The sequence below is a fragment of the Leptolyngbya sp. BC1307 genome, assembly GCF_002286735.1.
GTDB lineage: Bacteria > Cyanobacteriota > Cyanobacteriia > Phormidesmidales > Phormidesmidaceae > Phormidesmis.
In genome coordinates, this window is the sequence record NZ_NRTA01000004.1 from 1 (window position 1) to 57,671 (window position 57,671).

General features: G+C 52.9%; 50 protein-coding genes (1 of these 50 running past the window's edge). 18 read left to right on the forward strand and 32 right to left on the reverse strand.

What is annotated here, in order from left to right:
- Positions 1-307: 307 nt before the first annotated feature.
- The 5 genes from guaD to CKL79_RS03475 form a co-directional block, all read right to left on the reverse strand.
- A complete protein-coding gene (gene guaD / locus CKL79_RS03455; RefSeq protein ID WP_121968200.1) occupies positions 308-1,687 on the reverse strand; it encodes a guanine deaminase in 1,380 nt (459 codons plus the stop codon).
- A gap of 10 nt (positions 1,688-1,697) precedes the next feature.
- A complete protein-coding gene (locus CKL79_RS03460) occupies positions 1,698-1,943 on the reverse strand; it encodes a hypothetical protein (protein WP_205878982.1) in 246 nt (81 codons plus the stop codon).
- A 13-nt stretch (positions 1,944-1,956) separates the two neighbouring features.
- Complete coding sequence (locus tag CKL79_RS03465) at positions 1,957-3,375, reverse strand: NCS2 family permease (protein WP_170943967.1); 1,419 nt, start codon at positions 3,373-3,375, stop codon at positions 1,957-1,959.
- Between the two features lie 363 nt (positions 3,376-3,738).
- A complete protein-coding gene (locus tag CKL79_RS23040) occupies positions 3,739-3,879 on the reverse strand; it encodes a hypothetical protein (RefSeq protein WP_170943953.1) in 141 nt (46 codons plus the stop codon).
- Positions 3,880-4,091: 212 nt separating this feature from the next.
- On the reverse strand, positions 4,092-4,787 hold the full coding sequence (locus CKL79_RS03475; RefSeq protein ID WP_121968204.1) for a GntR family transcriptional regulator: 696 nt from the start codon (positions 4,785-4,787) through the stop codon (positions 4,092-4,094).
- A gap of 175 nt (positions 4,788-4,962) precedes the next feature.
- Here CKL79_RS03475 and CKL79_RS03480 point away from each other — a divergent pair, with 175 nt between their 5' ends.
- A complete protein-coding gene (locus CKL79_RS03480) occupies positions 4,963-5,640 on the forward strand; it encodes a hypothetical protein (RefSeq protein WP_121968205.1) in 678 nt (225 codons plus the stop codon).
- Positions 5,641-5,848: 208 nt separating this feature from the next.
- Positions 5,849-5,995, forward strand: coding sequence for a hypothetical protein (locus CKL79_RS23050; protein WP_170943955.1), 147 nt, complete (start codon positions 5,849-5,851; stop codon positions 5,993-5,995).
- Positions 5,996-6,104: 109 nt separating this feature from the next.
- Here CKL79_RS23050 and CKL79_RS23055 read toward each other — a convergent pair whose 3' ends face one another.
- Positions 6,105-6,242 (reverse strand): hypothetical protein, encoded by a 138-nt coding sequence (locus CKL79_RS23055; RefSeq protein WP_170943956.1) that lies wholly within the window; start codon positions 6,240-6,242, stop codon positions 6,105-6,107.
- Between the two features lie 189 nt (positions 6,243-6,431).
- On the opposite strand from CKL79_RS23055, the gene CKL79_RS03485 reads away from it, so the two are divergent.
- Entirely contained in the window at positions 6,432-7,409 is a 978-nt protein-coding gene (locus tag CKL79_RS03485; RefSeq protein WP_121968206.1) for an aldo/keto reductase, read from the forward strand.
- Positions 7,410-7,495: 86 nt separating this feature from the next.
- Positions 7,496-8,710, forward strand: coding sequence for a glutathione S-transferase family protein (locus CKL79_RS03490; protein ID WP_121968207.1), 1,215 nt, complete (start codon positions 7,496-7,498; stop codon positions 8,708-8,710).
- A 36-nt stretch (positions 8,711-8,746) separates the two neighbouring features.
- On the opposite strand, the gene CKL79_RS03495 is transcribed toward CKL79_RS03490, so the two are convergent.
- Together CKL79_RS03495 and CKL79_RS03500 are read right to left on the reverse strand one after the other, a co-directional pair.
- Complete coding sequence (locus CKL79_RS03495) at positions 8,747-11,380, reverse strand: CHAT domain-containing protein (protein WP_170943957.1); 2,634 nt, start codon at positions 11,378-11,380, stop codon at positions 8,747-8,749.
- Positions 11,381-11,537: 157 nt separating this feature from the next.
- On the reverse strand, positions 11,538-13,664 hold the full coding sequence (locus CKL79_RS03500) for a filamentous hemagglutinin N-terminal domain-containing protein (RefSeq protein WP_170943958.1): 2,127 nt from the start codon (positions 13,662-13,664) through the stop codon (positions 11,538-11,540).
- Between the two features lie 1,087 nt (positions 13,665-14,751).
- On the opposite strand from CKL79_RS03500, the gene CKL79_RS03505 reads away from it, so the two are divergent.
- Positions 14,752-15,480 carry a DUF928 domain-containing protein gene (locus CKL79_RS03505; protein WP_170943959.1) on the forward strand — a complete coding sequence of 243 codons (729 nt, stop codon included), beginning with the start codon at positions 14,752-14,754 and terminating at the stop codon, positions 15,478-15,480.
- Between the two features lie 60 nt (positions 15,481-15,540).
- Here CKL79_RS03505 and CKL79_RS03510 read toward each other — a convergent pair whose 3' ends face one another.
- The 4 genes from CKL79_RS03510 to CKL79_RS03525 all read right to left on the reverse strand — a co-directional run bounded on the left by CKL79_RS03510 (position 15,541) and on the right by CKL79_RS03525 (position 20,431).
- A complete protein-coding gene (locus CKL79_RS03510) occupies positions 15,541-18,081 on the reverse strand; it encodes an EAL domain-containing protein (RefSeq protein ID WP_205878983.1) in 2,541 nt (846 codons plus the stop codon).
- Positions 18,082-18,267: 186 nt separating this feature from the next.
- Positions 18,268-19,053: a D-Ala-D-Ala carboxypeptidase family metallohydrolase gene (locus CKL79_RS03515; RefSeq protein ID WP_121968211.1), complete on the reverse strand. Its 786-nt coding sequence runs from the start codon at positions 19,051-19,053 to the stop codon at positions 18,268-18,270.
- 192 nt (positions 19,054-19,245) lie between these two features.
- The gene (locus CKL79_RS03520; RefSeq protein WP_121968212.1) at positions 19,246-19,920 is read right to left on the reverse strand and encodes an SDR family oxidoreductase; all 675 of its coding nucleotides are present in this window, start codon (positions 19,918-19,920) and stop codon (positions 19,246-19,248) included.
- Positions 19,921-20,002: 82 nt separating this feature from the next.
- Positions 20,003-20,431 carry a peptidylprolyl isomerase gene (locus tag CKL79_RS03525; protein WP_121968213.1) on the reverse strand — a complete coding sequence of 143 codons (429 nt, stop codon included), beginning with the start codon at positions 20,429-20,431 and terminating at the stop codon, positions 20,003-20,005.
- A 550-nt stretch (positions 20,432-20,981) separates the two neighbouring features.
- Between CKL79_RS03525 and CKL79_RS03530 the strand changes: the two genes are divergently transcribed.
- The 3 genes from CKL79_RS03530 (at position 20,982) to CKL79_RS03540 (ending at position 23,566) form a co-directional block, all read left to right on the forward strand.
- Positions 20,982-21,359, forward strand: a complete 378-nt coding sequence (locus tag CKL79_RS03530) for a hypothetical protein (protein ID WP_141242141.1) — start codon at positions 20,982-20,984, stop codon at positions 21,357-21,359.
- Positions 21,360-21,794: 435 nt separating this feature from the next.
- Positions 21,795-22,802, forward strand: coding sequence for a hormogonium polysaccharide biosynthesis glycosyltransferase HpsE (hpsE, locus tag CKL79_RS03535; protein WP_240518635.1), 1,008 nt, complete (start codon positions 21,795-21,797; stop codon positions 22,800-22,802).
- Positions 22,803-22,852: 50 nt separating this feature from the next.
- Positions 22,853-23,566 (forward strand): hypothetical protein, encoded by a 714-nt coding sequence (locus CKL79_RS03540; protein WP_121968216.1) that lies wholly within the window; start codon positions 22,853-22,855, stop codon positions 23,564-23,566.
- Here CKL79_RS03540 and CKL79_RS03545 read toward each other — a convergent pair.
- The 4 genes from CKL79_RS03545 to CKL79_RS03560 all read right to left on the reverse strand — a co-directional run bounded on the left by CKL79_RS03545 (position 23,525) and on the right by CKL79_RS03560 (position 28,043).
- Complete coding sequence (locus tag CKL79_RS03545; RefSeq protein WP_121968217.1) at positions 23,525-24,667, reverse strand: glycosyltransferase; 1,143 nt, start codon at positions 24,665-24,667, stop codon at positions 23,525-23,527. The genes CKL79_RS03540 and CKL79_RS03545 overlap by 42 nt on opposite strands.
- Positions 24,664-25,257 (reverse strand): PepSY domain-containing protein, encoded by a 594-nt coding sequence (locus CKL79_RS03550; protein WP_121968218.1) that lies wholly within the window; start codon positions 25,255-25,257, stop codon positions 24,664-24,666. The genes CKL79_RS03545 and CKL79_RS03550 overlap by 4 nt, the downstream gene beginning before the upstream one ends.
- Before the next feature lie 82 nt (positions 25,258-25,339).
- Positions 25,340-26,407 carry an acyltransferase gene (locus CKL79_RS03555; protein WP_121968219.1) on the reverse strand — a complete coding sequence of 356 codons (1,068 nt, stop codon included), beginning with the start codon at positions 26,405-26,407 and terminating at the stop codon, positions 25,340-25,342.
- Positions 26,408-26,435: 28 nt separating this feature from the next.
- The gene (locus tag CKL79_RS03560; RefSeq protein WP_141242142.1) at positions 26,436-28,043 is read right to left on the reverse strand and encodes a hypothetical protein; all 1,608 of its coding nucleotides are present in this window, start codon (positions 28,041-28,043) and stop codon (positions 26,436-26,438) included.
- 703 nt (positions 28,044-28,746) lie between these two features.
- On the opposite strand from CKL79_RS03560, the gene CKL79_RS03565 reads away from it, so the two are divergent.
- Positions 28,747-30,699, forward strand: a complete 1,953-nt coding sequence (locus CKL79_RS03565) for a GTPase (protein WP_121968348.1) — start codon at positions 28,747-28,749, stop codon at positions 30,697-30,699.
- A gap of 38 nt (positions 30,700-30,737) precedes the next feature.
- Here the strand turns inward: CKL79_RS03565 and CKL79_RS03570 are convergent, their stop codons facing one another.
- Entirely contained in the window at positions 30,738-31,205 is a 468-nt protein-coding gene (locus tag CKL79_RS03570) for a ubiquinol-cytochrome c reductase iron-sulfur subunit (RefSeq protein ID WP_121968221.1), read from the reverse strand.
- A 135-nt stretch (positions 31,206-31,340) separates the two neighbouring features.
- Here CKL79_RS03570 and CKL79_RS03575 point away from each other — a divergent pair, with 135 nt between their 5' ends.
- A complete protein-coding gene (locus CKL79_RS03575) occupies positions 31,341-32,225 on the forward strand; it encodes a ChaN family lipoprotein (protein ID WP_121968222.1) in 885 nt (294 codons plus the stop codon).
- Here CKL79_RS03575 and rlmN read toward each other — a convergent pair.
- Together rlmN and CKL79_RS03585 are read right to left on the reverse strand one after the other, a co-directional pair.
- Positions 32,127-33,308, reverse strand: a complete 1,182-nt coding sequence (rlmN, locus tag CKL79_RS03580) for a 23S rRNA (adenine(2503)-C(2))-methyltransferase RlmN (protein WP_121968223.1) — start codon at positions 33,306-33,308, stop codon at positions 32,127-32,129. The genes CKL79_RS03575 and rlmN overlap by 99 nt on opposite strands.
- Before the next feature lie 122 nt (positions 33,309-33,430).
- Complete coding sequence (locus CKL79_RS03585; RefSeq protein WP_121968224.1) at positions 33,431-34,225, reverse strand: stomatin-like protein; 795 nt, start codon at positions 34,223-34,225, stop codon at positions 33,431-33,433.
- Between the two features lie 323 nt (positions 34,226-34,548).
- On the opposite strand from CKL79_RS03585, the gene CKL79_RS03590 reads away from it, so the two are divergent.
- Entirely contained in the window at positions 34,549-35,235 is a 687-nt protein-coding gene (locus CKL79_RS03590) for a hypothetical protein (RefSeq protein ID WP_141242143.1), read from the forward strand.
- Here the strand turns inward: CKL79_RS03590 and CKL79_RS03595 are convergent.
- Complete coding sequence (locus CKL79_RS03595; RefSeq protein ID WP_240518638.1) at positions 35,215-36,897, reverse strand: ATP-binding protein; 1,683 nt, start codon at positions 36,895-36,897, stop codon at positions 35,215-35,217. The genes CKL79_RS03590 and CKL79_RS03595 overlap by 21 nt on opposite strands.
- 140 nt (positions 36,898-37,037) lie before the next feature.
- On the opposite strand from CKL79_RS03595, the gene purN reads away from it, so the two are divergent.
- Positions 37,038-37,745 carry a phosphoribosylglycinamide formyltransferase gene (gene purN, locus CKL79_RS03600; protein WP_121968227.1) on the forward strand — a complete coding sequence of 236 codons (708 nt, stop codon included), beginning with the start codon at positions 37,038-37,040 and terminating at the stop codon, positions 37,743-37,745.
- 32 nt (positions 37,746-37,777) lie between these two features.
- On the opposite strand, the gene CKL79_RS03605 is transcribed toward purN, so the two are convergent.
- The 6 genes from CKL79_RS03605 to corA form a co-directional block, all read right to left on the reverse strand.
- Positions 37,778-38,287 carry a GNAT family N-acetyltransferase gene (locus tag CKL79_RS03605; RefSeq protein WP_121968228.1) on the reverse strand — a complete coding sequence of 170 codons (510 nt, stop codon included), beginning with the start codon at positions 38,285-38,287 and terminating at the stop codon, positions 37,778-37,780.
- A gap of 18 nt (positions 38,288-38,305) precedes the next feature.
- On the reverse strand, positions 38,306-38,440 hold the full coding sequence (locus tag CKL79_RS24330; protein WP_205878984.1) for a hypothetical protein: 135 nt from the start codon (positions 38,438-38,440) through the stop codon (positions 38,306-38,308).
- Between the two features lie 138 nt (positions 38,441-38,578).
- The gene (locus CKL79_RS03615) at positions 38,579-38,980 is read right to left on the reverse strand and encodes a hypothetical protein (protein ID WP_240518640.1); all 402 of its coding nucleotides are present in this window, start codon (positions 38,978-38,980) and stop codon (positions 38,579-38,581) included.
- Between the two features lie 29 nt (positions 38,981-39,009).
- Positions 39,010-40,065 carry an ABC transporter permease gene (locus CKL79_RS03620; RefSeq protein WP_121968229.1) on the reverse strand — a complete coding sequence of 352 codons (1,056 nt, stop codon included), beginning with the start codon at positions 40,063-40,065 and terminating at the stop codon, positions 39,010-39,012.
- 64 nt (positions 40,066-40,129) lie between these two features.
- Positions 40,130-40,645 (reverse strand): adenine phosphoribosyltransferase, encoded by a 516-nt coding sequence (locus tag CKL79_RS03625; protein WP_121968230.1) that lies wholly within the window; start codon positions 40,643-40,645, stop codon positions 40,130-40,132.
- 130 nt (positions 40,646-40,775) lie between these two features.
- Positions 40,776-41,969, reverse strand: coding sequence for a magnesium/cobalt transporter CorA (gene corA, locus CKL79_RS03630; protein ID WP_121968231.1), 1,194 nt, complete (start codon positions 41,967-41,969; stop codon positions 40,776-40,778).
- A 186-nt stretch (positions 41,970-42,155) separates the two neighbouring features.
- Here corA and CKL79_RS03635 point away from each other — a divergent pair, with 186 nt between their 5' ends.
- Together CKL79_RS03635 and CKL79_RS03640 are read left to right on the forward strand one after the other, a co-directional pair.
- Complete coding sequence (locus CKL79_RS03635; protein ID WP_121968232.1) at positions 42,156-43,097, forward strand: M23 family metallopeptidase; 942 nt, start codon at positions 42,156-42,158, stop codon at positions 43,095-43,097.
- Between the two features lie 57 nt (positions 43,098-43,154).
- Positions 43,155-43,733 carry a Uma2 family endonuclease gene (locus CKL79_RS03640; protein WP_121968233.1) on the forward strand — a complete coding sequence of 193 codons (579 nt, stop codon included), beginning with the start codon at positions 43,155-43,157 and terminating at the stop codon, positions 43,731-43,733.
- A 21-nt stretch (positions 43,734-43,754) separates the two neighbouring features.
- On the opposite strand, the gene CKL79_RS03645 is transcribed toward CKL79_RS03640, so the two are convergent.
- The 6 genes from CKL79_RS03645 to gatA form a co-directional block, all read right to left on the reverse strand.
- Positions 43,755-44,378, reverse strand: coding sequence for a Uma2 family endonuclease (locus CKL79_RS03645; protein ID WP_121968234.1), 624 nt, complete (start codon positions 44,376-44,378; stop codon positions 43,755-43,757).
- Between the two features lie 92 nt (positions 44,379-44,470).
- Entirely contained in the window at positions 44,471-46,792 is a 2,322-nt protein-coding gene (locus CKL79_RS23060; RefSeq protein WP_170943960.1) for a tetratricopeptide repeat protein, read from the reverse strand.
- Positions 46,789-47,235, reverse strand: coding sequence for a hypothetical protein (locus CKL79_RS03655; protein ID WP_121968235.1), 447 nt, complete (start codon positions 47,233-47,235; stop codon positions 46,789-46,791). The genes CKL79_RS23060 and CKL79_RS03655 overlap by 4 nt, the downstream gene beginning before the upstream one ends.
- Before the next feature lie 258 nt (positions 47,236-47,493).
- A complete protein-coding gene (locus CKL79_RS03660; RefSeq protein WP_121968236.1) occupies positions 47,494-50,055 on the reverse strand; it encodes a glycogen/starch/alpha-glucan phosphorylase in 2,562 nt (853 codons plus the stop codon).
- Positions 50,056-50,297: 242 nt separating this feature from the next.
- Entirely contained in the window at positions 50,298-51,293 is a 996-nt protein-coding gene (gene ilvC, locus CKL79_RS03665; RefSeq protein ID WP_121968237.1) for a ketol-acid reductoisomerase, read from the reverse strand.
- 125 nt (positions 51,294-51,418) lie between these two features.
- Complete coding sequence (gene gatA / locus CKL79_RS03670) at positions 51,419-52,861, reverse strand: Asp-tRNA(Asn)/Glu-tRNA(Gln) amidotransferase subunit GatA (protein ID WP_121968238.1); 1,443 nt, start codon at positions 52,859-52,861, stop codon at positions 51,419-51,421.
- A gap of 298 nt (positions 52,862-53,159) precedes the next feature.
- On the opposite strand from gatA, the gene CKL79_RS03680 reads away from it, so the two are divergent.
- From CKL79_RS03680 to CKL79_RS03695, 4 genes are all read left to right on the forward strand, one after another.
- Complete coding sequence (locus tag CKL79_RS03680; protein ID WP_121968240.1) at positions 53,160-54,563, forward strand: serine hydrolase; 1,404 nt, start codon at positions 53,160-53,162, stop codon at positions 54,561-54,563.
- A gap of 218 nt (positions 54,564-54,781) precedes the next feature.
- Positions 54,782-56,071 carry a glucose-1-phosphate adenylyltransferase gene (locus CKL79_RS03685; protein ID WP_121968241.1) on the forward strand — a complete coding sequence of 430 codons (1,290 nt, stop codon included), beginning with the start codon at positions 54,782-54,784 and terminating at the stop codon, positions 56,069-56,071.
- A gap of 13 nt (positions 56,072-56,084) precedes the next feature.
- Entirely contained in the window at positions 56,085-56,576 is a 492-nt protein-coding gene (locus tag CKL79_RS03690; RefSeq protein WP_121968242.1) for an AAA family ATPase, read from the forward strand.
- A gap of 146 nt (positions 56,577-56,722) precedes the next feature.
- A protein-coding gene (locus CKL79_RS03695; protein WP_121968243.1) for a DMT family transporter crosses the window boundary here: on the forward strand, positions 56,723-57,671 show its 5' portion. Its footprint extends 434 nt past the window's final position; 949 of the gene's 1,383 nt are visible here — the first part of the coding sequence; its start codon is at positions 56,723-56,725; the stop codon falls past the right edge of the window.

Here is a 57,671-nt window from a genome sequence, read left to right on the forward strand (position 1 = left end):
CTTTGTCCCCGTCATTCGACAGTTTATTCTAGAAAACGTAACAGAAGCTACTTTCGCTTGACCATAGTTTCGTTTTGCTGTCAATGCGTAACTCCTAAGCAATATAGCCAGCCATCCCTGATGCTGACAGACAGTCGGGACTCCCGATGGCGGGGCCGCATTGAGATCTTGAGCCAAAATATAGAGAGTAAATTTACTGGCCAAAGCGAAGTAAATGCAATCGTCGTCTACAGCTTAACCGCATTGAAATTTAGCTAGCAGCGTCAAACGAGACCCTCCTGAGCGCTGGCCTTGGGAGCGCTTTAATTTAAGCGGTAGCGGTATAGGGGGGAGAAGCTTTACCCTTCTGGTAGACGATTTCTCCCAGAATGTAGGTGGACTGAATAGCGCGGTCGTCTCCCATCATCACGAGCGAAAAGGTGCGGTCTGCGAGGTCGCTGAGGGAGCTAGCAACAGCAGCAGGATTGCGAAAGGCCATCAGCGGGGTCGCTCGCAGGTCAAGCACGATAAAGTCTGCTTCTTTGCCGACTTCAAAATTTCCCAGGGTGTCTTCCAAGCACAGCGCTCTGGCACCGCCTAGCGTGGCTAAAAATAAAGCCTGAAAAGACGACAGCTTTTGCTGACGTAGCTGCGCTACTTTGTAGGCTTCATTGGCAGTTTGCAAAAGTGAAAAGCTGGTGCCGGCTCCCACATCTGTACCCAGGCCCACTTTGACCGGGTGCGCTGCTGATTTTGCCTGATCAAGGCTGAAAAGGCCACTGCCGAGGAACAGATTTGAAGTGGGGCAAAAGGCGATCGCGCTTTTCATTTCCGAAAGCCGCTGGAATTCGGCATCGGTCAGATGCACGCCATGTGCAAAAACAGATCGCTCCCCCACCAGTCCCGCCTGATCATACGCATCCAGGTAGCCCTCGCAATCGGGGAAAAGCTCCTTCACCCAGGCCACTTCATTGACATTCTCTGAGATATGCGTGTGCATATACACATCTGGAAATTCCTTCAGCAACTCTCCTGCTTTGCGCAGCTGTTCATTACTAGAAGTGATGGCAAACCGGGGCGTAACCGCGTAGCGCAGGCGTCCTTTTTTATGCCACTTTTGAATTAAAGCTTTAGTCTCCTGATAGGAAGATTCAGCGGTGTCACAAAGGTAGTCTGGGGCATTGCGATCCATCATTACTTTGCCCGCAATCATGCAGAGCTGACGACGCTCTGCCGCTTCAAAAAATGCCTCTACGGACTGCGGAAAGACAGCGGCAAATACCAGCGCTGTCGTAGTGCCATTGCTCAACAGCTGATCTAGAAAGATCTCAGCAACTTTTTGAGCGTAGGCTTCATCTTGAAACTTCTCCTCAGTCGGAAAAACATATTGATCCAACCATTCCAGCAGTTGTTCGCCGTAGGCCGCAATCATCTCGGTCTGAGGATAGTGAATATGGGTATCGATAAATCCCGGCATGATCAGCCGTTCAGCATAGACCGTAGTGGGCAGATCCCCATATTCACTTTGCAGATCGGCGTAAGCGCCAAATGCCTTGATTTTGCCGCCATCGAGCACTAGCAGCCCGTCTGCTATGTAGCGGGCACTGTCTGCTTCGGGCGCATAGAAGGGATCGTCTACAAAATCTAAGAACGATCCGCGAATGGTCTTGAGAGGTGGCTGACCGGATTGGCTCGATTGAGAGGTCATCGAAGTAGCGCTACTGTTTGTTTTGATAGGACTGCTCTTGCTGAGCGTACTGTTTTTTATTGGCGTCTGCCTGGCTGGTTTGTTTCTCCTGGGCTTTAGCCTGGTCTGCTTGTTTGTCGGTGTAGCTGTAGTCAGCAGATTCCTGTTCTTGACCGTACTCCGCTTGCCCAGTATGGGACTGCCCTTGCTGGCTTTGGCTGTAGTCTTGAGTGGCTGCGATCGCAACCACCGTTACCAGATCGAACAGCGGCTGCATAGGGCGAAAGCGATCAACCAAAGCGTAGGGCCTCGAACGCAAACCTGAAAACGAAAACGGCGGCTAGAATCCAAGTAATCACCGGAATTTCGCGGGAGCGTCCGGCAGCTAACTTGGTAAACGGGTAAAGGATGAGGCCCGCAGATAGTCCAGCGGCAATAGAGAAGCCCAGCGGAATAAAGAACATGGTGACAAAGGCAGGAATCGCCTCTGTCAGGTCGCCCCAGCGAATGCTGAGAACGCTAGACATCATCAGTACGCCCACAATTAACAAAGCAGGGGCAGTCGCAAAGGCCGGAACCGCCTCGAAAATAGGCACAAACAGGAGTGCAATCATAAACATGATGGCAGCAACTACGGCGGTGAACCCTGTGCGCCCGCCTTCAGCAACCCCAGCAGCGGATTCGGCGAAGGTGGTAACCGTGGAGGTTCCCATGATTGCGCCGGCTGTAGTGGCGATCGCATCTGCAGACAGTGCCTGATTAGCCCGAGGTAACTCTCCTCTATCGTCAATGTAGCCCGCTTGCGTGCCAACGCCCATCAGTGTGCCAATGGTGTCAAACATATCTACAAATAAGAAGACCAGCAGCACCGCGAGAAAGTCAATAATATTACTGCCGTTAATGCCACCGAGCCCCACAAATGCCTGACCAAAGAGATTGGACGGAAATGCGGGGGCGGCGATGATACCAGTCGGAGCCTGGGCCACTCCGAACATCCAGCCCAAAATAGCGGTACCGCCTATGCCCCAAAGCAGCGCCCCTTTGATTCTTCTGACGATGAAGAAAACCGAGATAAAGATGCCAAAGGTAGCCAGCAGGGTAGCGGGCTCTCTAAAGCTACCAAAAGCCGTCTTAGTCACCTCATTCGCGACAATCAGCCCCGCCCCGCCCAATGCTGTGTCTCCGCTCAAGCCAATGTAGGCAAGAAACATACCAATGCCGACAGTCGTCGAGGCTTTGATGCAGTTAGGAACAGCCGCAATCAGGTGACGGCGAATATCGGTAACGGTAAGAGCAATGAAGATAATGCCCTCAATCAGCACAGCGGCCAGCGCTACTCGCCAGTCAATTCCTAGCCCCAAGACAACAGAATAGGCAAAGAAAGCATTCGTCCCCATTCCGGGTGCTTGCACAAATGGATACTTAGCGTAAAGCCCCATGACCAGAGTGCCGATGGCGGCGGTAATACCGGTCACCATCACCAGCTCTCGGAACAGATCACCTGGCTCTTGCAAAAACACCGCATCCGACATAATCAGCGGATGCACCACCAAAATGTAGGCCATGGTCATGAAGGTGGTTAACCCGGCCAAAATTTCGGTGCGAAAGTCGGTTCGGTGATGCTCAAAGTTAAAATATTTGGCAACCGATGCCTGCCATCCCGAGTAGGGCGGTGGCGATGACCCAGGCGGCTTTTGCTGAAAATCCATATCAGGATCAGGCTGATTCATAACATTCCCCGGAGAACAGTTTTTCTTTTTCTATGCCACACAGAGTTTGGAGTTTTGCTAGCAGGATGAGGGCTTAACGCTGAGCGGATTTTTTACGACTCTACCGGGGGTCTCCCACGCAGGTTGTCAAACACATCACACACTGAAAAGCAGGCTTCTCCCTGACGGCATACTTTCGCTATGCATACTGTATACAGGCAAAAAATGGGGAACTGTGCTAAATGCTACAGTTTGATGCTTGGAGAGACTGCTGCCGTTTTTCGTCAGGCGGCTCCTGCTAAAATGCCCTCCAGATCTAGAGATCTGAAGGGCATTTTAGGCTGATTAAGACAGCATTTTCGCTCAGCTTGCGTAGAGTCGCTCAAGCCAGTCGCGCCGTTCTTCTTCGATTGGCAGGTAGGGATAAAGGCTGGCTTTGTTGCTGTAGCGCTCTTCGGGTGAGATCAGGGTCGACTGAACAGATGTCTGAGGACGATGCACCATAAAGTCTATGATCGCTATGAGCGCCTGCGCTAATCTTGGTTGAAGTGGAGGCTGCTTTTGACTGTCAGATGGGTGGGGATGAAATTGATTCTGCATGATCTAACGGGAAATTAAAACTGTATATCCAGATACAATTTTAACCCTTAAATCAGACCTTGCCGGCGTAACCCTAAGAAAAATCAGCAACCTATCTCTTATGGCTAGGGCTGCAGCTATGACTGATGGTTCTGAATTTCTTTGACCACTCGTGCCTTGCTCGCTAACAAATGAAGCTGTATTGCAGCGGTTGCCGTAGCGGCATCTCGGCTAGCGATCGCCTCGTAAACCTGACGATGCTCCAGTCGAATTTCCAGCACCAGTGGATTTTTCTGGAGCGTCTGGATGCGAAGCAGCGCCATCGCGTCAAACAGCTGATCGAGCAGTGAAACCAGCCGTCGGTTACCCGAGCTTTCAGCAATCAAATGATGAAATCGGTAGTCCAAATCCAGCAATCCTAGCAGGGTCTGCACGTCAACATCTTGCGGATCTCGCGCTTCAGCCTGGAGCACACATTGCTCTAGCGCCTTGAGCTGCGGCTGACTAGCATGTTCGCAGGCTCCGGCCACCGCTAGCTTCTCTAGCACCAGGCGGCAATCGTACAGCTCTATCGCATCAGTGGCTGAAATAGTTGCTACCTGCAGTCCGCTGGTGTCGGCAATCACCAGGCCTTCTTTTTGCAGCTGGCGCAAGGCCTCTCGCAGCGGCGTCCGACTGACGTTGAGCCACTCAGTCAGCTGAGTTTCGACCAGACGGCTGCCTGGCACAAATGTACCGGTCAAGATTCCGGCTCGCAAAGCACTATAAACCTGCTCGTAAAGAGATTTGCGGCGCTGGATGGGCGAACGGGAAGATAATGTTGTTGGGTTCACAGACGTTACTGAAAGCTGACTAAAAGGTTAACTGAATTTGCTAGAAGGTACTATTATTCTATCGTTGTATACGGTATACAACTGGCTGTTGAGGGTTTAGCTGTAACCAAGACGACTGTCTGACCTGGATCACCCCGATACACTGCTACTTAACATGACACGTTAGAAAGAACTAATGGCTGATCCTGATGTGGGTGCGCTAGTAGGTGCCAGTCTGGTGATAGAACATACCGTCCCGGCTGGGGAGGGGCTGGCTTTTCGCTGGTGGCACGCTAAGGTGACCCGAGCGGCTAAGAACTTTAAAGGGCATATTCGCACCGATCTGTGTGCGCCGGTGAAGGGGCGGCAGCCCAGTCAGCCGATGAAGTGGTATTCGCTTGTTCACTTTGATTCGCCCGAAATGTTGAACCAGTGGGTTAATTCGCGCGATCGCGAAGCGCTGATTAGAACCGGGCGCAAAACGTTCGCCTCCTATCAGTTCATCTCTTTTTCTACCGGGCTCGAAGGCTGGTTTTCTCGCAGAACAGGCACCGAACAATCAGGATTGGGGCCACCGGCCTGGAAACAAAACGCAGCCGTCATTTTAGCGCTGTATCCCACGGTAATTATTCAGTCGCTGCTGTTTTCGGCACTGGGCCTGATGCAGTCTTGGACGCTGCCAAATTCTATGATCATCAACAACATTATTACCTCTTCTGTTCTGACCTGGGGCGTCATGCCTTTGGCCACCAAGCTACTGAGGTTTTGGCTTCGGCCTACCTATCAGCCGACAAATTGGAAAACAGATGCGCTGGGCGCTGGTGTTGTAGTTGTGGCCTTGGGCTCAATGGTGCTTTTGTTCAATGGATTTTAGGCTCAGCGAACGTATGAACAGCTTCTACAGTTTGCGGAATGTTGTTCTGGCTATTGTCATAACTAGCTTTGTGCTGGGCTGGGCCTGGCTTGGCTGGCTGACGCCAACTGGGAGCAGCTTGCATGAGCCTTTAGCTCAGCCTATTGGTGAGACTGCCCTCACTCCGTCTTTGAAGCAGCTATGAGTCACAACAACAGCAGATTCGGGCGTGGGCTCGCTACGCTGGGCGATCGCTCAGGCAAACGCAGCCCCAGATAGCGATCTAATTGACTTGAGTGGGGTAAAAGGAGCGATCGCTTTAGAAAGTCCCCTACCCGCAATTACCAACAGCCTGACGCTGGCAGGCTGTTGGTAATACTATTAGCGGCAACAGTCAGCACCGCATCCTTGAAATTAATAGGGGAGACGGTGGCAATGGGGGAAATGGCGGCTTTGGCGGGGCTATTTTCGTGCGTTCAGGCAGCTTAATATTGCACCAGGTGCGGTTTGAGCGGAATGTAGCGATAGGTGGGGGAGGGCGATCGCCCGGTCAGGGCAAAGGCGGCGCAATCCTTATTAGTCCGCACAGATCGATAGACCAGGCTGGGGCTGGGGCGATTCACCTAGCGTTTCGTTGCTAGGTGAATCGCCCGTCTTTATCGAGAACAGAGCTGCTGATGCGGCTGATCTGACCACCGATAATAACGATGTCTATGGGACAATTTCTCAGCGGTAAAGCAGCGCTATGAGTTCTGGCAGGCGGAGTTTCTATCGTATGAGATAATCGGGCGGTCAGCCGAGAGTTTGAACTTATGCAACCCGCTCTTCCTCCTAATCTTTCTAAGATGGGCTGTGGCACCTGGGCCTGGGGCAATCGTCTCCTTTGGAACTATGACGAAGCGATGGACGATGAGCTGCAGTCTGTGTTTGACCACTGCGTCACCCAGGGCGTCACCCTGTTTGATACCGGTGACTCCTACGGTACCGGTAAGCTCAATGGCCAGAGTGAAAAGCTGTTGGGCCGATTTAGCGCAGCTTACCAGGGCGAAAACAAAGCGCAGATCTGTCTGGCTACTAAGCTTGCCCCCTATCCCTGGCGGCTGACTCGTCAGTCGATGATTGCTGCTGGACGGGCTTCCAGGCAGCGATTAGGACGGCTGGATTTAGTGCAGATGCACTGGTCTACCGCTAACTATTTGCCCTGGCAAGAGCGACCTTTACTGGACGGTCTAGCGGCGCTATGCGATCAGGGGTTGGCGCAGAGCGTTGGCCTTTCCAACTACGGGCCTGAGCGATTGCAGTGGGCACATCAGCGCTTAGCTGACCAAGGAATTAAGGTTCAAACTTTGCAGGTTCAGTATTCGCTGCTGTCTACCTATCCGGTCACGACTCTAGGTCTCAAGTCGGTCTGCGACGAGCTAGGCATTCAGCTGATTGCCTATAGCCCGCTGGCGCTGGGCCTGCTTACCGGCAAGTACGCTGACAAATCCGATTTGCCCAAAGGACTGCGAAAGTTTGCGCTAGGCCAAATTTTGCCAGGCGTGAAGCCGCTGCTGGGCTGTCTCAAAGCGGTGGCCACCGCTAGAGGTAAGACTATGGCTCAAGTGGCGATTAACTGGTGTATCTGCAAAGGGACAATCCCGATTCCGGGTGCTAAAACGCTGCGCCAGGCCAAGCAGAATACCGGGGCGTTAGGCTGGCAGCTCGACAACGCCGAGGTGAGCGAGCTAGATACGGCCTCAGCCGCCTGCGATAAACAGATGGTGCAAAATATCTTCCAGACTGGCTAGACCGCATCACTCAGCAGGCAAACCCGATTAAACTGAAGGGGTGACAACAGCGTTTCTGTGCCTTTACCCTCATTAGCTTGCTCTTTATGTCCTCTGTTTCCCTTAGCTGGTCTGAGCTAGAAGCCCTTACCGATTTTCAGATAGACACCGTCAATGGGCCAACCAATGCGCAGGCCCGGTTGCGGTTGTTTGGCCGCAGCGAGGCCGATGTGCGGGTAACGCTATACCGTGACAATCATGCCTGGTGCCCCTACTGTCAAAAGATTTGGCTGTGGCTAGAAGAAAAACAGGTGCCCTACCGCATCGAAAAAGTCACGATGTTTTGCTACGGAAAAAAAGAAGACTGGTATAAGGCTAAGGTTCCCTCTGGTATGTTGCCTGCGGTTGCGCTTGATGGGCGGCTGGTCACGGAGAGCGACGATATTTTAATGGCGCTAGAGGAGACGTTTGGGCCGCTGGGCTCAGGAATGCAAGATTCTGCTGTTTTAAAGCTGCGGCAGCTAGAGCGTTTGCTGTTTAGAGCCTGGTGCGGCTGGCTCTGTCAGCCTGCCCGCTGGTTTTGTCAGGAGCAGTCCAACCATGACCAGTTTGTGGAAGTCGTCGCTCAGGTAGAAGCCGCGTTAGCTCGCACGTCTGGGCCTTACTTTCTCGCAGACTTTAGCACTGCCGATGTGATCTTTACGCCCTACGTAGAGCGGATGAACGCCAGCCTGTACTACTACAAGGGCTATTCGCTGCGAGAAAAAAATCCTCACCTGTCTGCCTGGTTTGATGCAATGGAGAGCCGCGCTACCTATCGGGGTACCCAGAGTGACTTTCATACTCACGTTCACGATTTACCGCCTCAAATGGGTGGCTGCTGGGAAAATGGCGAGCCGCAGATGCTGCGCAATAAAGACCGGGTAGATAATGGCCCCTGGCAGGGATTGCCAGATGCGACTTACCCTGAGCCAGAAAGCGCGACGGCTGAAGCCTTGCAGCGGGTGATCAAACATCGGCAGAATATTGTGCGAGCAAACCCTGATAACGAAGATCGCTTTGATCAGGCGCTGCGCTGCGCCCTGACGCAGATGATGACAGGCGAAATCTGCCGTCCACCGGCTGATAGTGATCTGGGTTTGCGGTATTTGCGCGATCGCATCAATGTCCCCCGCGATATGTCAATCTACGCGGCTAAGCGATTGAGAGCAGCGCTAGAAGACACGGCGGCGTTAGCAGGCGATCGCCAGGGGCCACCCATCCCGATCAGACATCGACGCGATCAAGATCCGGCTACCTTTGCTATGCAAGCGAGTGGATAGTTTTCATCTGCATTATTCGAGCGATCGCTGCGCTAGCTACAGCCAGCTACCGAGCAAAATGTAAGGAGCCCAGTAGATCGGATGCTGGTATTGAGGGTCTTTGAGTAGCTGTACTTGGGCCGTGCGTAGGGCAGCGGCTCGGGTTGCGCCGGGCTGCTTGAGCTGCTTGTAAAAATAGCCGGCAAACTGAGCGGTAGCTTCGTCATTAATGGCCCACAGCGTAGCTACCGTACTGCGAGCACCGGCTTTAATAGCGACCCCTGCCAGCCCTAAGGCGGCTCGTTGATCGCCGCTAGCCGTTTCGCAGGCGCTTAAGACCAGGAGCTGAATGGTAGCGCGATCATTCGGATTAACCTGCAGTATCTGGCTCAATTCTCTCACCGTGATCCGGTCGTCCCAGGCGATTAAATAAGTCTCTTCTGGCGTAGAGCTAAACTGACCGTGCGTAGCAATGTGAACAATTGGATAGTTGGCCGACTCTAGTTTTTCAGGCAGTGACTTCTGCGTAAAATCTCGGTTTAAGAGCACAGTGCTGCGCTCAAAAGTAGCTGTGATCTTTTCAATTTCGCTAGCGACATAGGGAAGGGGCGATCGCCCCAAACGACCCTCTGTCAGGCCAGCGACGAGCACATCCAAATTTGTTGTGTCCCAGGGCTCAGGCTTTAACAGCTTGAGGCCGGGTGCTAAAGCAACACCGTAGTCTTCAATCAAAAAGTGGCGGCCATCGTAGAGTGCGGCCATCGGCAGACTTTGCAAAGGCCCATCTAAAACAAACACCAGCGTGTCTACGCCGCTGCTGTCAATCGCCGCACGAGCTGGGCCAATCAGCCACTGATAAACTATTTCAGCTGTAGAAAAATACTCTCTACGACTGCGGATGACTAGCTGTTGGCGCAGTCGAGCGGCCGTCTCAGTCACCACGCTCGCTGAGACTGTCGTCGTGAAGTATTGCAGCGGCTGGTCGGGCAAACGCAAAATCACCGCCAGGCGATCTTTGAGAATAATCGAATAGACAATTGCTGCTCTAGGGTCTACCTGATTGATGTTGATGGGCTCAATATCGGCGCAGGCTTCTTTGAAATAGTCGTCGAGTTCTGCTAATCGCAATGATTCGATCACCGCTTGCGCATTGACCAGATCTGCCTGACTGACCGCGTCCGACGATAGCAGCAGCCTCACTAACTGGCGATAGATGGGCTCTGCATTCTCCTTAAACGAAAACTGAGCGCTATCTCCGACTGCTGCTAAGTCGCCGCGCAGACCAGAGAGGGTGGCGATCGCCTGATTATAAGCATCGAGCGCTGCGGGCACAGCCTGCTGCGGATTGTTAGGAGCCTGCCAGATTCTACCTAGCTGCCACTGCCATTGATAGGTCAAGGCAGCCGCATTCAGGCGGTTGCTCAGTTGGAGGGCTTGCTGAGTGAGATCTTGGGCGATCGCCCACTGCTGAGTTTGCTCATATACCCGACCTAGCGTGCCGACGGCGTAGGCTTCGGCTCTCATATCTCCTAGCTCACGGGCCTGCTGGCTGGCTCGCTGTAGCTGCTGAGCAATCGTCATCCAGCTAAGGCCGACGGCATTGGGATCGGTCTGCTTGATCCGGATCAGGCTGTGCGCCCAGTTGACCTGGAGATAAACAGTTGTGCGGCTAGGCGGCAAACTGGCAAACTGCGCCTGAATCTCAGGCCATAGCACGGCAGCAGTAGACCACTGAGCGGTCTCCACCCCCAGCTCTAAGAGGGCAAGCTGAACGGGCACTCTCTGGGCGGCTGAGCCGCTTTCTAAGCTCAGTGCCTGCTGGTAGAAGGCTTGAGCTGCTGCTTTATCGCCCCCGCTATAGGCAGTGTGGCCCAGACTGAGCAAAGTAGCGCTGACTTCTGCGGGCAGATCGTATTGTTGGGCGATCGCCAGGCTCTGAGTCAGCGTCGTCTGCGCTTCTGCAAGCTGACCGTTCAGGCGCAGGGTCTCTCCAATCCGCCTGAGCGTTGTTGCCTTCAGCGGTGAAGGCGGCTGCTCGGCCATCGCTGCAATGACGCTGGTGAGCCGTTCAAGTGCCTGCCGGTAAAACCCCAATTCTCTCAGAGCCTGGGCCTGGTTGATGCGAGCGCGATCGCTGCCAGTGGTATCGCCGCCCTGTCGGTAGGCCGCTTCAGCCTGTTGCCAGATTTCCAAAGCCTGGCGGGAGTGACCTAGCGCCATTTGCAGACTGCCCTGAGCCATCAGCACTTGGGCCTGTATTCGCTGCTGCATAGGTGTTTCAGGCTCACCTAACATGGCCAGGCTGCTATCAATCGCAGCCTGTGCGTCTGTCCAGCGGCCTAGCTGCTGATAGGCCAGTGACAGGTTGCTCAGGGCACCGGCCTCGGCAATAGCGTTCTGCTGGGCGGCGTAGCTTTGCGCTAGATGTTGCCAGAGAGCGATCGCGCCCAAAAAATCACCATCGAGATACCGCGCTCTGCCCTGCTGCTCCAGCTGAGTAGGCGTGAGCTGAGGAGCGGATTGACTAACCTGGCTGACGATTAAGCGCTTGGCTGCTGTCGAATCGGTTGTCTGAGCAGTGACTATGGTCTGGGCAGTGACTATGGTCTGAGAGACAGTGATCTGAGAGACAGCGGTCTGAGAGACAGCGAGATTGTTGCCGGGCTGATGAGCCCATGCAAACGAGCCCATACCCATATAGGAGGAGCCGGTTAATCCAGCGCTACAAAGGCTGATGAACCATCCTAGAAGGAGCGCTCTCACAAATTTCAGTTGGTACCATTGTTTTCGCCCTGAAGATTTTTGCGCTGAAGACTTTTGCACTATCAAAGCTCCTGAGCCAGCGGCATCACCCGGCACACGGTGCATCAATCTGCCCATCTGAAGTCGCTGCTTGGGGCGCTGTGGTTAGCACGATCTGGTTTTGATTGTTCGTTGCCCAGCTGCTAGCCTCTATCCATCCCGACGAGGTGAGCGAGTTCTCTCCGGGTTTCTCTGTCGGGCTAAGCGCTGCTTCACTGCTAGATAGCGGCGCTGGTGGTAAGGTCTCCCAATCAACCGGCCCTAAGTCAATCAGTGGCGCTGTTATTTCTATGGCCTCGGTTGGCGCTGCGGGCAATCCGCCTCGTCCGGTAATTACAAAGCGGTTATCCTCAGCCTGACAGCTCTGGACGACGGCAGCCTCACTCTCTAAAACTTGCCTGGGTAGCTCTGTCGTCGCTTGGTCAACGTTTGCGGTCGGCTGATCAACTGCAATGGTCCCGCTGATCCCAAAGTCGGAGCTAGCGTCAACATCGTTAGTGCGATTGCCCGCGATCGCCCGTCTCTCAGCAATGCCGTACAGCCCTAGGGTCTCAATGGTAATATTACCCCCCCGTCCTTGAGCGGCTCTGGCAATAATGTCGCTATCTTCTAAAGGAGCCGCCACTACAAAACCCGCCTCAATGGCAATATTGCCCCCATTGCCCATGCCGTTGCCCGTCCCCGCTTGCGCCGAAATCACACTGCCGCGTCGCAGTACCAGAGTTTCTAAATTATCCAGCCGAATATTGCCGCCGTTGCCAAAGGCTGCCGCCGCTGTCAGCCGGGCTCCATTGTCTAGCCTGAGCGATCGCGCATTGACCGCCAGCGTACCCGAATCACCTAAGCCAAAACTGTCAACCGCTATCCGACTACCCTCGTTGATGCTCAGTGAATCTGTATTAATAGCCAGATTGCCCCCACTGCCAGCCCCAAAGGACACCGACTGAATTTGAGCACCCTCAGTGACGGTGAGCTGACGGGTGTTAATAATTAAGTCACCGCCTGCTCCTGAGCCTTCCGTCGAGGTGGTTATTAGACTGGGCGAGAAGCGCCCTGATCCCCTCAGCGTAACCGCATCTGAGGCGTTGATGGTCAGCGTGCCGCCATCACCCGCCCCAAAGGTGCCGCCAGAAATCAGTGCGCCAGACGTTACCGTTAATTGCCGGGTAGCGATGCTTAAGCTAGCGCCATCACCGTCAAAGGCTGAAAAGAGAATGCCTGTGCCGGTAATGACTACAGACTCACTCGCGATCAGCGCTATTGATCCGGTTGATGAACTACCTAAGCTAAAGTTAGTGATCGCTGATTGCTCTGCCACCGTAACGCTGCGACCCTGAAGCGTGATTTGCCCACCTTCACCGCTAGCATCGACCAAAGATCTGTCGGTGAGCTGAATGTCTCCAAAAGCCTCTGTGTCTGAGTAGCCCAGTCTGAGGTCGGGCAAGAGCAAAACCTGACTATTGGCAGCGACACTGCCAATTCCTATCCGCCCGCTGCTAGCCGTCAGGCTACCGTTCTCCAAAGCAACGAAACCGCCCACTAACGAAAGCGTTCTGCCAGCGTCCACCTCTAGACCAGCGGGCTCTCCTAAGGCATTACTCGCGCCAGCTAGGCTAGCCTGAGACCGGTTGATGATAGAGCCTGGGCGATCGCCAAACTGAAATCCAATCGGGGCGCTGACCTGCAGCGTGGGCAGCGTGCTGTCTGTCGCACTAAACCGTACGCCGTTTGAGAACATCACACTGTCAGCAGTGCTAGCGATGAAAGAGCCTGGGCTCACCAAAGCCGACTCAGGGCCGAAAATAATACCCCGAGGATTGATCAGAAAAAAATTGGTCTGGCCACCACCAGCGATCGCCAGCGTCCCCTCAATCGTAGAAGCGATGCCAGAGACCCGAGCAAATATATTAGCAGCGCCCCCACTTTCAAACGTAGCGGTAACACCAGCTGGAATACTCAACTCGCTGAAACTATGAAAGAGGCTGTCGTCTAGTCGGCTGCCGCCCAGTACTGTGCAGTCTGTCGCACAGTCGATTCCGCCAACAAGGGTGGTCTGCGTCGTGCCATCGGGCCTTACCCTAAGCGGCTCGCTCTTGGCAGGTAGGCCAAGGCTGTAAAAAGCAACGGCAAAACCACTGACAAAAAGAGGTATAAAGCTATACTGTTTGGCCATGTGAGCTGATGAGGATATAGAAGCTGACGAAAGGGTCAGTGCGCATCTGTAGGAGACAACCATAACTCCATCCTCTTTCTGACTTTGAGAAAGCTGGAAGTCAGGCATTCTATCAATCAATTATTCCCAATATGTCGATTCGTCAACTGCTTTATTGAGTTAGCTTAATAAAACTGTAAAAAAGACCCTGAACCAGCGGCGTCAGGGTCTATATCAGAGCTATTCTAAATCTTAAAACCAAAACCAATTGGCCCTATACGCATATCCAGCCGTAGCCAGGAACTCGAAAACAGTAGTTCAATTCAGTCCCTATCTGGTCACCTGAGGCGGTGACTTCAGGTGCAGATATCGATAGATCGTCAGACTGAGCTTTAACAGCTGCAGGCAGAGCGATCGCCGCAGAAATTATGAGTAAACCTGTCAATGACTTAGCTATATTGAACTTCATTGGCATAATCCTAGGATTAAGGGAATTATGAATCTGGAAGACTGCCAGGGCAGTGCTTTAGACGCATCCGGATAATAATCTTAAAGTTTGGGATAAGCAAACAGTAGGAAGCATTTTCCTGCGTAAAAATTGATATAATTAAGTGTAAGTATTTACCCTTAAAAAGCTCAGCAGACCTAAGAGCCTGGGTACCTAAGAGCCTGGGTTTAGATAGCTTTGAAATTCTTTTCTTTCCATCAGCATCGGCGCGAGATTGATGCGTGCCTGAACATCAAAGCCAGTAGGGAAATCGCTGAAGCTATCTATTCTCGCGATATCTCTATGTCCCGCTGAAGCTGCCCAAGGAATAACTTAAAATAACCTGCGTAGTTATCGCGTATTTCTAAAGCGCTTTACTAAATCCTCTTTTTAACCTCGGTATCTTTTCTGTTCTTGAATAAAAAGACTTTTTATAAAATGCAAAGAGCCCCAGAGATAAGGAAGCGACTGCGGCTACATACCTGTATATAAAGATACAAAAAAGATATAAAGATACCGATATCCATCACAAATAACGATCAACGAAACGTTCTCAAGACATAACTCATGAAAAGATTTGCTTGCGCAGCTATGTTCACGGGTCTGAGCAGCTTGGCTCTCATGGTAACAGCAGTACCGGCTAGCTGGGCCTCAGCTGTAGATGTGACAATCAGCAGTAAAGATAAAGACGACAGCGACCTACAGCAAGGCGTGCCCGGACGACGGGTAGGCGGCGGTACCCGGGGCGATCAGATCTTTGCCAACGCCGATGCTACGCTGGCTGCGCTGGTGACCTCAAGCAATTTGAGTGTGACGACATCGGCCTATCCTACCCTGCTATTTTATGTACCCGAGATGATGGCAGCTAATAGCGTCGAATTTGTTTTGAGAGATAGCCGCGATGAGCTAATTTATGAAACGACTTTTCAGCTAAGCCAGGCAGGCGGTTTGGTCAGCGTTCAGACAGATGAGTCGATTATGCCACCGCTGGCTCTCAACGAAAACTATCAGTGGTACTTTTCTATTGTGCCTAACGCAGCAGACCGGGCTAACGATGTGGTGGTAGAGGGCCGTATTCGTCGAGTAGATCAGAGTGATTGGCTCGCGCAGCAGCAGGTAGCCGCTAGCCTATATGACCAGTTAGCGATCGCCCCACCGCTAACTAAGGCAAGACTGCTCTATCAGCAGGCAAACATGTGGCACGATGCTGCCCTGATTCTCGAAGAGCTGCGCCAGCGCGAGCCCAATAATCCGGCGATCGCCGCTGAATGGAATCAGCTGCTCGACTCAGTGGGCTTATCAAGCACTTTGCAAGACTATCCCTCCCCTATTCAGATTGGCTTAAACTGAAGTCTACAAAGTCTGACTACCATCTCTGTCCATCGTATCCGAGGGGTTGGTAATCTGGCTTCAGATCATCTTGTCAGCCCAAGGCTCTGGGCCAGATAACAAAGACTCCACCGCCAAGGGGGGTAGTGGTTTAGCAAAAAGATAGCCCTGTCCGTATTCGCACTGCATGCTCTGCAGTCGCCGCGCTTGTTCGGCGGTCTCAACCCCTTCAGCGACGATATCCATCTCCAGGTTGTGGCCCAAAGCAACAATGGTTTTGACCAGCTCAGCGGTGCCGCTCTGCGCAGTCATCGCTGTGATGAACGACTGATCTATTTTCAAGGTGTCAATCGGAAAGCGCTGGAGACAGCTCAGAGAAGAATAGCCAGTGCCAAAGTCATCAATCCCTAAATGCAGCTTTAGGTCCTTCAGCTGTAAGAGCACCGCAATCGACGCTTCTACGTCTTCCATCACCACACTTTCGGTTAGCTCCAGCTTTAAAAGGCTGCGCTCTAAACCAGTCTCGACCAAAACGCGATCAATTTGTCCTACGAGATCTGGTTGGGCAAACTGCCGCCCTGAAAGGTTAATGCTGATAAAGGGCGATCGCTCAGGAAATTGCTGATGCCATTTTTGCGCTTGCTCGCAGGCCGTTTCGATAACCCACTGGCCTATCGGCACAATCAATCCGGTCTCCTCAGCGACGGAGATAAATGCGTCTGGAGAGACTATCCCCCTGTCGGGATGCTGCCAGCGAATCAGCGCTTCAAAGCCAGCCAGCGTTAGCGTTTTAAGACAGATGATCGGCTGATAATACAGCAGAAATTCCTGACGCTCTAAAGCTTCACGCAGATCGGTTTCTAACCACAGCCGGTGGGAGAGCTGGACGCGCATATCAGCCACAAAAACCTCACACCGCCCCTGACCATTCGCGCTGGCCCGAGACAGCGCAGTCTGAGCATCCCGCAGCGCATCTTCGGCCCTTAAAACATGGTCAGCTGAGTGAGCGCTACTAAAGGCAATGCCGATGCTGACGGAGGGAAACAGCCGCTGACCGCTAAGGTCTATCGGCTCAGATAGCTGCTGATTGAAGACTGCAGCCAGCGCTAGAGCAGTGTCCGAACCGACGGGGCTGAGCAGTACGGCAAATTCACCGCCAGCTACGCGGGCAACGGTAGCGGTGGGCGGCACGGTTTGCTGAAGTCGCTTAGCTGTCACCTGCAGCAGGCGATCGCTTACCTGCGGGCCAAAGCTCTCATTAAACGCCCTAAACCGGTCTATGCTCAGTAAAATCACGGCTACCGAGCCGTGGGGCTGCCACTTTATTAGCTTTTGCAGTACTTGGGTCAGGCGAGCGCGGTTGGGCAGGCCAGTCGTCGCATCGTAATACGCCCTGCGAAATTCTTTATAGGCCCTTAGCCTGGCACCTGTCAGGCTAAAAGTTGCCATCGGCAGTACCCAGGGCACCCAAATAGCCTGGGTAAACAGTAACCAGGTAATTGCCCAAAGCCCGACTAATCCGCCCGTGGCAAAAATCATGACGATCCGCAGACGAGAAAGCCGACAGGCCAAGCATCCGCCTCCGAGTCCCCATAGATAGACCCAGATGAATTCTCCCCACTGAGGCCATACCCCTAATAGCGCTCGCTGATCCAGGGCGGCGCTCAGCATCTGGCGGGTCATTTGGGCATGTAGAGCTACCCCCGACATCAGCAGTTTGTCTTCAGCGACATAGCTAAAAGGCGTGTAGAACAGATCTTTTTGGCTGGGCGCGGTGGTGCCAATCAAAACGATTTTGTCTTCGATCCAGCGGGGGTCGAAGTTGCCTGAGAGCACGTCGGTAAGCGAAAGCTGTCTGGCTGTTTGGGTCGGGGCAAAGTATCGCACTAGTGTCTGGTAGCCGGTGGCGTCTATGGTTTGATAGCCGCCCGCATTGGCCTCAATGCGCTGAAATCGGGTATTGCCAACCTGAAGGGCCTCTCGTTCTGGCGTAATTGAGAGGCCCTGAGCGGCCAAAAATTTCTCTACTAGCCGCAGCGAAAATGAATAGAGCTGGCGATCGCCCACTACCGCAAACATGAAATTACGCCGTACCACCCCATCCGGGTCGATTACAAAATCGTTAAAGCCTACTCGACTATCTGGCACCTGCAGCGGCGACGGCACTTCTACTGCGCCGATCTCGTCGAGCTTAGTAATGGTCACCACATTAGATTGCTGCAGCTGCACGGCGAGGGCCTCAGTCCCCGGCTCGTGCGGCACATCCCGGTAGATATCTAACCCAATGACTCGGGGATTGTATTGCTGTAGCTGAGCGAGCACTTGAGCAAAGATCTGATCAGAGAGCGGCCACTGTTTCTGGCGCTGAATGTCTTCTTCGGTGATGGCAACGATGACGACCGGGGACGGGGCCGCATTCGCTAGTCGCTGAGAGCGCTGAGTGGTCAACCGTGTGAATAGATCGAAGGCTTCTAACTCTAGCGGTTGAAAGAGCCCAAACTGAGCTAACCCTAGCAACCCTATTGTGACGGCGCTGCTCAGGGCGATCGTCATCTGCCAACTGCACTGGCGACGGGGATTGTGCCAGTGCTTGGGTGATAAGCGCCGCTGTACAAGACCCACAGTCTCCCTAAACAGGCTTCTTAAAATTTTCAAAGCCAAGGCACCAACCAGAGTTAAATAGCAGAACTCCGATTCTAAGACGTTCATTTGACAATTGACGATGCCCAGGGCCGGATCAGTATTTGAACGAGTGCTTGTGCCTTCGTCGCTGGCGGCGAGATACCGTTTGGCCCAAGCCACTGGCTCTTACCAAAGTGGCACTTTCGACCCTCTAGGATAGGCCCATTGAGCGGGCGCGCCCGGTCGCAAATCTAGATGGACAAACCCACTGCCCACTGCCAGCCCTCCTTTGGGATGGTACTTTTTCAATCGATTAAACACATCGACTACGCCCAGCCCTTCTACCGAAAAATCGACCGCATCGCCATACATATGCCGCGAATTACGAGCGCCGCCAACCCGCCGATTGCTGATCGGGTCGCGGTAGCCAGAGGTCACCCGAATCGGGCGGCTCCCTAGAAATGTGCGAACTTCGTCCATATACTTGCACAGCTTGACAATGCGCTGAGTGACGGTGGCATTGACCGGGATGCGTGTGCCGCCTTTGGTCATTTCAGACCAGGTAAAGCTAGAGACACTCGGCTGAAAGTAGATGGGTTCATAAATGCCCACCGGGCGGCTAATTCCCGGAATGGAGATGGTCGGGCCGAAGTCTTTGACCTTGGCTGGTTTGGGCTCGGCGGGGTCGTCTTGGGGGTCGTTGTCGGGTTCGGTGCCTTCTATATGGGAGTGCAAACCATAGACAAACCAGCGAATGCCCTGATGCCCTTCTGGGGGCTGAGCTAGCTGAAAAAAAACGTGATCGTCGGCCTCAGTGTTGGGCAGTCCCTCGTAGGGAGAGTAATCGACAATTTCGAAGACTGTGCCTGCTTTGGTGAAAATGAGCTGGTCGGGGAGATCTTTTTCTTTGAGCTGAGCTGCCTGAACAGGCAAAGCTTTGAGGAAGGTATCGGCAGTAATAGCGAGCTTCATGATGCTTAAAATTCCTTACTTAGGTGAAATTAACCCATGAGCTCACCACGCTATCATGCCTGCTAGGGGCGATCGCTGCTACGACGTATCGCGCATCAAAAAACAAAAAATCTTAAATGTCGGTGAGGGTTCACTCATAAAGCAGCGGGCAAATTAACTAAAGCTAAAGTGATCAACGCTATGGACGCCTGTTCACCAGGGCAGCACCTGGCCGTTTGAATGCCAAAACGTCCCTGTGGTTTCTAGCGTCAGCTGATCAATTCTGGCGAGCAGTCCTTCGACCGATTCTGTCGGGGAGATGCCGCTGTCTGTAAAGTTAGTCATGCCCGTACTGACTAGCCCCGGGTGCAAAATCGCCACGGCAATCCCTTTTGGCTTCAGATCGTGCGAGAGCGACTTACCCGTCATCGACACCGCCACTTTGGACATGCGATAGCCATAGCTGCCGCCCGAGGTATTGTCTTCAATAGAGCCCATGCGGCTAGTCATAATGGCAACTTTGCCACCCGATGCCAAATTCGGCAGTAGCGCCTGGGTGAACCGAAGGGGCGCGATCGCATTCACCTCAAACTGTTCTCGAATGCCGTCTACATTTAAATTTTCCCAGCTGGACTGACGGTAAATGCCTGCATTGTTGATGAGTACATCTATCGGCTGGCCCTCTAGCGCTTTGAGCAGGGTGGCGATCGCCTGCTCGTCACTAATATTAACGCCCGCTTCTATCCGTACGCCCAGGTCAGCCAGATGATCAAGCTCTGCCGAACTGTGGCGGCAGACGGCGATCGCGCGATCGCCTCTAGCCTGAAGCTGTCTGCAATACTCGTAGCCAATGCCGCGATTAGCCCCTGTCACCAAATAAGTCGCCATGTTTTCCGTCTCCTGTCTCCTGTTTTCTGTCTCCTCTCTCCCACCCAATCACCCTCAGCCTAATCTGCTATTCTCCCCAACCTCAAAGAATCGCCACCAGCTCTAGCTCAAAGGTCAAATCCTGCCCTGCCAGTGGATGATTGCCATCGAGGGTGACCTGATCCCCCTGCATATCGGTGATCGTCACCGCCATTGACTCGCCGTCAGGCACCTGCATTTGCAGCCGCTGGCCAACGGCTAGCTCAAAGTCAGCCGGAATATTCTGCCGCTCAATGTCAGCTACCATTTCCCTGCGATAGGGGCCATAGGCTTCATCTGCCGGAATCGTCGCTGTTACTGACTCACCCGGACTTAGCCCCGTCACTGCCTGGTCAAAGCCTGGGATCACCATGCCCGATCCCAAGGTAAACTCCAAAGGCTCACGGCTTTTAGAAGAGTCAAACACCCGACCGCTGTTGAGAGTGCCCGTGTAGTGAACTTTGACGGTATCGCCTGCTTTTGCCTGAGCCATAGTGATTGCATGTACCTGTGATTGCATAAACCAGAACGCTTTAGAGTTTAAACGGTTTATGTCGCCAGGATCGAGTTTGCAGGCCTCCGAGTAGTTGCGCTCAATGGCTCCGTTCGCCCGCTACAGGGCCGTATGGCGACCCAAATGGCCGCAACAGTGCTATGTTTATAAAGTGTATTAAATACTACACCTGGTAAGCAGTTCATAGGCAGCGCCTTTGAACCCCGCCATAATAAGACTGTGTAAGCGGGCAAAATAACGCTAATTTTATTTCTCTGAAATTTTTCCGTCTGGCGTATTTTCGGTTGCCCTGTCGTTTTGAGTGCTGTTTTCCTTCAGCGCTAGCGGCTCGCAATTCAAACGGTCTTTACCCAATTGTTTGCTAAGGCAGCGCCTTGAGTGGACATTTGAACAATTGCTTGCAATGTCTACAGCTCCGGCTTAGTCAAGGTTTGGCTGGCTAAAAGTGGCCAAAAAATTTTGGTTTTTTATTTTCTTTTAGAAAATCAAATTCTTATCTCAAAGTGTCTGGAACGCTCTCTTGATTAGAGTGACAGATACTCGTTTTTCTTTCTTCCCAATTCCAGTGTCTTATCGTCATCCCAAAAACCCCTCCGAAAACCTTTCTAAAAAACTATGGATTCGGTCAGCCTGTATCGTGACGCTGCTAGTTGCTGCGCATGGGCTTCAGCGCTTGGCTGAGGAAAACCCGCTCAGCGGCCTAAGCGCCCAGCAGATTAGTTTTTCACAGGCTATGAGTAAAAGCGACTTACGCCAGGCCGACCCACGCTTAGTAGAGGGAGGCATACCCTTTGGCGATGGGAACATCTGGCTGACTGAGGTGGCCGAGCGGGTTACCTCTAATGCCATACTACCGGCTGAAGATGCTAGCTGCGAAAAGGCAAAGGGCGATCGCCATAGCTGCTAAACCCTACGCTGATCAAGCAGATCCCCTCAATCACAGCTTTGATTTGACTATCGATAGCTAGGGGTACCGCTCCGAGCTAATCCGGCAAAGTGGCCAACGCTACATTTAGACACAAGCTGTATAGCGCCGCTTCACAGCTTGTGTCATTTCCCTCGTAAAGTCAGAGCAGAAAATCTGAATTCCTTATTTTTCAGGCAAATCTTTAAGCGGCAATCCTTAAAAATGAATATCAGATGAAGCTAGCGACTATTTTGACCGTTATTATCCTGATTTCGCCATGATATATTGAATTAAGTTAATAGACTGAGTTGTTTGGTGTAAATCTTACGGTGAGATATCAACGCATGTCAGGCAGAGTGCATCGGCTGGCCACTCAGGTTTATTGCTGCTGTGAGCGCAGTTATTTAAAGAACATACATATCCCCACTTTTTACCATGACTGTATCGCCGTCTGATGCTTACTTGTCTGGTGATCCACCTGTAGCTGACTGCTCTTGTATGAGCTTTTCGGTGGCGGTCTGCACTTACAACGGTGCAGAGCGAGTGGGTAAGGTTTTAGAATATCTTTATGTTCAGACGGGTACTGAGAAATTTGGCTGGGAGGTTATTGTTGTCGATAACAACAGTTCCGACCAAACTCAAGAAACCATACAGCATTACCAGTCAGTGTGGCAGGGCAGCGTTCCGCTCAGATACTGTTTTGAACCCAAGCAAGGGCTTGCTTTTGCTAGACAGCGTGCTGTAGAAGAAGCTCGTGGCAAGCTGATTGGGTTCTTGGATGATGACAATTTGCCCGGGACGGACTGGGTTGCTAAGGCATTTGCTTTTGCCCAAAGCCACCCTAAGGCAGGGGCTTATGGCAGCTACATTGTAGGCGAGTTTGAGACTAAGCCACCCAAAAACTTTGAGCGCATTGCATCGCTTTTAGCGCTGACGAACCGGGGCGATAAAGCACTCTTCTACTACCCGAGTAAGAAAGTGCTGCCGCCGGGAGCGGGGTTAGTCGTCAAAAAACGGGCGTGGTTAGAGAATGTGCCGAAGTCATGTTTTTTGCAAGGGCGAGTCGCCGGTCATCAGTTGCCTGGAGAAGACTTAGAGGCTTTGCTGTACATTCAACGGGCAGGCTGGGGAATTTGGTATAACCCTGAGATGACGCTGCTGCACTGCATTCCCAGCTGGCGACTAACCCCCGAGTATTTGCTTAAGCTCTGTCAGACGATTGGGCTCAGTCGCTTTTATACAAGGATGCTCAGTGTTCAAAAATGGCAGCGCCCGGTGGCAACGCTGGCGTATATGGGCAGAGATTTGTTTAGAGTGTCTCGTCATCTGCTCCGGCATAGAAACAATTTAGATAGCGATCTGATTGCTCTGTGCGAATTCAAGCTCTACTTGAGTAGCTTGGTCAGTCCTTTTTATCTGCTGAGAAAGCAGATTGGCCTGTGAGTGGCCGTAACTCTTGTAGAGTGGGCGCATAGGACTAGAAAAAGGGTTTTATGGCAAGTCATTTTTTGCACCAAGTTGGAAGGCTGAAAAAAGATTGGGCGTTTTGGCTTCCTAACTTGCTGGCAGTCGCTTCGTTTGGTATCTTGGGCATTTTTGGCATTATTTATCGAGGGGTGGGTGGCAGAGTCATTATCACTCTGTTCGAAGAAAGCTTTGCGCAAAAGCGCCCCTATCAGGGCGTTTTGACCGAGGCCTCTGAGATCCTCTGGAGCTTAGCGGCGGGCATTTTATGGTTCACTTTCAGCTATTTGAAAGCAAAACATCCGTCAGCGGCTCAGTCAGCGACTCAGTATGTTCAAAAGAGCATGCTCTTTTTGTGTTTGTTGGTCACGATGTTTTTGCTGGACGACAACTTTCGCATGACTTTGATGCTGAGTTTTTACTTCAAAATTCCTAAAGTCCTGATATACGGCGTTTACTCTATTTGCTTAACTGCCTACGTTCTATCGTTCAAAAAGTTTATTCTCAAAACACCCTATCTGCTGTTAGTCATCTCGATTTGCCTACTGTCAATATCTTCTCTAACAGATGTTATTCATCCGCAGGGCCAAGGTTTACCCGTGATGTTAGAAGACGGCACTAAGTTTATCGGTCTTTTGAACTTTTTGATCTACTGTTGGAAAGTGAGTCTTTTGTTGATTCGCGATCGCCAGTCTGCCCTTTTAGAAATGGCGAGCGATCGCCGGGTTCAGACCAGGCCATAAGACGGGTAAATAGTTCTCTACAGCCGCCTTTAGGGTAAATTGCCGGAGCCAGTCAGCCCCTACCGATCTCACATTGCCGTCTAGTACCTTCTCTATCGCGATCGCCATTGCCTGACTATCGCCAATCTCAACTAGCTCGCCGTATTTACCCTTTGCCAGAATCTCGGCGGCCCCGCTCGGGCAATTAGTTGAGACAACAGGCGTCCCTACTGCCATCGCCTCGATTAAGACATTGGGTAAGCCTTCCCACTTAGAAGAGAGTACAAAAACATCAGATTGTTTCATGTAGGCGTGCGGGTTGTTGACAAATCCGAGGAAGTCCACATCGGCCTTAACGCCTAAGCTAGCAGCTAATCCCGACAGCGCTTGACGCTCTGGCCCCACCCCCAAAATTAGTAAATGGGCGGCTCTATGCTGGCGAACCTGAGCAAAAGCTTTGATCAGCGTCGAAAAATCTTTTTGTTCAGATAATCGGCCCACTCCAAGCACGACGGGAGTCGCTTGGTTCTGGTTCGCTTGGTTAACTAGCCAGGGATGATCGAGATCGGCTTTTGAATTTTCTATGAGAGAGGGCGTGATGACGGGGTTGTAAACCACTTTGATGCGGTCAGCTGGCATACCCGTTACTTGCAAGAGATCGTCAGCAACGCCATGAGAGACGGCGATGACTTCATCGGCCCAGGGATAAAACCATCTGGCCAATCGGCCTGACCATTGGTCGGTCTTGCAATATTTTGACTGGCTAGAGAGCGTATTGGCTTCCCGCACAGATAGCCGAGTATTCACACCGGCCAGACGCTTCGCCCAAATCGCAATTTCGATGTTGTAATGCAGCGTAGTTAGCATGGCAGCCGGTCTTTCCCGCCTCAGGTACCCAGCTAGTTTGGGCAGCCCCTGAAGCATTCGAGGTGCGTGCAAGTCGATGATCCTTACCTGGGGGGGCACCAGATTCAGGTACGGGCCATCTGCTTTATTGAGCACCAAATCTACTGATAGCCCTTGATCGACAAATCCCTGCATGAGATTAACCATCATCCGTTCAGCCCCGCCACCGGATAAAAGCCGCAGGTAAATTGCGATCTGAGAAGATGAGTTACTCATGGTTTTTCAGCGGTTGGGCCGACAGCCCGGGCGTTACGAAAGATGTCTAGCATCGGAATGCCGGTTATCAATAGGGCCAGCAGCCCGACACCAACTAAAGAGACATAGGCCAGATGCAGCTTGGGACTGAGATAAGACCCTTCGTGAATTTTGAGAAAAACCTTGACGTATTTATCTTCTAGGCCCAGCCAGGCTTTGCCTACCCGATAAGTGATGCCGGTTAGAGCGCTGATCAAGAGGGGTAAAAACAATATGGGCGACAGCAATTTGTGAACTGCGCGGAAGCTCATTCTCAGCGGACTTGCTGCCGACTGAGGTCGCCGCCTGCGCCGAATAAATAGACTGATACCAGTCACTAGCAGCGTGATCAATCCGATGCCCATGAGCAGCACGTATAGGGGCGCTAGGCGATCGCTCAGCACCCTGCCATCGTGCAGCCGCAGCATCCAGTTGCCAGCGTCATCTGAAAGGCCAAATCTGTTTTTGCCAATTCGGTAGATTAACCCGGTCACACTGGCAACAAGCAGCGGTAAGCACAAAATCGGCGCGGCTCTGCGGTGTAGCCTGCTGGCGTTAATTTTTATAGTCATGTTTAAAGCGGTTGACCTAGCACAGTAAAGTATTCATCCCAATCATCCCTCTACCCGTAACAATTCCAATCCGTTTTACAGCTCAGGCCATCTTAAAAGCTGCCAATAAGTGCTGCCTGAAATATCGGTCGTAGGCGACCTGCAAACCGTATGAAAGGGCCATGATCAGCGGCAAACCACCGACAATTAACGCGGCTAGTATAAAGTATGGACTGTCTATTGAGAACTGATTGACCAACAGCTCACGCATCACGTACCAGACGGGTCGATGAAATAGGTACATGCAGTAGGAGATATAGGCTATAAATTTCATTCCGGGTTGAAATCTTAACCGCTGTGCCAACCAGTAGCAAACGTTATAGGCACTGATCACAAACGAAAGCATAAAAATGTTGAGCAGCAAATATTTCAGAATAAACGTACTGTCTGAACCAATTAACGGCCCAAAATCGACATCAATGCCGACAAATACCGCTACAAATAAAGCAGCGGACACCTGCGATAAGGGCCTCCAGATCTTAAGTCGCGGCAGATGTTTTTCAGAACAGAGAACACCAAACCAGAAGATGGCCCAGTACAAAGATATTCTATAGTCTGTCAGATCAAAATATCCATTGAGAAACAAAGGGATAGCCCACGAAAGTACTAAAATATAAATCCTGAACCCTCTATCAAGGTTGCTGCTTTTGACGACCGCAAAGATAAAGTAGTAGACCGTAATTAGCCCTACAAACCAAAGCGTACGAATAGGAATTGAATGGGTTTGAGTTGTGAAAATCAGCTGAAGACCCAGCGCATGAATTAAGAGCTTGATCGGATTGCGAACATCCTCTGTAAAAGAGAAGATAACTAAGGCCAGGTAGTACAGTGGGAGAATTCTGATTAGCTTGTGCTTAGCGAAAGACAGGACTTCTCCCCAGGTAGAAAAGTATACTTTTTTGGCGTTAAGTAAGTAGCCTGACGTAAAGATAAACAGCGACAGCCCAAGGTATCGGCTAAGTTCGTTTACGATTGTGAAATCTAACGGAATACCGAAGTTTCTCAAATCGTAGAAGTTGAACGTGTAATTTGGCAGATGGTGAAAAATGATTGTAATGATGGCTACAGCTCGAATCCAATCAAAGACCGGTAATCGCTTACTCCTAGACATCTAGATACCTCCTAAATCCTGACTCGCATTATTTTGCGATGACTTGCTTTTGCGCGGGTGTGTTCCCCTGTACTTCATTGATCTTCAAAGCATAGTTGCCAACGACACTACCGAAATTTTTATCTAACGGATTGGCCTTGAAGTCCCACTTCTTGCGCTGTACGTCAATCTCTTGGATTTTATTATTGCTGTGGCCTGGCTGGCTGTTGTAAGCAGAGGCTAAGGCTCCTAAGTATTCGTCACAGACATAGAGCTTTTCAGTCTCTTCTGAAAAGCACTGCTGGGTCACCTGCTTATAAGAGGCAATACCTTGTGCCGGAATGATGTCTTCGGGATAGATGCGGGCGGTTTCTCCGGAGGCATATTGCGCGTAGACTTGTTCGTATGTCACTACGCCTGAAACGTCTTTATACGCAAACAGATGAAGACCCGTGAGAGGATAAAAGTAAATTTTATAAAACCAGCACACTGCGAAAACAGTAGATAAGACAGAAATTAACAGAGGGTAGCGAAAGGCATTTAAAGGACGAACCAGCGTATTTTCTGCTACGGGCCGATCAGCACTTGAGAACAAACCCCAGCGAGATAAAAGCTGCTGAGCCCAGTTCAGGTCTAGAAAAACAAGCTGCAAAATGATGAAATCGATAAATAAAATGTTTTGAAAAGTCCAAATTCCTAAATGCAAGCTCACCATAAAGAGCGGCATAATCCGTCGGGCTAGCGAGGAAAACAGTACCAGCACAAAAGCTAGCTCTGCAAAAGTGCCAGCCATACCGAATAGAGAAAAGACAAAGTCAGGTAGGTGAGGGCCAACCTGCAAAGCAACGTCCCAGTCGTAGTTGTTGCACCGCTGTAGCGTGCAGGAATACATCATGCCCCGCAGGTTAGTCGGGTCGAGCCATGAGGGCCCTACTACTGCGAGCTTACTCCCGCCAGAGGCCAAATACGCTAAGACTAAGACGACCCAGCAGGTATAGCGCGACCAGCCATACACAGGCGTCGGGCGTTGAGTATCGACAACGGGCTTGCCTCGCCGCTTGGCCAACCACCAATCAGCCGATAGCCCATCTCCGCAGGGCATGAATGATAAAGCGACCAGCATGTATACAACAATCAGTCCCTGATGGTACAGATAGAAGTACTGGCGGGTGAGCCCGCCCAGTAGGCAATAGGTGAGCGCGCCCAGCGGAATGGTGAAGCGAGTCCACAGGCCAACCATGCCTAAGCACAGGCATAGAACTGTCAAAAGTTCGAATCCTTGTAGCCATCCCTGACTTCTTGAAAAAGCCTCAAACCCAGGAATAGCGTAGAGAAACTGGATGGTTCCCATCGGTTGCCGAATAGCTTCTGGCAGCAAAGGGGATGTCGGCAAATCTTCTAGCCACAGCGCTGTTACGATCAAGTTTATACAGGCAATAATTCTGATAAACCCGAGTTCGTTGGCGGTTGCTTCACCGACAAAGCGTTTGGCAAAGCCGGGATCAGTGGCTATCCAAAGCAGTAGCCCCAGACCCAGGCAAAAGACTATGCCCAGATCTATGAAGCGATAGCCCGCAAAAGGCTGTCGCAGCCCCAACCATATAGCTACCGATAGCAGTATTGAGATTAGACAGAGCCAAAAACGTGTTTGACGCATACTAAAAATGTTCCTGGACTACAAAAGGCAGGTTTCTCGAAAAGATCGCGCTTTCGCTACTACAAAATCCGAATCTTTCTGGATCGATGCTTTGACATTTCAGCACTGCTGTAAGTACGGATTTCATACAACAGATCTTTGCTCAATCATAAACTAGCTCACAGGACAAACGGATACTCCTCCACGAAGGAGTCCGAATAGACGGCCTTTTCCTAGAGTTATAGCCCTGCAACCTGGCTAATATGTAACTTTAGAGACCATTTTTGATAGATCTTTTACGGATTTTGGGAGAGAAGAAATTAGTAGCGTCAGCGGTGACTCATCTGCTAAAAGCGCCTATCTTTAAGGGAAAAAGTGAATGATGGAGGTATGAAAAAAGCGGGAAGTCTTCGAGCAGTCTCCGCGAGAACTGGGATCGTAAAGAGAGGATTAAGCAAACTAATTTTCTTGATGAAGCGGTGAAGGGCGGTGTTGCGATCGCAATTTTCCCAACCCAAATTTAGCGCCATTTAGCGACAGTTCCTAAAAAAGGATCTTGTAGAACTGTTAAGAAGACACTGAATTGAATTAAGAGGCCGGTTCTATAGCTAACGAGCTGTTTGACCCGCCGCTATAGAATTGTCATCTATAGGCTGAGTTTGCCGCGCTGCAACAGAGCGAGCGAGCTGAACTAGACTAGAGACTAAAGGGAGGTGGTGCCATGATGATGCGAGTGAAGCCCTGGCAAGTGGCTGTGCTGATTGCGCCGATCGCTGTGATCGTTGTCTTTTTGCTGATTGCGGCGGGGCAGCAGATCCGCGCTTGGGGGATCAACTGGATCTGGGCCGTTTTTATCTTTGTGTTGGTGGGCTGGCGATGGCTGGTAGCCCGGTGGACTCGACCAGCGATCGCTCAAGCAGAAGCTCTGGTGTCAGAAGTAAATGCCGAACTAGAGGCCGCGACTCAGCAGGCAGTAGAAGCCGCGAGTGAGGCACAAGGCCCGGCAGCCTACCCGACCAGTTTGCAGGTAGAAGCCGCCCTCACGCAAACCCTCCAGGCTGCCAAAGACGATCCACCGATCTGGGAAGACTGGACTACCTTTTGGCAGCGCTGTCTGGCACTGGTCACGGCGGTTTCTCAGGTATATCACCCCGAAGTTAAGCGACCTTTACTCAATATCTACGTGCCCGAAGCCTATGGCCTAATTCGCGGTACGGTCGATGATACTGACCGGGTGATGCAAAAGCTCTCGCCCGTGCTCAGCCAGATATCGGTTGGGCAGATGGTCGAAGGCGTAGAGGTCTACCGCAAGCTAGAGCCCTCGGCCAAAAAGCTAATCAAAGCCTTTAACTGGGCGCAGTGGCTGCTCAACCCGGCAGCGGCGATCGCCCGGCAAACCAGCGCCAGATATACAGACCAGGCTAACCAGCAGATATTGCTTAACCTCGGCAATATGCTGCGAGAGACCGCCCTGCGAAACCTCGCTCAGCAGTCGGTGGCGCTTTATAGCGGTGGTACACAGGCGACCCTTAGCGCAGTCGCGGCGGACCCGGTTCTCCCGGCAGCAAAGACCGAGACTCTGCGAGAAATCTTAGAGCAGGCTGAGCCGACTGTAACTGTCGAGCAAAAGCCGGTGAATATTTTGCTGGTAGGACGGACGGGCGCGGGCAAGAGCAGCGTCATCAATACCCTGTTTCAGGCAGAGCTAGCAGCCGTCGATGTGCTGCCTAGTACTGATAAGATTCAGAGCTATCGGTGGCAAGCTCAAGCGTCTGGTAACGCTGATGAAGCCCTGACGCTGTGGGACACTCCCGGCTACGAGCAGGTAGCCCGCCCCGACTTACGCGAGCAGGTCATTGACTATGCGACCCAAGCCGATCTGCTGCTGCTGGTCACCCCGGCGCTCGATCCGGCTTTGCAAATGGATGCCGACTTTTTGAGTGAAATGCGGGCTGAGGTCACTGACTTGCCCGTGATTGCTATCGTCAGCCAGGTCGATAAGCTGCGGCCCATTCGCGAGTGGAGTCCGCCCTATCAATGGCGCACTGGCTCCTGGCCTAAAGAAACCGCTATTCGAGCAGCCGTAGAGTATCGGGCTGAGCAGCTCAATGAGTTTTGCCAGCAGGTGCTGCCGCTGGTTGCTCGCACGGGGCAGCGAGATGCCTGGGGCACTGATGACCTGGCAGCGGCCTTGATGGGGGCGATCGCTCCTGCCAAACAGCTACGCCTGGCCCGATTCCTCCGCAGCCAGAGTGCCCGCACGACTGCCGCCGCCAAAATTATCGACCGCTACACCTTTCAAATGACCACCACCGAAGGGCTCACCAAGCTGTTCAAAAGCCCGATTTTGCAGTTTATTTCTACCCTGACCACCGGTACGCCTGCGCTAGGCGCACTTCTCACCGAGAGAATTCCGGTAGAAGAGGTGCCGATTGTGCTGGGTAAGCTGCAGATGGCCTATGAGCTATTTACGCTTTTTAGCGAAGGCGATCGCCGTCAGGCTATCGGTGCGGCTAGCTTCGACTTGCTTGCCCTCTGGCCGCTGCTATTGCAAAATGCACCACCTGCCGACAAAAATGCCTGGGCCTTTGGCCATGCCCTCACCGAATACTGGACGCAGCATATTCCTATTGACCAGCTAGAAAAGCGGATCGATTTTTATCTGGAGCAGGCGTAAGCAGAGCAGGTGCTTTCTATTCGGCAAGATAAGTGTTCTTAAGTGGTAGATACCAAGATAGAATCGCCCTCAACTTTGGCTATGTACTGAGCCAAGGGTTCATCGGCTGGGCCATCGACGACGCTGCCGTCTGGGCCAAACTTAGAGCCGTGGCAGGGGCAGGCGAAGAGGTCTTCTTGCCAGGCGACGGTGCAGCCAGCGTGTGTGCATTTAGCGCTGAGGGCAATTAGCGCCTCGGGGTTAGCTGGGTCAGCAATGACGACAATCGGGTTTTCTGCGCTGTCGGGCGTAGCCAGATAGCCCTGCTGCTCTAGCTCAGCGGTTGTGCCAATCGCCATAAAGTCACCGGCGGCGGTGTCACCCCCAGCAGCGTCCGGAGCGTCTGGTGGCGCGGCGGCAGTTTCATCGGCAGTTTCAGAATCGGGACTGCAGGCTGCGATCGCTACTGGCAAAGAGGCCGCGATCGCCCCTACACCAATCCAGTTCATAAAATCACGACGTTTCATTGTCTATGCTCTCCGGCGTAAATTCGTTAGGTTAAAAATAGCCAGTCTCGTAAAGCCCTCTAAAAGAGCTGCCTAGCTATAGTGTCTGACAGGGTTCTTAGCAATAGTGTTACATAGTGTAAATGGAAGGCCAGCATGTTACCTAACAATCAGCGCTTTAAAGTTTCTCCCTGGCTGTGTTTGGGAGCGCTGAGCCTGGCTCTGATGATAGTCGCGTTGCCTGGAGGCAGTAGATCAGCCGCGATCGCCCAGCCTGCTATCATCGAGCGATCGCAGACCAAAAGCAATATCTTGCAGGCGATCGCCACCGCCCAAGTCGTGTACTTAGGCGAGACCCATGATGACCCGGCAGACCATACGGCTCAGCTAGAAATTGTACAGGCGCTAGCTCAGCAAAATGAGGTTGCGATCGCCTTGGAGATGCTTCAGCGTCCCTTTCAGCCAGTGCTAGATGCCTACCTAGCTGGCACTCTCACCGAAGCCGAGCTGATTGCCCAGAGTGAATACGATACCCGCTGGGCCTTTCCCTGGGAGTTTTATGCGCCCATTTTGCGCTACGCCAAAGCCAACCAAATTCCGCTGATCGCCCTTAACACCCCTGCCGAAGTTACCCGCCAAGTCGCCCGCACCGGACTAGATAACCTGACTGATGCAGACCGGCAGTACATTCCGCCCTTGGCCGACATCGACACCACCAACCAGGCTTACCGTGACTGGATCGGCGCAGCCTTCAGCGCCCACGGCAGCGATCACGGTCTCGATTTTGATAATTTCTTTGCCGCCCAAGTACTGTGGGATGAAACGATGGCCGAAGGCATCGTAGAGCAGCTAGCCACCGATCCCGACCGCCAAGTGATTGTCCTCGCAGGCGAAGGCCACATTGCCTATGGCTACGGCATTCCCAGCCGCGTCGCGCGTCGCCTACCCACCACTACCCAAGCCACCCTCATGCTCATACCCGCTGCTGAAGCCCCCGAACCTGCCGCCGCCGACTTCTGGTGGCCCACTGCCAACTTCTAACTCCTGCCTACTGTCCACTCCCGCCTTCGACGCCCGCAACTGCCCACAAGCCGCATCCTTCTCCAACCCCCGAGAGTAGCGCACGCTCACCGCAATGCCTTTGTCTTTGAGCTGCTGCGTAAACCCTTCTACTCGCTGGCGGCTAGGGCGCTGGTAGTCTACTTCACTGATTGGGTTGTAGGGAATCAGGTTGACGTGGCTCTGAAAGCCGCGCAGCTCACTGGCGAGTTCAACTGCGTGCTCAGGCTGGTCATTGAGATCGGCTAGCAAAATGTACTCAAAGGTAACGCGCCTGCCGGTGATTTTTATATAGTCGCGGCACTCGTCTAGCAGGGCCGCTAGGGGATAGCGCTCAGCGCTGGGAATTAGCTTGGTTCGTAGGGCTTGATTGCTGGCGTGCAGGCTGACAGCCAGAGTCACTTGCAGGCGCTCTTCAGCCAGACGGCTGATGTGACCGGGCAAGCCTACTGTAGAAACCGTGATCTGACGCTGGCCAATGCCCACGTCTTGATTGAGCGATCGCACTGCCGCTACCACATTGCCAGTATTCAGCAGCGGTTCGCCCATGCCCATAAACACCACATTGCTCACCCGCCGCTGAAAGTCTGACTGCACGGTCAGCACCTGATCGACAATTTCATGAGTCTCTAGATTACGCGCAAATCCCCCTTTACCCGTCGCACAAAAATCGCACCCCATCGGACAGCCAATCTGCGACGAAACGCACACCGTCAGCCGCTGGTCGGCGGGAATGCCCACTGCCTCAATGATGTGACCATCGGTGAGGCGCAGCAGATACTTAACGGTGCCGTCGGGCGATTCGGAACGGTAGTGTAGGTGCGATCGCCCCACCGGAAAGTCTTTGACCTCAGCCCGCCACTGCTTAGAAAATACCGTAACTTCGTCGAGAGAACGAATGCCCTTTTGATAGATCCACTGGTGCAGCTGCTTTCCTCGGTAGGCGGGCTGGCCCTGCTGGCATACCCACTCAGTGAGTGACTCCACCGAGCGCCCGAGCAGCGGAACGGGCGGCTGAGCCGTCTGCGCTGCCGATATATTATTTGCCGCTGTCTTCACAACCATGGGAATACCGTCTAGAGAAGCCGAAAGGGTAAATCACATCACCCCAAGTTCGTCGGTCTCTATTCTATAGCTTCGGCCCCTATAGCGTTTAACCCTAAATCTTTGGGCCTAAATCTTTGGGCCTATGACCCAGAAGAATTGGAGCTGTCGCCTTCGTTAATCAGGTCTACCAAGCCTTCAGTCAGTGACCTCGGATCCATAAACAGTACCTTGGAGTTATCACTTTCGCCGATTTTCAGATTGGCTTCTACGTAGCGCTGAGCCAGCATGTAGTTTAAGACTTCGCGACGATTGTCAGTGTTATCTAGCGCGTGTGAGAGCAAACGCATCGATTCGACGGTGGCTTCGGCCTCTAAAATAGTGGCGCGTTTGGTAAAGTCAGCGGCCCGCTCCTTTTGCATTGCTTCGAGAATATCTCGCGGCGGTTCGAGCTTTTGAATTTCTACCCGATTTACTTTCAAGCCCCAAGGGGCAGTCGCTTCGTCGAGCACATCAAGTAGGGCGCTGTTAATTGTCTCCCGGGAAGAAAAGAGGCTCTGAAAGTCCATTTTACCGACCTCGGAGCGCAGGGCGGTGATCACCAGTTCCTGCATAGCAAACTCTACATCTTCGATGGCGTAGTAGGTGCGCTCTAAATCGTAGATTCGCCAGTAGATAATCGCGTCTACTTCCAGGTTGACGTTGTCTTTGGTGATGGCCTGCTGGGGCGGCGTATCCAGCGTTTGCTCTCGTAAAGAGTCTTCGAGCACCACCGCATCTAGCAAAGGCACGATGAAATTTAGCCCTGGTGTAAGGGTGCCTTTATACCGACCCAATCGTTCGACTAGCGCCCCATTGCCTTCTTTGATAATGCGCACTGAGCCGACCGTATAGCCAACGACTAAAAAAGAGAGGATGGCTAAAATTGACGAAACCATGGGCGGTCACTTATAAAGTGTGCTCTCTACTTAGCACGGTTGCCAGAGAAAGTATAGATGAAAGTATAAACCTATCCCTAGATTTGTGACCATGCTCCCGGTTGCTTAAGCCGTGTATTTGGGTAGAGGCTGGCAAGTGCCCAGAGGGAATGTTAGAAGCATGAGCCTGATTGAACTGGGATACGCTGGCTGAACAGGCTGACTAGATCAGCAGTTCACTACAGCCGTTCATCTTAGCGGTGGGATTGAACAATCTGGAAGGTTTTCCGATACCGCTCGATTTAGGGTCATTTGATGTTACCCAACTTATTTGATATATTCTCATGCGTACTCAAACAATGTTTGCCGGGGGGGTTGCTGCCCTCTGTGGAGTAGCCTACGGGGGATCGCTGACGGGTCTGAGTGCGATCGCTTCCTCTGCTACTCTCAATGCTACGAGCGATGCTCCGAGCCTCACACCAACTCATCTAGCTCAGGTAAACAACGCCGACTCGGCCTGCTATCTGCGCAGTCCAGATGGCCAGGAATACGATTTAAGCGCCCTCTGCGGCGGCTTTGACGCCACTTCAGAAGTTGTTTTGCAAACCGGCGATGTTCAGGTTACGCTGCGCTGGAACACCGCTGACGACCTGGATTTGTTCGTACAAGATCCGAGCGGTGACAGGGTGTCTTACGCCAATCCCTCAGTTCCCTCAGGCGGTTTGCTAGACGTAGACGCCAACGCTGCCTGCGCCGAGAGAATGGCCTCACCGGTAGAAAATATATTTTGGCCGACCCATGGCGGCGTGCCCGGTAACTATGTGGTGTCCGTTGATCTGTTTAGCCACTGCGGTGCGGAAGCGCCTGTAGATTTCACCCTGATAACTCTGGTACAGGGACAAGTCCAAACGCAAACTGGCACCGTATCAGCTAGTCAAACTTCAGTAAGCTTTCCCTTTTCCTTTCCCTCAGCCCCTAATTCCTCAGCCCCTAGCACTAGCACTCAGACCTCAGCTCAAAACGGACGGTGATTGTATGGCAGCCTCTAAAGGCAGCTCTACGATAAAAGCCGTTTGACCGTGGCCGCTTTCTATATCAATACTGCCTTCGAGGTGGCTGACTAGCTTTTGCACAAGGGCGAGTCCTAACCCTGTGCCCCCCTGTTTCCAAGGATCAGCGCTAGGCACCCGGTAAAATTTATCAAAAATTCGCTGACGCTCTTCTACTGCAATCTCAACGCCAGTATTGATCACACTGAATCGCAGGGTCTGTTGATCGCCAGTCACTGCTACGCAGATAGCATGCTCCGGCGGCGTATATTTGCAGGCATTGTTGAGCAATTCTGCCAGCACCCGCTCGATACTCGCGAGGTCTGAGCGTAGCTGAGGTAGGTCTGTTGGGACGGTGAGCGTCAGGGTTTGCTCGCGGCTACTGGCTCTAGGTCTAAAGCTATCGACCAGATTAGGCAGCCAGTTAACCAGGTCGATGGGCTGGATCATCATCGGGTGGTTGCCGACATCCAGGCGCTGCAGGTCTAGCAGGTCATTGATCAAGCTGATTTCTCGTTCGCACTCCTCTTGTAAGATGCGGTAGTAGCGGGTGAGACGGCCCTGCTCTAGCGGGGGTTTGGCAAGTTCGGCTTGGAGGTCAAATTCTTGGCTGAGTGTCACGCCGAGCAGCTGTAGGGCGACTCGCATACTGGTGACGGGCGTGCGCAGCTCATGAGAGACGGTGCTGAGAAAATCGTCTTTGAGTTTGTTTACCCGCTCTAGCTCGCGCACCTGCGATTGCGATTCTTGGTAGAGCCGTGCCTGGCGGATGGCGATCGCACAGTGATTAGTCACCTGCTGCACCATCCGAATGTGCATTTCGGTGAAGCAGGCATCCATGTCATTGATCAGCCACAGATCGCCTAATACGCCGCGATCATCTAAGATCGGCGCGGCAAACATAGACACCCGACCGCGTTCTGGATTGGGGAAAATGGAGCAAAACTGCAGGTATTGACCGGCCAACAGCTGATGGTACACCTCAGAATAGGCTTCCATTTGAGAGACCCGGCCTTGCATCGGGGCCAGCCCGGCTGAGCATTCGTAATAGACCGTAGAGGTGCCTTGCTCCAGGTCATAAAGTGCTGTGTTAGCCGCTTTTACCCCTAAAGCGTGGACCAGCTCTTCGACAGCGGTTTGTAAAATCTGCTGCTCATCTAGACTGTCGCGGACACGATCGCTAATTCGCTTTAAGGTAGATTCTAAAAGTAGCGCCGTTTTGAGATTGTCGCGGTTTTTCTCTAAAGACTGCTTGAGAGCTGCGTTTTGCTGCCGAATGCCGATGAGTTCTGTGATGTCTTGCAGCGTGTTGATGAGGACGGGCTGTCCCTCTCTCTGAATCAGGCGGCGCTGGCCCTGCCACTGATGCCGATTGGGAAAGGTAAGCGGCGCGGTGCTATTTTGCTGGGTGGTAAAAAAGGCGTCGTCTTGCGCTCTGAGCTGCTGGGCCACTGGCTGAGGCAAAAAATCGGTTTCGCTACAGCCTACAATGGCGTCGGCAGCGCGACCCATGAGCTTGGCTCCGGCCTGGTTGATATAGATCCATTGATGCTCAGCGTTCTTAATATAGACGGGCTGCGCGATCGCATCTAATAGCTCAGACCCTGATAGATCAGATATAGCCACTGATTTAGACGGACTCATGGAGAGGCTCATTGCGCAATTTAACGGATGTCACTAGATTAAGATGCCCTTCGCTGCCATCAAAATATAAGCCATTTTTGATGGATATACTGTGAGCCCCGTCAGATCATTAACAAGACACAACCTACTTCCTAAAGCCCATGTCTGTCCCTACTCATTCAGCGTTAGCCACTGATGCGGCTGCTCTAGTATCGCCCGATCTCGCTGTGCCTGCTGGTATTCAGATTCGAGAAACTAGCGGTGCCGATCACGCGCCGTTGCGGCTGGGCATTATGGCTTCGGGCAGCGGTAGCAATTTTGAAGCGATCGCAGCCGCCATTGCCCGAGGCGATCTCAATGCCACCATTGAGGTGGTCATCTACAACAATCCGGGGGCAAAAGTAGTCGCTCGCGCTCAGCGGTTGGACATTCCGGCTCAGTTGCTCGACCATCGCACCTTTGAGAGCCGAGAATCGCTCGACCAGGCAATTGTAGAAGCACTACAGGCAGCGGACGTAGACTGGGTGATCATGGCTGGCTGGATGCGCCGGGTGACGCAGCGGCTAATTTCGGCTTTTCCCCAGCGTATTCTCAATATTCATCCGAGCTTGCTGCCTAGCTTTCCGGGCATTCGCGCTGTTGAGCAGGCTTTGAGCGCCGGGGTGAAAATCGCTGGCTGTAGCGTTCACTACGTAGAGCTGGTCGTCGATAGTGGGCCAATCATTATGCAGGCAGCCGTCCCTGTGCTGCCTGACGACAGTGTAGAAACCTTGCAGGCACGCATTCAGGTGCAGGAGCATGGTATCTTTCCGCAGGCGATCGCCCTAGCCGCTCGTCAGGCGTTGTCTGGCTCTAGTGAAGTAACCTGAATCAGACCTGGCTTAGCGTTTGTTCCGATTTTTCAACGTGGATACGCTGCCGCGAATCTATAAATCATGGTTAGGGAGGTATCGCCTACGCGATTTATCACTTCAGACCCCGCTACCGCTACAAATCCTAGCCGCTGGTAAAGTCGCAAAGCTGGATTGCTCATCCGAATGCTCAGAGAGACTGCCGGATAGTGGGTCTGGGCTAGCGCTAAGAGTTGCTTTAGTAGCGCCGTCCCGACGCCCTGCCCGCGAATTTCTGGAATGACGGCGATCGCCAGCTCAGGAATCTCATCAGCCAGATAGCCGTACCCTTTATCCTCACCAGACCACAACCGTAGCCAGGCAGCACCCACCAGCTCGCCGTCCTGCTCAGCCGCGACGCCGAAGTCTCCAGCGCGTCCCCAGTCGTGAACGTACTGAACCAGATCTCGATTGGCTTTCACTGCAGCTAAAGAAGACTCGTGCGCGGCCTGCATGAGCATCTTCCACAGAAAAGGCTCATCGGAACTTTTCAGAACACGGAGGTCAACGTCATCGCGCATAGGTGAAACAGCTCTTTATCAAGGACTAACTTGCCGTAGTTCTAGCGCGGCCTCTAAGCTCAAGGGTATTTCGCCGCGAACTGCTTGCATGGCTCGATGTAATCCCTCATCTTCGAGAGCCTCAATCAGGCGTTGATAGTCTTTGAGCTGCAAAACGACTTTAAGAACTTGCCCCGTATTGTCAGTTAGTAGCTCCTCTACATAGGGCTAATCTTCCGCTTGGATATGACTGCATCGCAGGTACAAAACTGAGGTCTAAAAGGTCTCCCTCAGCGTAGCTCACAATGCTTTCTAATACCGCCTGCCCTCACGGTAGACGTACATGTTGATGGCAGCGATCGCAAAGCAAATCATAAAGATCATCAGCCGAATGCCGTAAATCGGCTCATTGATCAGCCGCCCGTTGGCAAATAGCGGCGTCAGTGAAGGCTCTAGCTTAGCCAGGGCGAACCCGATTAAAAAAGCGCTAATGGTCGAAGCCGCCTGACTAAACCGCTTGATCTCTTGACTGGTGCTAGGCGACACCAAAAAGCCGACTAGCCAGCCCGCGGCCCAGCCAGCTGTGCCAATCAGCACCGTCTGCGCAAAGCCCGCATCGTCAAGCTCCTGATGTACCGTGCGAGCAATCCACAGCACCACGCCAAACACAACAAAGCCAATCAGCAGGGTGGCAAAAGAACGCGCTTGATTCATAGAGCCCCCATACACTTTTCTCAACCGAGCTAATTCAATCGGGAGAGCTTAATCCTTGGATCGACAAATGAAAGCGCCAGGTCGGCTAGCAAATTACCGACTATCAGCATGACTGCCCCCAACACCAGGCTCGCCATGATCAAATACAAATCTTGCGCCTGTACCGCCTCCAGGGTGAGCTTACCCAGGCCCGGCCAGCTAAAGTAGTTTTCGACGATAAATGAACCGCTCAGCAACGCCGCAAATTCAAACCCCAAAATCGTAATCAGCGGATTGATCGCGTTGCGCAGCGCATGGACATAGATTACCTTGTTTTCGGGCAGCCCCTTGGCCCGCGCCGTTTGGATATAGTCCTGCCGCAATACGTCTAGCAGTTGGCCTCGCATCAGTCGCTGCAAGCCAGCAAAGCTAGTGATACTCAGCGCCAGCGTCGGCAAGATCAGGTGCCAGGCGACATCGAGAATTTTGCCAATAAAATTGAGGTCTTCGTGATAGAGGCTGGTGCGTCCTCCGACCGGAAATAAAGGCGCAGTGAGCTGGGCGAAAAACAGCAGCAATAGGCCGGTAATGATAGTCGGAAAGCCCTGGCCAATATAGCTGAATACTCGCAAAAAGCGGTCGGGCCAGCGATTTTGGTGGACGGCGCTGACGATGCCGAGGGGAATGGCGATCGCCCAGGTCACAAAAAGAGAAGCCGCCGATAGCAAAATTGTATTCGGCACCCGCTCCCACAAAATTTCTAGGGCGGGCCGCTGGTAGGCAAAGCTCATGCCAAAGTTAAATTTGGTCACCACCTGCTGCAGCCAAGCCAGATACTGATCCCATACGGGCTGATCCAGGCGGTACTGCTGCTCTAGCGCCGCCAGCGTCTCTGGAGAGATGTCAGGATTTTGCCGGTAAGGCGTGAGAAAATCGCCCGGCGCTAGCTGCACGACCAAAAAGCTAAAGACCGTTGCCAATAGCAAGGTAATCAACGCCTGTATGAGTCGCTTGATAATATAGAGAGTCGTCTCGCTGGTCGTAAAGTCTCGGAGCGTTAGCGCAGCCCGAGTCAAGGGAGAAAGCTGCCGGGTGGGTGACGACATAGCGCTACAGGTTTAAGGGAAAGCGGTGAGCAAAAGTATGAAACCAGAGAAAAGCAGGCCGTCGCTAGTACTGAATCAGGCTGATGATTTGGGATTGTGGGGGAAGGCGATCGCGCCCAGCTAACCCTTCTAGCTCAATGACAAAGCTAAACCCGGCTACGGTGGCCCCTGCTTTTTCAATCAGCTGAGCTGCTGCCGCTGCGGTGCCGCCAGTTGCTAACAAATCATCGACAATCAGCACCCTACTGCCTGCTGTAAAAGCATCTTGATGCACCTCCAGCCGGTCTTGACCGTATTCTAGGTCGTAATCGACCCCATAGACAGCGCGAGGCAGCTTACCGCGCTTGCGAATCGGCACAAATCCGCGTCTGAGCTGATGAGCCACCGGCATCCCAAAGATAAACCCGCGCGACTCAATGCCGACAATGTAATCCGGCGCTAGCTTAGCTGCCTGCTCAGTCAGCTGAGTCACCGTATACTGCAAGCCCTCTGGATCTTGCAGCAGCGTGGTGATATCTCGATAGACAATACCGGGCTGCGGAAAGTCCGGAATGTCCTTAATTAGGGCTTTGAGATCCATAGCGGCGCGTACCTGCACTCTGTTTACTGAACACCGTTAAAAGCGTCTAAGCACTCTATCACGGGTATCTTATCAGGACAGTGCGCCTGTCATAGGCTGCGGGTGTAACCTACCTAGATCGCTCGATGATCTATGCCTTGGGTACTTTGGGGGCCGAATCATCAAACCAGCCTTTACGCCAGAAGTAATAAGACATCGTCAGGGCAGTGGCAATCATCCCTGCCCAGCAAAGGGGGTAGCCCCAGTAAGCCTCTAGCTCTGGCATATTCCAGGGAGATTCCTCAGTATCAAAATTCATGCCGTATACGCCCACGATGAAGGTGAGCGGAATGAAAATTGAGGAAATCACTGTCAGAGTTTTCATCACTTCATTCATGCGGTTGCTCACTGAGGAGAGATACACATCCATCAGGTTCGCCGTCAGCTCTCGGTAGGTCTCGACAATATCTAGCACCTGCACGACGTGATCGTAGCAGTCTTGAAAGTACACCCGCGACTCGGTGCTGATCAGCGGGCTATTGCTGCTAACATCGCGGATCAGCTGATTGAGCGCATTGCGCTGGGGCCAGATAGAGCGGCGCAGTGACATGAGCGCCCGGCGCACCCGGTAGATTTTTTGGACGGTTTCTCGCGTGGGGCTGAAGATCACTTCGTCCTCTAGCGATTCGATATACTCGCCGTATTCTTCTAGCACGGGGAAGTAGGCGTCAATTACCGCGTCTAAAAGGGCGTAGGTCAAATAGTCAGCGCCTTCACTGCGGATGCGGCCAGCGTTTTGACGGATGCGGTTGCGCACCGGGTCCAGGCAGTCCTGGTTGAGTTCTTCTTGAACGGTGAGCAGATAGTTTTGCCCCAGTACAAAGCTGAGCTGCTCGCTGGTAAAGTGCGGATCATCATCTTTAGAGTCGGGGGCCATCATTACCATGCGGGTGATAATTAGCACCTGGTCGTCGTAATATTCTACTTTGGGCCTTTGCGGAACGTTGACCACATCTTCTAAGACCAGAGGATGCAGATGAAACACTTTGCCCAGGCGATTGAGCACGTCTTCATTGCCGAGACCCTGCAAGTCTATCCATGAGATGGAGTGGGTATCGAGGTGTTGGGCGGCTTCTTCGGGCGATCGCAGCCGCCTTCGAATGGCTGAGGTCTCACTGTAGTCAATCAGCGTTAGCTCAGTGGGTGAAGCATCTTGATTAATGACTAGCGTGCCGGGGGCCATGCCGATTTCGTCGTAGTGGTAGTCCCAGTGGCGGCGCTCATCTTCGTCATCATCAGCTGTGGCAAGAGCCTGATTCCAATCTTCGGGTTTTGCTTTTCTCATTACGCTCTCGCATAGACTGTATAGCTATGAAACCATTTGCAGGCAAAAAAGTGCTGCTAGCCGACTGATTGGCCGACAATGTTTCATGAGTTTGAGCTATTATATTTCCGTCTTTGCTGGCTGCTGGCAACCCCTGCTAGTGAGAGGCTAGCGGATCTGGTCGCCCTCTTGGTAAAAATGCTGTAAGTGAATTCTCCACATTCTCCAGGCGCTTTTGATCGCTCTGTCGCTAGCCGGGGTGAACCTAAACGGCCCTGCCGGGTTACCGTGACCGCTCCGGGCTGGCACGGGGCACGGACAGCAGCGATCGCCGCTGGCTGCAGCAGCGTTTCTGACATGCTCGAAAAGCTCGGGCGCGGTGAACTGTCTATTGTCACAAGCGATGCGATTCAGCTCGATCCCGTTGCGGCTAGCCATGCGCCTGTTCATACAGAGCAGAGCGTTGCCGTCCCGCTGACGCAGCCTCAGCATATCTACTTTCATACCGCCACCGCCCCGACTGCCGAGCCCGCTGCCGATAGCGAACTGCCCTCTTCTACCGGGACGGCGCTGCTCAAGCTGATCATTACGGGCCTCTGTGCGGCTCTGATCATTGGCTCGCTGCTCTACATTGCTGATCGCCTGGTTTCGCTGACGACCCGCACCCTGATTGGCGAAGAAAGTATCGATATAGAAGACATCGTGACGCCGGTGACGGGTGACATTGTGGCTGGCTATGAAGTCAGTGATGAGTATGGCATTCGCCCTTTTCATCCGGTCACAGGCGAACCCAATGTGCCCCACAACGGCGTAGATTTGGCCACCCCGATTGGCACCCCGATTTACGCCGTGGGCAAAGCGGGCGATACGGTCACCGTCGAGTGCTGGTGGGATGTCGATGGCGGCGGCTGGGTGGTTGATCAGACGGCGGACTCTTATCCGGGCTATACGTTTCAGTCTTTGCATATGTCTGAGAATGGCTGCCGGGAGGGGGAGGCGAAGGCGGGTGAGGCGATCGCCTACTCTGGCAACAGCGGCCTTGGCACCGGCGCTCATTACGACTTTCGCGTCAAGATAGACGGTGAGTACGTGCCGCCAGCTACCCAGTACTTAGAATCTGCGGTAACCGGCGAGCCGCCAAAGGAGTAGCGATAAGAGCCGCGATGCGTGCGTTATTCTGGAAGCAAGCAAGGGAGGTTTTAGACCATGATCGAAACAAAGCTGCGGTTTTTGAGCTATGAAGATTACCTAGCCTACGATGATGGTACTGATAATCTCTATGAGTTGTTCAATGGGGAACTCGTTAAAGTGGCACCCGAGTCAGGCGATAACGTTGAGATTGCAACCTCTTTGCTGATCGATTTTGCCACGCTGGTGGGGCGATCGCGCGTCAGGGGCCACGGCTTAGAAATAGAAGTCCGAGGGGAGCCCAAAAATCGTTATCCAGATTTAACTATCGTTCGTGAGGAGCATGTCGCGCTGCTGAAGCAACGCAATACTATTCGTCTGATGATGCCGCCGCCTTTACTTGTTGTTGAGGTGGTAAGTCCTGGGAACCTACAGCACGACCGCGACTACGTAGCCAAACGCAGACAGTACGAAGATATTGGTATTGAAGAGTATTGGATTATCGATCCGCTGTTGAAGCAGATTACTGTACTGACAATGAAGGCGGAAAGCTATGTGGAAGTGGGCGTTTTTCGCGATCGCCAAATCATCCAAAGCCCGACCTTTCCAGAATTAGCGATCGCAGCTAGCACCATACTCAGTACAGAAAAGTCGTAGCAGACGAACTTGAGCGTTGGGTCAGTTGGCTCTCAGTTGGTCTCGAAATGCCATAACAGCATCGAATTGTTCTTCTAGTTTGATGTAGCTAGCGAGTAAACCAATATCACAATCAGGAAGTAATTCGCTGCTTTCGACTTGCTCGTACCTCTCTAAATGGCTATCGGAACGGAGGTGATAAAGGGTAAATTTTCTGGCTTCCCATACCCATACTTCAGTGACGCCTAAGCCTTTATAAATGTCTAATTTATCGATGAGGCCACTGCTCAGCACCACTTCAATGGCTAGATCTGGAAGCTCCTTTTTCCCGCCCAGGCAGTAGCATTCATCAGGCTCTAATCCTCGCTGCTTTGCGGCCTGACGAAAGGTGGCGGACCCTATGCCATGAAAGCGAGTGCGTGTCTCTTGAAAGTAGGCTTCCATGAGCATCCCAATCATGCTTTTGAGTTCTTCATGCAGCGGGGAATTCGTCATGATTTCCAGGGTGCTTTCGAGATAGCTCAGGCGCAATGCTGGGAAGTCGTCACCGAGTGTGACTAGCAACAGTTCATACTGATGCCAGCTCACGCCTTGTAATACAACGCGCTGCTCTGGGGATTGCTCTGGGGGGGAGGCGATCGCCGAAAACGCAGCCTGAGAACTCATAGGGCTTACCCGCTAATTCACCTCTTTATCTTAAAGGATGCCCGTCTATCCTTTGCGGCAGTCGATTCGGTTGGGTTTGGTGTGGATGGGCTTTATTGCAGTAGCAGGATGATGAGGGCGACGATGGCGACTAATGCGAGGTAGGGAAGCCACTTGGAGAGTGAGTTTTGGCTTTGGGTTGAGCGGGCGGGGGGTGCCGTGGGTAAGGATATTGCTAGCCAGTCGGGTTCAGTGGTTTTAGTGGGTAGAGAAGGGGCTTTTTTGGGAGTGAGAGAGATGATGCGGTTGCGCGCTTGGATGGCTTTTTCGCATTCTTCTACCCTGTGGGCAAGCTTTAGCTCAGTGAAGATTTCTTTTGCCTGCGCATACCCCTCGCAGGCTTTCCAGTGTTCGTCTATCTTGGCGTAGGCGAGGGCTAAGTTGAATAGGCTCAGGGCTGTGCCGTTGCGATCGCCGATCTCGCGTCGAATTTCAAGCGACTGCTGTTGGAAGTCGATGGCTCGCTGATAGTCCCCGAGTGAACCGTACGCACTTCCCAGGTTGCTGAAAGAGTCTGCTATGCCCTTACGATCACCAATCTCGCGTCGAATCTCAAGGGACTGCTGTAGGAAGTCGATGGCTTGCTGATGGTTTCTAAGCAAATTATACGCATTGCCCAGATTGCCGAGAGAGATTGCTATGCCCTTGCGATCGCCAATCTCGCGTCGAATTTCAAGCGACTGCTGTTGGAAGTCGATGGCTTGCTGATAGTCCCCAAGTAAATCGTACGCATTGCCCAGGTTGCCGAAAGAATCTGCTATGCCTTTGTGATCGCCAATCTCGCGTGAAATCTCAAGGGACTGCTGTAGGAAGTCGATGGCTTGGCGATAGTTCCCAAGTGAATTGTACGCATTGCCTAGATTGCCGAGAGAGGCGGCTATGCCATTGTGGTCGCCAATCTCGCGTGAAATCTCAAGGGACTGCTGTTGGAAGTCGATGGCTTGCTGATGGTTCCCAAGTGAATTGTACGCATTGCCCAGACGAGTTAAAGCCCGTCCGAACTTTTCCCATCCTTCAGTATCCTGCGGTGGGTTTGCTCGCCACGCTACGGTCAGTCGTTCATAAGTAACCGCTAAAATGCGATAGAAACCTCTCAAATCCAACCACAAAGAGCAGCGATCAACGGTGTCATAGGCTGCTTTGTAGTCTTGACACTCGCAGTAGTGATGAAAACACTCCAGACAGTCTTGAATATGTCTTGTCTCTCCTTGAAGCTGAGCCTCAAAGTATTTAATCGCTTTACGGTGCGCGCCCAGCCCTAACCCTTCCGCCCGAAGCGCCGCTGCCACTAGCTGATTTACCAAAGGATGCAGCCGCCACCGATCTGCTTGCCCTAACAAAAAGCCCTGTGCTTCTAAAGTTGCCAAGCCCGCCTCCGTCACCTCGGGCTGCATTGCCTGCGTCTGCGCCAAGCTAAACGGCATCCGATAGACCGATACTTCCAGAAACACCGCCTTCAGCCTTTTGGGTAAAGCCGTCAGCAGCAGCTCAAAGATCTCTCCTACCTGAGTCTCTGAATCGTTCAAGTCATTTTGAAACAGCCGCTCAAAGAAAATTAGATCCTCCTCATTGAGCCGCTGTTCCGCCGTTTCTTTTAGCCAGGTTGCCGATAGGTTTAGCAATAGCGGATGCCCGCCGCACACACCCGACAGCCGCGACAATCCATCCGATAAAGCGGTAGTAATGCCTCGCTTTTGCAAAAAAGCAGCCCCCTCCGCAGGCGTAAACCCCGAAAGCTGCAAACACAAGCCTTCTGAGGACAAAAAACGTTCTCGCGTCGTCAACAGCACCGTACTGTTTTGCCCTTGCTGCTGCCACCGCGCAAAAAATGCTTCAAACGCTTCCTTATCTGCCGCCTTAGAGATCGTCTCTAGCTGATCCATCACGAGCAAACAGCGTTGCCCAGCTAGCCGATGCACTAGCTGATTGATTGACTCATCATCAGGTGTCTCCTCCTTAATCAAAAAACCCACTTCCTGCAACACCCACCGACCAAATGAGCTAAAAGAAGGCACTTTTGAAAAGTTCACCCAAACTACCCGGTTCGCTTTGGCCTGCTCCGGCTCAGCCGCCCACACCGCGATAGACGATTTGCCAAAGCCACCCAGCGCAACCACTTCTATAAGCTTAGTTTGTGGCTCATCTATCCGCCGAAGCAGCTCTGCCTGCACCTGAGTGCGATCTACCCAGAAGGCTAGTTTTCGCGGTGTCCGATTAGGGTCAATATCTGAGACCAAAATCTGCCGCTGTGTCTCAATTCGGTCTCCAAAGTTGACCGTTTTAGCATTGACATCGCCGCCAATCACCGTTGGCCGCGACTGACCTTCAGCGCGAACATCTACCCGCTTTTTAAGTGAGCCGTCTTCTGCGCTCATCGCTGCCCATCCCCAAAGTTCACGGTAGTCGCATTGAGTTCGCCGACAGCGTTCACCCTGGCCTCATCCCGCGCGTCAATATTAAAGGTCGTGGCCGTTTGCTGCGGCTGCCCAATATTAATAATCTGCTGCGCCATTTGCCTCAGGTCGTCGGCCAGCGCCTGATGCTGCGGCTCCTGCAAGTCATCATCTAGATACACTGCCAGCTTTCTGAGCGCCTCGGTTGATTGCGTGGTTTCTATTTGGGCGATCGCGCTCTCCGCCTTCCCGTTCCCGGCAAAGTGCCGCTTCACCCGCTGCCACATCGCATCCACCTGCGTCCCTGCCTGCTTTAGCACAGCAGGCATCACCACCTCACTCGCCTTCACCGCCGCCGTCTCTACAAACTTGCTCGCCGCCAACGCCGCCAGCATCGCCCCCGTCAAACTCACCGGCTCAACCATATTCTCAAAGCCTCAAAAACTTTCCCACTCCTTTCCATCATCACCAAACATCAGTGATCATTCGAGCGATCGCCGCTAATCTTCAAAGTAAATTGACATATTCCGCTGGCTTTTGCTGCACACTGAATGATCGCCACCTTTCTGCTGAGCTAAACAAGAACCTCCAGCCCTTAGCCCGACGTAACCTTCGACATGGAAGCGAAGGTTGCCTGATGAAAGAACCGGAGGTTGTTTTAACAAGTAAGCGCAAAGCCTGTCTTACGACAACCGGGTGCTGTTGTCGGTCAGCATTGTCAGGGTTTTGGCATACTCCTGTAGCTCAACTGGTACTGGCTTGATGTTCCAGATCTGATCGCAATACTCTTGGATCGAGCGGTCAGAAGAGAACTTACCCATCCGCGCCGCGTTCAAGATAGACATGCGTACCCACTTGTCTTGATCTCGATAGGCCAAGCTCACCTCTCCCTGACAGTCAATGTACGCCTGATAGTCGGCTAACACCATAAACCGATCTTGATTCAACAGGTTGTCAATCAACGGCTTAAACATCTCTGTATCGCCGCTGGAGAAGATGCCTGAACCGATGAGATCGATTACAGCACGCAGATCTTCATTCTCTTCATAGTACCGACGCGGGTTGTAGCCTGACTCCTTGAGTTCAGCCACCTCGTGCGCCTTCATACCAAACAAGAAGAAATTATCTTCGCCCACTTCTTCGCGAATCTCGACGTTAGCGCCGTCGAGCGTACCGATGGTCAGCGCCCCGTTTAAAGCAAACTTCATGTTGCCTGTTCCTGAAGCCTCAAACCCAGCGGTGGAAATCTGTTCTGAAAGGTCAGAAGCGGGGTAGATAGGCTGAGCGTTGGTGACGTTGTAGTTGGGGTAAAAGATTACCTTGATCTGGTCGCGAATAGCGGGGTCGCGGTTGACGATAGAGCCAACTGAGGTAATTAGCTTGATGATTAGCTTGGCCATGAAGTAGCCCGGCGCAGCTTTGCCCGCAAAGATGAAAGTGCGAGGCACAATGTTCAGCTCAGGGTTTTGCTTGAGCTTGTTGTACAGCGAAATAATGTGCAGCGCGTTCATCTGCTGGCGCTTATACTCGTGCATTCGCTTAATCTGCACATCAAACATAGAGGTAGGGCTAACCTTTACGCCAGTGGCCTTCTCAATTCGAGCGGCTAGGGTCTCTTTGTTGGCCTGCTTAATCTGTCGCCATTCGGTACGGAAGCCCGGATCGTCAACAAACTCTTCTAGCTTTTTCAGCTGAGATAGGTGAGTTGGCCACTCAGTGCCAATGCGCTGGTTGATCAGGCGAGTGAGCTTAGGATTGCTCAGCACCAGCCAGCGGCGAGGGGTAACGCCGTTAGTCTCGTTGATAAACTTTTCGGGGAAGAGTTCAAAGAAATCGTTGAGAACAGTTTGCTTGAGTAGCTCGGTGTGGAGGGCGGCTACGCCGTTGATGGCATGGCTACCCACGCAGGCCAGGTTGGCCATGCGCACGTAGCGACCGCCGCTCTCGTCGATAATAGACATGCGCTCAATGCGGACGTTGTCTTGACCGAACTTAAGCCGCACGTCTTCTAAAAAGATGCGATTGATCTCAAAGATAATTTCTAAGTGGCGCGGCAAGAGTGAGCCAAATAGATCAATTGGCCAGCGTTCTAGAGCTTCGGGTAGGAGGGTGTGGTTAGTGTAGGCCAGCGTTTTTTGGGTGATCTCCCACGATTGATCCCAGCCCAGTTCGTTTTCATCCATCAGCAGGCGCATTAGTTCGGCGACGGCGATCGCCGGATGCGTATCGTTCATCTGCGCCGTGTACTTTTCGGGAAATCTCTCCAGCGGCGACCCTTCTACCCTCATGATCCGCAGCATGTCTTGCAGCGAGCAGGAGACAAAGAAATACTGCTGCTCTAGGCGGAGCTGCTTACCTTCTAAATGCTCATCGTTGGGGTAGAGCACCTTGGAGATATTTTCGGAGACGATTTTGGAGTTGACTGCGCCGTAGTAATCGCCCTGGTTAAACGCGTAAAAGTCAAACGCATCAGGTGACTCTGCCTTCCACAGCCGCAGCGTGTTGGCGGTATTGACCTGATAGCCCATAATCGGTGTGTCGTAGGGGACGCCTTTAACGACGCGATCGCTCACCCACTCCACCCGATAGTTGCCTTTGATATCGGTATAGGCTTTGGTGTAGCCGCCTAGCTTCACTTGAGCCGCCCACTCTGGTCGAGCGACTTCCCACGGATTGCCATTGGCCAGCCACTTATCGGTTTTCTCAACCTGCCAGCCGTTCTCTAGCTCCTGCTTAAAGATGCCAAACTCGTAGCGAATGCCGTAGCCCAGCGAAGGAATTTGCAGGGTGGCCATAGAGTCGAGATAGCAGGCTGCTAAGCGCCCTAGACCGCCGTTCCCAAGTCCTGGCTCCTGCTCTTGAGCCATAAGCTCGGATAGGCTCAGACCCAAGTCGGCCATTGCACTATCGACAACTTCGTAGAGCCCCAGGTTGATCAGGTTGTTACCCAGGTATGGCCCCATCAAAAATTCGGCTGAAAGGTATACCGCCGTGCGCGATTGTTGGGCGCGGTAGGTACTCGCCGTACTGAGCCAGTGGTGCAGCATGCGATCGCGCACCGTATGGGCCAGCGCCATATAATAGTCCTGCAGGGTAGCAATCTCTGGCGACTTCCCCTGCACATAAAACAAATTGTCTAAGAACGCCCGCTTTAAGGTTTCTGGCGTGAGCCCGGTGCGGCCATCTTCTACGTGAACAGTCGTCGTCATATGTGCTGGCCCGGCGTTGATCTCTTTAGATTGCATAGGTCACAAAGAAGATAGATTATCAAAAAATAGAATGTGCGTTCTGACAGGTCTGCTCACCCGTCAAGACTTCTCAAGGTTATACCCAGATATCTTCGCCGGGGTTGAACTTACTATGAAGTCATAACATCCGGCTTCAGGCGGTAAAGTGCGATACCGCACCGACTGCCAACCCGCTAAAGCTCTCATATTTTGGCGGGTTGGTCACAGCTAAGTGTTAAGTTCTGCTTAAGAAAATGACTCTAGACCTTTTTCAACCAGCTAAACATCGCCCGCAGATCTTTGCCCACTTCCTCAATCGGGTGCTCTGCTTCAATCCGGCGAGTCGCGTTAAAGCCCGCGTTGCCCGACTGACTTTCAAGCACAAATTCGCGCGCGAACTGCCCCGTCTGAATTTCTTTAAGAATTTGCCGCATCGCCGCCTTGGTATCGTCGGTGATCACCCGGGGGCCGCGCGTATAGTCGCCATATTCAGCAGTATTGGAGATGCTGTCGCGCATTTTAGCCAGGCCACCTTCGACCACCAGATCCACGATTAGCTTCACTTCATGCAGGCACTCGAAGTAAGCGAGTTCTGGCTGATAGCCTGCCTCTGTCAGCGTTTCAAATCCGGCTTTGATCAGCTCACTGAGGCCGCCACACAGCACGGCCTGCTCGCCAAACAAATCGGTTTCAGTCTCTTCGCGAAAAGTGGTTTCTAAAATGCCAGCGCGAGTGCCGCCAATGCCTTTGGCGTAGGCCATTGCCAGATCGCGGGCCTGCCCAGACGCATCTTGATAGACTGCAAATAGCGCCGGCACCCCCTGCCCCTGCTCATAAGTGCGGCGTACCAGGTGACCTGGCCCTTTGGGTGCGGCCATCACCACATCGACATCCGCAGGCGGCACAATCTGGCCAAAGTTGATGTTAAAGCCGTGGGCAAACGCCAGCACATTGCCAGCTTCCAAGTTAGGTTCAATGCTCTCTTTATAAATACTGCGCTGAATCTCATCGGGCAGCAAGATCATAATAAAGTCAGCCACTTTAGCCGCGTCCGCGACTGACTTAACAGCGAGTCCTTCAGCTTCGGCTTTGGCAATTGAGCGACTGCCCTCATACAGACCTACCACCACATTCACACCGCTGTCTTTGAGGTTGAGCGCGTGGGCATGGCCCTGCGAACCATAGCCGATAATTGCCACCGTTTTGCCATTGAGCAAATCCAGGTTGGCGTCGCTATCGTAATACATTTTAGCCATCGAAAATTCTCCTTATAACTGCATAATTGCGAAATTCCCCCTTGCCCAAGCCGCTCGTGCAAAAGGTGTGAATGTGTAGGGTCGAACACTTGATTCTATCAAATATGCGTCCGCCTCTTAAAGCGCTAGAGCGACGGCAGCTTATTGTGCCAGTCAGTCGCCTGCTCGTAGGCATAGCCCACTTCAAACAGCAGATCTTCTCGCAGCACGTTGCCGATTAGCTGCAGTCCAATGGGCATCCCGTTGCTGTCAAAACCACAGGGCACGCTCATGCCGGGTAGACCGGCCATATTCACCGGAATCGTCATTAAGTCGAGCAGGTACATGCTGAGCGGGTCGTCTTTCTCGCCTGCTTTGAAGGCCGTGGTTGGCACCGTTGGGCTGACCAGCACGTCTACCTCTTCGAAAGCTTTATCAAAGTCTTGCTTCATCAGCGTTCTGACTTTTTGGGCCTTCAGATAAAAGGCGTCGTAGTAGCCTGCCGATAGGGCGTAGGTGCCGATCATGATACGGCGCTTGACCTCGTTGCCGAAGCCTTCTGAGCGGGTTTTGCCGTACATCGAGAGCAGGTTGGCTTCATCGGCGCGCAGTCCGTAGCGGACCCCGTCGTAGCGGGCCAGGTTAGCCGAGGCTTCGCAGGGAGCAATCACATAGTAGGCGGAGACGCCGTAGTTAAACCGGGGGCAAGAGATGGTTTTAACCTCCGCTCCTAGCGCTTTGATCTGTTCGATGGCGGCGGTAACGGCGGCTTCTACTTGCGGGTCGAGGCCGTCGCCGAAGGTTTCTTGGATGATGCCGATCTTGCGGCCCTTGAGGTCTTTTTTGAGTGACTGGGTGTAGTCGGGGATTTTGACCTTGAGACTGGTGGCGTCTTTGGGATCGTGACCGGCGATCGCGCTTAGCAAAATCGCCGTATCTTCCACCGTCCGACCAAACGGGCCAATCTGATCGAGCGAAGAGGCAAAGGCCACCAGGCCAAACCGCGACACCAAGCCGTAGGTTGGTTTGAGGCCGACAATGCCGCAAAAAGAAGCGGGCTGACGAATTGAGCCACCTGTATCCGATCCGAGTGAGACCGGCGCTTGCCCCCCAGCGACCGCTGCCGCCGAGCCGCCTGACGAGCCACCGGGCACGCGGGTGATATCCCACGGATTGGCGGTGGTGTGAAAGGCAGAATTCTCGGTTGAGCTGCCCATGGCAAACTCATCTAAGTTCGTCTTACCAATGAAGACAGCGCCTGCTGCGTCGAGCCGGGCAGTCACGGTCGATTCATAAGGCGGCACAAAATTCTCCAGCATTTTGGAGCCGCAGGTGGTGCGAATGCCCTTTGTGCAAAAGTTGTCTTTGAGTGCCATCGGAATGCCCGCTAGCAGGCCGATCTCTTCTCCGGCTGCGATTTTGTCATCCACTGCTTGAGCTTGAGCCAGCGCCTTGTCTGCGGTCAGCGAGATAAAGCTTTTAAGCTGGGGCTCTAGGGCCTGTGCCTGATCGAGTTGGGCCTGAGCAATTTCGACGGCAGTGCGTGTTTTGCTCGTGAGCTGATGGTGCAACTCGCGGATGGCTGACATAGGGGTTCCTCGCTCCTGTAAGGGCGGTTTTGACTGGCAGGGTAATTTGGGCTGGCAGGGTGATTTGGGGCTGAGCATCTTCTGGCTCCAGTTAGCTAGGTTAGCAGACCTACTATCTTTGATAAACCGATTTTTTGGCGGCAATAGTGCTATTCTCAGGCTTTACTAAGATTAGTTAAACCTGCTACTGGCTGCATTTAGGCAGGTTTAACTAATCTATCGCGGCTCTTTACTGGCAAGTAGTAGCCACGGTGGCTGCTTTAGCTGCTGCGATACCTATCCCCTAAATATCCTTACTATGTCCGGTTTTGGGTACACTACGGCGATCGCCGCTACCTTTGGCATTGCCTTTGGCATTGTTGGTGGGCTCAAGGTCGCACCGTCAGCCGCTGCTTGGGCATCGCGCACCGTTCTGCCCCAGGCTTTTGACAGGAGCGTCTTTGACCCAGCTATTTTTGACGATTGGGGCAAATGGCCCTCTAGCCTACAGCGCCAGTCCGCTGAGCCCACTGACCCTGAACTTGAACCCAATACTCCGGTAAACGCGCTCAGCAGCCCAGCGGCTCGCGACTATAACCGGGCGATGGAGCTAGCTGACCAGGCCGTTTCTGCCTATTTGACAGCCCGCGAATCCGACGAAGGCGATCGTAGCTTAGCGTTTATCCGGCGCGAGCAATTTTTGTGGCGTGCCTCCCTCCAGAAACTGGCGGCTATTCCTCAAGGCTCAAACCTTTACAAGCAGGCAGCCATCAAGCGAGAGCAGTATCAGCGGCTGCTGGCAACCGCCGACGGCAAGCTTTTTCAGGCAGAGAGCGCTTTTCTCACTGACATTCTCAGCGGTATTCAGGTCAACCCTGATCTGGTACATATTACGCTCTGTCAGATTGATCCGGTCGAGACCCGTCTGAGCGCTCAGACAGTCAGTCAATCTGCCAGTCAACAAGACAGCCAGGCTCAGTCAGGACAGATTGACGGCGACTTGTGCCGCCATCATCGGGGCGACCAGCCGATGGCGAGCCCCGCTAGCTTGATTAAAGTGCCGGTGGCGGTCGCCCTGATGCACAAAGTCACCGCCGAAAAGATTGACCTCGATAGCGAAATTTATATCGACCCTGGCAACTTTACCGAAGATGCGCAGGGGGCCGTCATCGAAGTGGGCAATGAGTACCCCTTACGAAAGGTCATGTCTAGCATGATCAATCAGAGCAACAACACCGCTACTAATCAGCTGATCGACTACGTTGGCCGTGACTATATCGCTAAAGCCCTAAATGACTTGGGCTACACCGACACTTACGCGGGTCATAAGCTAATTGGCGACCGGGTGATGCCGCAAAACCCCGGCTCTCGCGGAAACCGACTGACCACTAACACCATGACCGCAATGATGGTGCAGATCTATCAGCTAGAGACGCCGGGCGATGAGGAACTAGTGAGCGCGCTAGTGAGTCAGCACGATCAGGAGCTAGGCTATGAGGCACTCAAAGACTTGGGGCCAGCGGTGCATTGGATTGGGGAGAAAACCGGGCAAAATAACCGCGTCTTGGGCTCTACCTTGGCCGTGAAAATAGGCGAAGAGCGCTACGCTTTGACCGTTGCCCTCGACCACAGTGGCGATGTCGTCGCCATGCAGCAGAGTATTCGGGCGATCGCCGCTCACCTGCTAGAAACCGGTCCGCTATCGGGGCGCGTTGAGCGGTAGCCGACGCCTTGGCATCTGCACTCAATCTTGCTGGCCGTACCCTATTGCAATAGATTTTGGCTCACCCCGGAGCAATGTATTTCTCTTGACAAAAACAGATTTTCGCACCGGTATTCGTCAATATATCTACCGATTCCCCCTTGCCAACTGGCAGGCACAGGCACACACTTAAATGTGAAGTAAGGATGGCTTATTTTCTGTAAGTTAGGGTTGACGTTGTGAAAAGAGTTCTTTCAATTATTTTGGGGGGCGGTGCTGGCACTCGTCTCTATCCGCTGACCAAGTACCGTGCTAAGCCCGCTGTCTCCTTAGCAGGGATGTATCGTTTAATCGACATTCCGGTCAGCAACTGTATCAATTCTGACATTTTAAAGATTTATGTGCTCACTCAGTTCAACTCAGCTTCTTTAAATCGGCACATCTCCAAAGCCTATAATTTTTCGACCTTCAGCGACGGGTTTGTCGAAGTGCTCGCTGCGCAGCAAACACCCGACAGCCCTAGCTGGTTTGAAGGGACAGCCGACGCCGTCCGCAAATATCTGTGGATGTTTGAAGAGGCGGATGTGGATGAGTTTATTATTCTATCGGGTGACCACCTCTATCGGATGGATTACTGCGACTATGTGCTAAAGCATCGCGAAAGCGGCGCAGATGTCACCCTCTCAGTCGTCCCTATCGGCTATAAAACCGCCTCTAGCTTTGGCCTGATGAAGGTCGATGAGAACAATCAGATTGTCGAATTTTCTGAGAAACCCAAGGGCGAAGCACTCGAAAAGATGAAGGTTGATACGACCGCCATGGGTCTATCGCCCGAAGAGTCTGAAGAGAAGCCGTTTATCGCCTCTATGGGCATTTACGTGTTTAAAAAGCAGGTGCTGATCGATCTGCTGAACAAGTATCCCGACCAGACCGACTTTGGCAAGGAAATTATTCCGGCTTCTGCTCGCGATTACAACGTGCAAGCCTATCTCTTTAAGGGCTACTGGGAAGATATTGGGACTATTGAGGCGTTTTACGAAGCCAATATTGCGCTGACCAATCAGCCCGATCCGGCCTTTAGCTTCTTTAAAGAAAACGCGCCGATTTACACGCGATCGCGCTATCTCCCCCCCAGCAAACTGCAAGACTGCCACGTCACCGAGTCGATTATCAGCCCAGGCTGCATTCTCAAAGAGTGCCGCGTGCATAACTCGGTGATTGGGCTGCGTCAGCGCATTCACGCCGACTGTGAGATTGATAGCTCTCTGGTGATGGGCTGCGACTATTACGAAGCAACAGACGAAAGCGGTCAGTTTGATACAGGCAGCAAGATTCCCATGGGCATCGGCGAAGGCTCGGTAATCCGGCGAGCCATCATTGATAAAAATGCCCGTATCGGTCGCAATGTGCAAATTATCAATAAAGACAACGTCGAAGAGGCCGAACGTGAGTCTGAGGGCTACTACATTCGCAGCGGCATTGTCGTGGTGATTAAAAACGCGGTGATTCCTGATAACACCGTTATCTAGAGATGCGCCGCTGATGGTGCCGCTGATGGTGATGGTAGGCTTGCCCGGCAGCGGTAAGTCTACCTGGGCTAGGCGCTATACCCGCCGCTATCCGAGCTGGCTGATTGTCTCAACTGACGACATTCGCAGGCAGCTATACGGCGATGCGGCCATTCAAGGGGAGTGGCGAGACATCTGGCGCAGGGTGATTCAGCAGCTTAGCGGGGGTCGCCTGGCGATCGCCCAAGGCCAGGCGTCGGGGGTAATTTACGATGCGACTAATGTGCGCCGCCGTCATCGCCGAGAGTTTGTGCAAATGGCCCGAAGCTATGGGTATGCGCCGGTAGTCGCTGTGTGGATGGATACGCCTTTGGCGACTTGTCTAATGCGTAATCGGGCGCGATCGCGTCAGGTGCCCGCCGAGGTGATCGAAAAAATGTATCGTCAGCTAACTGCTGCGCCCCCCACTCGGGCAGAGGCGTTGGATCAGGTCTATCGGGTAGAGCCGCCTGAAGCCGCCGTTTAAACCGGCCTGTTTGACCATTAATTCGACAGGCAAACAGACAATGCCAGCTAAGTCTATAGCGGCTTCCGAGCGTGAATTTCTTCTGCTTGGGCAGTCTTGAAGGCAGTCTGGTATGCTCACAGACAAGTTCTGTTTAAACGCAAACAATGAAGCCGGTTCGCCCAGCCTTCGATGACGACGATTTGTGGCCAACTGACCTGTCAGCCGCGCCCCCTGCAGAGACTGACCCAGATGACCCGCTAGACCCTTTAAAGCTGCGCTGTGCTAGTCAGCTGACCAAAGATATTGCCCGCCTGAAGACCACCAAGACCAAACTCCAAACCGAAATCACTACGCTGCAGCAAGACTATGAGCGACTGCAAACCGATGTGCAGTCGTTGCGGCACCTGGCAGACTGGGCGGAGCGCGGCGTTGCTATTGGCCCGGCAGCAGCAGCAGGCGGGCCGCTTTTGCCTGGCGAGTCATCTGTACCGCCTCTAGCTCAGATAGCCTCGACTACTGACGAGCGGCTGGAGTTGCCTATTCCTGCAACATCGGCGCAGCGTCGTCAGGGCAGCCAATCTCGACAGTCGGTAGGCCAGACTTCTCTGCGAAAAGGGCTGGTGCTAAGTGCGATCGCTACGGTGCTAGCCGCCTGGAACTACGGGCTAATTGGCGTTTTGGGGCAGGGAGGACTCTGGCTGGGGTTTGAAATCGGGCAGCTTGGCACGGGGTTTGTGCCGTCCGTGGCCCTGCTGTGGCTGAGAATGCTGGTCATAGTGCCCGCTTTGGTTTTGCTCGCACCGCAGCTCTACGCTCGCACCTGGGAAGACTTGCAGACTTGGGTCTACACGCAAGAGCAGCTGTTAGCGTTGTTAATTGGCAGCGGCGTGGCCCTCTTTTTCTCTCAGGCGCTGATCTATCAGAGCATTGGCGCAGTTGGCCCAGCGATTGGGGTAGTGCTGCTGTTTCTCTACCCGCTGACGGCTGTGCCGCTGGGCTTTACCCGCCAGGAACAGGCGGTGACGCCGCTGGGTCTGCTGGCGCTGGTGGCGATCGCCATGGGCGGCTGGCTGGTGATCAGGCCCGCTCTAAGCACTGCCCCCCCTGCGGCTA

Excerpts from the sequence above, each read along its gene's own strand:
- CKL79_RS03605 (WP_121968228.1), bottom strand. The coding sequence starts at position 38,287 with ATGCGCGATGACGTTGACCTCCGTGTTCTGAAAAGTTCCGATGAGCCT.
- CKL79_RS23040 (WP_170943953.1), bottom strand. The coding sequence starts at position 3,879 with ATGGTGCATCGTCCTCAGACATCTGTTCAGTCGACCCTGATCTCACCC.
- CKL79_RS03460 (WP_205878982.1), bottom strand. The coding sequence starts at position 1,943 with ATGCAGCCGCTGTTCGATCTGGTAACGGTGGTTGCGATCGCAGCCACT.
- CKL79_RS03525 (WP_121968213.1), bottom strand. The coding sequence starts at position 20,431 with ATGGCTCAGGCAAAAGCAGGCGATACCGTCAAAGTTCACTACACGGGC.
- CKL79_RS03690 (WP_121968242.1), top strand. The coding sequence starts at position 56,085 with ATGGTGCCGCTGATGGTGATGGTAGGCTTGCCCGGCAGCGGTAAGTCT.
- CKL79_RS03505 (WP_170943959.1), top strand. The coding sequence starts at position 14,752 with ATGGTAACAGCAGTACCGGCTAGCTGGGCCTCAGCTGTAGATGTGACA.
- CKL79_RS03640 (WP_121968233.1), top strand. The coding sequence starts at position 43,155 with ATGATCGAAACAAAGCTGCGGTTTTTGAGCTATGAAGATTACCTAGCC.
- CKL79_RS03570 (WP_121968221.1), bottom strand. The coding sequence starts at position 31,205 with ATGAAACGTCGTGATTTTATGAACTGGATTGGTGTAGGGGCGATCGCG.
- CKL79_RS03540 (WP_121968216.1), top strand. The coding sequence starts at position 22,853 with ATGGCAAGTCATTTTTTGCACCAAGTTGGAAGGCTGAAAAAAGATTGG.
- ilvC (WP_121968237.1), bottom strand. The coding sequence starts at position 51,293 with ATGGCTAAAATGTATTACGATAGCGACGCCAACCTGGATTTGCTCAAT.
- CKL79_RS03655 (WP_121968235.1), bottom strand. The coding sequence starts at position 47,235 with ATGGTTGAGCCGGTGAGTTTGACGGGGGCGATGCTGGCGGCGTTGGCG.
- CKL79_RS03520 (WP_121968212.1), bottom strand. The coding sequence starts at position 19,920 with ATGGCGACTTATTTGGTGACAGGGGCTAATCGCGGCATTGGCTACGAG.
- CKL79_RS03545 (WP_121968217.1), bottom strand. The coding sequence starts at position 24,667 with ATGAGTAACTCATCTTCTCAGATCGCAATTTACCTGCGGCTTTTATCC.
- CKL79_RS03625 (WP_121968230.1), bottom strand. The coding sequence starts at position 40,645 with ATGGATCTCAAAGCCCTAATTAAGGACATTCCGGACTTTCCGCAGCCC.
- rlmN (WP_121968223.1), bottom strand. The coding sequence starts at position 33,308 with ATGGTTGTGAAGACAGCGGCAAATAATATATCGGCAGCGCAGACGGCT.
- corA (WP_121968231.1), bottom strand. The coding sequence starts at position 41,969 with ATGAGAAAAGCAAAACCCGAAGATTGGAATCAGGCTCTTGCCACAGCT.
- hpsE (WP_240518635.1), top strand. The coding sequence starts at position 21,795 with ATGACTGTATCGCCGTCTGATGCTTACTTGTCTGGTGATCCACCTGTA.
- CKL79_RS03465 (WP_170943967.1), bottom strand. The coding sequence starts at position 3,375 with ATGGATTTTCAGCAAAAGCCGCCTGGGTCATCGCCACCGCCCTACTCG.
- CKL79_RS03500 (WP_170943958.1), bottom strand. The coding sequence starts at position 13,664 with ATGGCCAAACAGTATAGCTTTATACCTCTTTTTGTCAGTGGTTTTGCC.
- CKL79_RS03645 (WP_121968234.1), bottom strand. The coding sequence starts at position 44,378 with ATGAGTTCTCAGGCTGCGTTTTCGGCGATCGCCTCCCCCCCAGAGCAA.
- CKL79_RS03515 (WP_121968211.1), bottom strand. The coding sequence starts at position 19,053 with ATGAAGCTCGCTATTACTGCCGATACCTTCCTCAAAGCTTTGCCTGTT.
- CKL79_RS03560 (WP_141242142.1), bottom strand. The coding sequence starts at position 28,043 with ATGCGTCAAACACGTTTTTGGCTCTGTCTAATCTCAATACTGCTATCG.
- CKL79_RS03550 (WP_121968218.1), bottom strand. The coding sequence starts at position 25,257 with ATGACTATAAAAATTAACGCCAGCAGGCTACACCGCAGAGCCGCGCCG.
- CKL79_RS03565 (WP_121968348.1), top strand. The coding sequence starts at position 28,747 with ATGATGCGAGTGAAGCCCTGGCAAGTGGCTGTGCTGATTGCGCCGATC.
- guaD (WP_121968200.1), bottom strand. The coding sequence starts at position 1,687 with ATGACCTCTCAATCGAGCCAATCCGGTCAGCCACCTCTCAAGACCATT.
- CKL79_RS03680 (WP_121968240.1), top strand. The coding sequence starts at position 53,160 with ATGTCCGGTTTTGGGTACACTACGGCGATCGCCGCTACCTTTGGCATT.
- gatA (WP_121968238.1), bottom strand. The coding sequence starts at position 52,861 with ATGTCAGCCATCCGCGAGTTGCACCATCAGCTCACGAGCAAAACACGC.
- CKL79_RS03595 (WP_240518638.1), bottom strand. The coding sequence starts at position 36,897 with ATGAGTCCGTCTAAATCAGTGGCTATATCTGATCTATCAGGGTCTGAG.
- CKL79_RS03490 (WP_121968207.1), top strand. The coding sequence starts at position 7,496 with ATGTCCTCTGTTTCCCTTAGCTGGTCTGAGCTAGAAGCCCTTACCGAT.
- CKL79_RS03585 (WP_121968224.1), bottom strand. The coding sequence starts at position 34,225 with ATGGTTTCGTCAATTTTAGCCATCCTCTCTTTTTTAGTCGTTGGCTAT.
- CKL79_RS03480 (WP_121968205.1), top strand. The coding sequence starts at position 4,963 with ATGGCTGATCCTGATGTGGGTGCGCTAGTAGGTGCCAGTCTGGTGATA.
- CKL79_RS03495 (WP_170943957.1), bottom strand. The coding sequence starts at position 11,380 with ATGGGCTCGTTTGCATGGGCTCATCAGCCCGGCAACAATCTCGCTGTC.
- purN (WP_121968227.1), top strand. The coding sequence starts at position 37,038 with ATGTCTGTCCCTACTCATTCAGCGTTAGCCACTGATGCGGCTGCTCTA.
- CKL79_RS03590 (WP_141242143.1), top strand. The coding sequence starts at position 34,549 with ATGCGTACTCAAACAATGTTTGCCGGGGGGGTTGCTGCCCTCTGTGGA.
- CKL79_RS03615 (WP_240518640.1), bottom strand. The coding sequence starts at position 38,980 with ATGAATCAAGCGCGTTCTTTTGCCACCCTGCTGATTGGCTTTGTTGTG.
- CKL79_RS03575 (WP_121968222.1), top strand. The coding sequence starts at position 31,341 with ATGTTACCTAACAATCAGCGCTTTAAAGTTTCTCCCTGGCTGTGTTTG.
- CKL79_RS03620 (WP_121968229.1), bottom strand. The coding sequence starts at position 40,065 with ATGTCGTCACCCACCCGGCAGCTTTCTCCCTTGACTCGGGCTGCGCTA.
- CKL79_RS03555 (WP_121968219.1), bottom strand. The coding sequence starts at position 26,407 with ATGTCTAGGAGTAAGCGATTACCGGTCTTTGATTGGATTCGAGCTGTA.
- CKL79_RS03485 (WP_121968206.1), top strand. The coding sequence starts at position 6,432 with ATGCAACCCGCTCTTCCTCCTAATCTTTCTAAGATGGGCTGTGGCACC.
- CKL79_RS03660 (WP_121968236.1), bottom strand. The coding sequence starts at position 50,055 with ATGCAATCTAAAGAGATCAACGCCGGGCCAGCACATATGACGACGACT.
- CKL79_RS23060 (WP_170943960.1), bottom strand. The coding sequence starts at position 46,792 with ATGAGCGCAGAAGACGGCTCACTTAAAAAGCGGGTAGATGTTCGCGCT.